Source organism: Nonomuraea sp. NPDC050643 (assembly GCF_040654715.1).
Classification (GTDB): domain Bacteria; phylum Actinomycetota; class Actinomycetes; order Streptosporangiales; family Streptosporangiaceae; genus Nonomuraea.
This window is the reverse complement of sequence record NZ_JBFAIM010000092.1, coordinates 1-51,519: the sequence shown is the minus strand read 5'-3', so window position 1 is coordinate 51,519 and position 51,519 is coordinate 1. Positions and strand designations below refer to the sequence as shown.

Genomic DNA, 51,519 nt, shown 5'->3' with positions numbered 1-51,519 from the left:
ACCCGGCGCGAACTACGCCAGGATCCCCTATAACCCCTCTCGTGACTGATAGGTGTTTTTAGCCCTATCTGGTGCATTTTCTCTGACACACCCCGGGCGTCTGCGTCGGATCAACGCAATACCCGTCTCGCTGCGCCCGGCTGGCGAATCCTTCGCGACGTTCCTGCTGCGGTCTCGTGAACGCGCCCGCCGCGCCGGGACGCAGCCGCGCAGCGACATCACCCTCGAACTGACGCTTTCCACCATCCGGGATCTGGCCAAGCACCTCCATGATGAGCGCGGGAAGCACGACTGGGCGCTGGTTGACGTCCATGACGTCGAAGCGTTCCTGGCCTGTCACCCGAAGAGCCGAGCTCGCCGCCTCACCGTCCTCCGCCAGTTCTTCCGCTTCGCGCGGGCCCACAAGATCGTGCTCGTTGATGCGACCCGAGATCTGACGGCCAAGCGCCCAAGGGGCTTCATCGGCCAGGCCATCACTCTCGACCAGCAGCGCCGGCTGTTCCGGCGCTGGACCACCGAATCAGACGTCCACCCGCACGAGGCGCTCCTAGGCATCCTCGCGCTGCTGCATGGCGCCACCAGCAGCGAGGTCCGCCACCTGCGCCTCGATCACATCGACCTGCCAAGCCGGACCATCCTGCTCGGCCACCGACCCCACCCGGTGCCCTTGGACCCGGCGAGCTGGACGATTCTTGAGCGTTGCCTGAGCCACCGCCAAGGACAACGCACCGACAACCCGCATGTCATGGTCACCAAAGGCACCAAGGCCGGCCGAGCCCCAGCCTCGACCGCCTATGTCAGCCACGTCCTGGACCTCTGCGGCGTCCCACCCCGGATGCTGCGCTCCACCCGCCTGCTCGATCTGGTCAACATCATGGACCCCAAACTCGTCGCAGCCGCGTTCGGCATGGATCCCGAAGGCGTCATGATCTATCTCGCTGACCGTGTTGATCCCGGGCTCATGCCCGAGGCCTGATCAACGCCGATTACAAGGAACCAGGCCGTCTGCCGACAATTAAGAATGCCATTCTTCGTCTGCCGTCGATGCGATCAGCACCTCACCACGGAGATCACTGAGGTCCCGCTGCCTCCGCCGGTGATCGAGGAGGCGCCAACTTCGGACGTCTTCCTGCCAGCGCGGATGCCCGCGGGGAGGTATGCCAACAGCGAGGAGACCGGCGGGCTCATCCTCAACCCCGAAGACATCACCGGCACCGAACTGCATCCCGATCCGGGACGACGGAACGGGTGCTGCAGGCTGGACGGTCTTGACGGCCCGAACCTGGTCTGCGCTCGGTGCGGTGCCGAGGTCGCCACCCAACAGTCCGACTGCTGGTCCCAGCAGCAAGTGATCGTCCTCCCGGACGCGATACGCGCCGTCGACCAACCGCTGCCGTCATAGGGCCCCTGCAACCCATGCAGCTTCGGCGCCACCTGACACAAGTTCGCGCGAACATGTGCGCTTTGGGGAAGGAGTCGTTGGAGGCGATGGCGACGGAGTTCTTCTCCTCGCGTTCGGTGAGGACCTGGAAGAGGAGTTCGGCGCCGCGGCGGTCGAGTTGCATGTAGCCGAGTTCGTCGATGCAGAGCAGGTCGACGCGGCCGTAGCGGGCGATGGTCTTGAACAGGATCTTCTCGTCGGCGGCCTCGACCAGCTCGTTGGCCAGCTTCGATGCCAGGGTGTATTTCACCCGGAAACCTGCCATCGCGGCTTCGGTGCCGAGCGCAATGAGCAGGTGAGAACAAATGGCACTTCACCAGCTCGCCCCGCAAACGGACCGCGACCTCGCCGAAGTCGACCTCGGCTTCGGGCGCCGGCCAGGTGCGACTGCTCGATGAACACCTGCGCCGGGCCACGGCCGGCCTCGACCCGAATCTCCGGCTTCCGCTTGGCGACGCAGGCGCGCACGACCTGGTAGAACACGTCGTCCATCGCGTGCTCGTCGATCAACCGGCGATAGATCCGGACCACCGTGTGACGCTGCTTCCTCGGCGCATCCAGATCAGCCAGCAGCATCTGGTCAATCACCGGCTTGAACGGATCCAGCTTGGAACGGCGAGGCGTGTACGATTCCCGAGATTGCGGCCACGCCGAACTCAGCGCCTTCTGAACAGTCCGCCAGCCCACCCGGTACTTGCGCTCCAGCGCCCGGTTCGACATGCCCTCGCGAGGGTCACGCCGCAGCGCGGCATACAACTCGACCTTCGACTGACCAGGCGGCATCGGCGGTGCTCCTTCACTGAGCACATTCACCTTGCCACCGCAACCCCGCGAGTGACACTACTTCTCACGAACAACTTCCCAGCTAACCAGCCGGTGACATCCACTCAGACGGACAACTGACAACCCACAAACACCGTCAGAGCCATCCTTGCGAAAACCATTGGTGCCCGGCTTGCTCCGCTGATGGACTGACGTCCTGCCGTGAGTCTGGCGCGTGACGGAGGTAGTGGTTGTGACAGGTTATGACGTGCTTGCCGAGGTGTACGAATGGCTCATCTCGGATGCAAAGTTGCCTCCAGCCGAGTTCGCTGCGTCGTTCGACGACGTCCTCGATCTCCTGCCGTCGAACGCTCACGTCCTCGACTGTTCGTGCGGAACCGGACAGTTGGCGGTTGGCCTCGCCGGTCGTGGCATGCAGGTTGTCGCAACTGACGCCAGCGAGGCGATGGTTCGTCGGACTGCAGAGTTGTCTGAGGAGTTCGGGGCATCCGTCCGGGCAGTACGGGCGAACTGGGAAGAGTTGCCCGACCATTTCCAGGACAACACGTTCGACATGGTGTTCTGCGTTGGCAACTCGCTTCACCATGCCGCGGGCGCGACAGGCAGGGGTGCTGCTCTGGAGTCGATGTCACGGCTTCTGCGCCCTGGCGGGCGCTTGGTACTCACATCCCGCACTTGGGAACTCGTGAGGGCCAGAGGTTCCCGGCTGGACATCAGTGACCGACTCGTCCGCCGGAACGGTCGCGATGCCGTCGTGGTCTACCGCTGGGAGATTGCGCGGCATTGGGAGGAGGAGCACCACATCGAGATTGCGATCGCGCAAGTTGATGCGACCGGGTTGGTTCTTGTCCGCTCAGAACTGCTGTCCTGCTGGCCCTACCGGTACGAGGAACTCGAAGTCGAGTTGCACCGGGTCGGACTCCAGACGGAACGGAGCACGTTCGATCTTGAGGCCGAGAACTACATGGTGGTCGCGAGCAAGGTATAAACACCGGACTCTCAGTCCCTGGCCGGACCGCGCGGTTGCTCGCAGGACGCTTGCGCCCTCTCATCGGTGCGGGTTCAGGTGGTCAACGCAACGCCTCGGACGAGGAGTGCTCGTCGATCAGACGGCGGTAGATCCGGGGTGACGGTGTGGCGCTGTTTCCTGGTCGCGTCCAGATCAATGAGCAGGATCTCGTCGATCAGCAGCTTCAAAGGATCCAGCTTCGACGGCCCCGCCGAAGCGGTTGTCGTGCGTGGCTGCGGCCAAGCCGAGGTCAGGGCCTTGTTGACCGTGCTCCAGGTGACGCCGTACTTGCACTGCAACACCCGGTTCGACATGCCATCGCGGGAGTCGCGCCGCAGCGCAGCGTACAACTCGACCTTCGACTGACCAGACGGCATCGGGGGTGCTCCTTTACTGAGCACATCCAGCTTGACGCCGCAACCCCGATGATGACGTCAGAATTCGCGAACATCTTTCTGGGCCATCACCGGGTGCCGTCAGCTTTCACGAACAACTGACGTCACCAACTACCGACAGAACCATCAGCCGATCCAATGAGGTGGAAAGCTCCCCAAATCGACCTCCTGGCTCGTGGCGATAGGTGTGTCTGCACCAGCTCTATGGCGGTCTTGTGGCGATTTTGTAGTGCAGGCACAGATCATCGCTTCATCGACAACTCGTTGGGCGATAGGAGACGGTCGTGAGGAAGAACGAAGACAAGTCGACCACCAACCAGCCAATGACCAGCAACCAGCCGACGAGGATCAAGATCCGTCGACTGGACAAGAAGGAGACGACTGGGGATGCGAGCGGCTCGACCGCCATGTGACCGTCGCCGAGTTGCGGGGGGGGGGGGGGCGCCCGGCGGGGGGGGGGGGGGGCGGGCCCCGCCCCCCCGCCTCGGGCGGCGGCGGGCGCGGCGCCCCCCCCCCGTGGGGGGGGGCCCCCCCCCCCCCAACTCTTCCGGGACGGGGCAGAGCCCTGGCCGTTTGAGATCATCCAAGAAATCCGGTACCCGATGCGGGAGGATGCAAGATGGGTGCGCATGTCCGGGCCAGGGAACTGCTGAGGCCGCGGATCAAGCCGGAGTATGTCCCGTTTCGCACATTCGATGGCAATGTCAGGATCGCTGCCACGATCCACGGCATTGGGGCGGAGATAGAGGACTCCGGCGGCTGGTTGTGGACTTTGGTCAGCGCGCTGGACGGGACCAGGTCACCCGACGATGTGCTCACCGTCGTGACGTGCGAACACCCGGAAGTGTCCGAGATCGAGGCTACGGAGGCGATGCAGCAGCTTCTCGAGGCCGGGTTCTTGGAGGATTTCGGCGCATGCCCACCAGCGCAGTTGTCCGACCGTGAGCGGGAGCGATATTCCCGTAGCATGCTCTTCTTCCGCTGGATCGATTCGATGCCGCGCGCAAATTCATGGGACATCCAAGTTGGGTTGCGCGAATCGCGGGTTCTCCTCATTGGAGTCGGTGGTGTAGGCGGCTCCGTCGCTCAGGGACTCGTGGCGACCGGTGTTGGCCATCTCCACTGTGTCGACGCTGATGACGTCGAGCTCTCCAACCTCAACCGTCAAGTCCTCTACCGCGAGGACGACATCGGCAAGTCCAAGGTCGACTGCGCGGTAGCACACCTGCGTGAACTCAATTCCGATGTGGAGATCACCGGTGAGCGGAGATGGGTAGACGGCCAAGCTGACATCGCTGAGTTGCTTCGGCCGGGCTACGACCTACTCGCGCTCTGCGCCGACCAGCCGCGCTTGATCAGACGATGGGCTAACCGAGCTTGCCTGGCCGCTGGTGTGTCGTGGGTGAGCGGCGGCTATCACGGTCCTCTGGCTTCGGCCGGGGTTTACGCACCGGGACAGGGAGCCTGCTGGGAATGCCTTCACGATCAGGAAGGCGAGCGGGCACAAGCGTCTCTGCCGGCCGGCATCCCCCTCGATGCGCTCGAACCGCAATTGCCGTGGCATCCCGTCAACGCCGTGTCTGCCGGCCTCACGGGCAACCTGCTCACACACGCTGCGCTTGCCCTGTTGACTGGGGCGCCGTCCATCGAGCCGGGCTTCCGGTTCGGAATGAATTTGGCTCTGCCTGGCGAGCCTGTGCTGGAGAGACTGCCGCGCCGACCGGGCTGCCCGGCGTGCGGCGGCAGCGCACAACCGGATGCGCCGTGAGCCTCGGCCTGTTGCCGACAAGCAGGATATGTCTGCACGATCTCGCGATGCGCCGAGACCGTGACGAGTGGATCGTTGGCCGATTCGAGACCCGAGAGTTCGTGGTACTTCCGCAAGTCGGTGAGATGGCACTCAGACTGCTTGGCCAAGGGCTCACCATCGAGGAGACCACCGCACGGCTCATCGGGAAGACTGGCTGCGACTTCGACGTGCTGTCTTTTGTGCGGGACTTGGTCGAGTTGGGCTTCGTGGCTGAGATCGACTGTCGCCCCGTGCAATCCGAACCTCCCTCGCCTCCTTCCTTCCCGCGCCTTCGCCCAGAGCACCTCCGCTTCGTTCTGAGTCCCGTTCTACCCGCGCTGTTTGGGTGCCTCATGCTCGCCGCCGGGACGACGCTCGTCATACGACCAGAGTTGCTGCCCGGATATCAGGACCTGTTGTGGAGCTCGCACGGCAGCCTGGTCCTGGCCCTGAGCGCCATCGGCGGATGGTCCCTCCTTTTCACCCACGAGATGGCGCACCTTGTCACCGCACGAGCCACTGGTGTGCAGGCCCGTATCCGGCTGGGTACGCGCCTTCAGTTCCTCGTGGCCGAGACCGACATCAGTGGCATCGAGCTCGCACCGCGCAGGCACCGGTTGACCGCCTATCTGGCCGGCATGGCTGTCAACCTCTCGACCGCGGCTCTGGCAATCTTGCTCCTGGCCGTGACGGAGGAGAATGCGGTCGCACACAGGATCCTGTCAGCTGTGGTGGTGCTGGCGGTCGTCCCCCTCTCGTTCCAACTTCTGGTCTTCATGCGGACAGATGCTTACTTCGTCATGCAAGATCTTCTGGGCTGCCGTGACCTGTTCGGTGATGGGAAGGCATACGCCAAGTACATCCGCGGCCGGGCGTGGAAGGTGGCGACTGGGCGCGGACCGGCTTTAGCCGACCCCAGCCTCAGCTTGCCCCCTCACGAACGCCACGCGGTGCGCATGTACAGCATCGTCCTCGTGATGGGAACAATCCTCTGCCTGGCCGCCCTTACTGCCTTTACCCTCCCTGCGGACATCGCACTGATCTCCCAAGCGGTAACCCGATTGGGTCCTCATCACCCAGCGATGGTGAACGTGGACAGCGTCGTCGTCCTTCTCGTCCTCGGCACCGCGCATATCCTTTGGGCGGTCACATGGTGGCGACAACGCAACGAGATGCCCTCTCCTTCAAAGCGGTCAATCCCCACAACTCAGAGGACGTTTTGAGACGGTATGAGCGGTCTGGACCTGCGGATTTATTGGGATTTTCCAGAAACAGGTTGACGTTCCGTGTGAATACGCTCAACTGAGAGTTATGAGCGATCGGAAGCCGTACCCCAGCGATCTGTCCGACGAGCGATGGGAGCTGATCCGGCCGGTCATCATCTCGTGGAAGGGCCGGCACCCCTCGGTCAGCGGGCATCAGGGCCACTACGACATGCGGGAAATCGTCAACGCGATCTTGTACCAGGCCCGGACCGGCTGCCAATGGCGCTACCTGCCACACGACCTGCCACCTCACAGCGCGGTCTGCGACCCCTTGGGCGACCGCATCGGCGGCGCGCGCGAGCACAGCCGGTAGGAGTACCGCGACCAGGCCATCGTCGTCGTCCTGGTCGAAGACCTCTGGCGCGGTGAGCGCGCACATGCCGGCGCTGATGCGGATGGTGGTGTCGGCGGTGATCCGCATGCTCCACCTACCAGGTGACGGGCAGCTCGTGGATGCCGTACGCGAGATTGCCGTGTTTGTAGGGCAGTTCGTTCACCGGCACGGCGACCCGCAGGGTGGGGATGCGCCCGAACAGGGTGGCGAACGCGATCTCCAGCTCGGCCCGGGCGAGGTTCTGCCCGAGGCACTGGTGCACGCCGTAGCCGAAGGCGACGTGGTGCCGGTTGCCGCGGTGAACGTCGAGCCGCTCGGGCTCGGGGAACACCGCGGGGTCCCAGTCGGCCGCCGCCAGCAGGGCGATGACCCCTTCGCCCGCGCGGATCGGAATGCCGCCGAGCTCGGTGTCCTCGGCCGCGATCCGGGTGGTGACGAAGTCGGCGATGCTGAGGTAGCGCAGCAGCTCTTCGATGGTGTCGGGCAGCAGTTCGGGGTTCTTCCGCAGGGCGGCGAGCTGGTCGGGGTGTTCCAGAAGCGCCACGGTGCCCAGCGAGATCATGTTCGCCGTGGTCTCGTGGCCCGCGTTGAGCAGCATCAGGCACATCATGAGCAGCTCGTCCCGGCGGAGCTCGCCGGCGGGCTCCAGGTGCTCGGTGACCAGCTTGCTCAGCAGGTCGTCGCCGGGCTCGTGCTGCTTGCGGGTGATCAGGCCGTCCATGTAGGCGCGCAGTTCACCCAACGCGGCCGCGAACTGCTCGGCGGTGCTGGTCCCTGACACGCCGACCTTGCTCTTGCTCTGGAAGAACTCGTGGTCGTCGTAGGGGACGCCGAGCAGTTGGCAGATCACCAGCGACGACACGGGGAGCGCGAACGCCTCGACCAGGTCCACCGGCGGGGTCATGGCGAGCAGGTCGTCGAGCAGCCGGTTCACCATGGCCTGAATGCCGGGCCGCATCGTCTTGATGCGCTTATGGGTGAACTCCTGGATGAGCATGCGCCGATAGAAGCTGTGCTGCGGCGGGTCCATGCGGATGAACGGCGGGCGCTGCAGGACCTGCGCCTGCCCCGGCAGAAGCGTGGGGAAGCCGGGGCGGGTGCCGTCGGCGCTGAACGCCGGGCTGCTCAGCACGGTGCGGACGTGGTCGTAGCGGGTCACCAGCCAGGCGGTGCCGCCGGTGGGCAGCCGCACCTGGGAGACGGGTTCCTCGGCGCGCAGCCGGTCGTACTCCGGCGGTGGGGCGAACGGGCACTGCCGCGGGAGCGGGAAGCTCCGGCTGTCAGGTGTCGTGGCCTGGGACATCAGCCTCTCCTCAAGAAGTGGAGGGAAACCCTTCGGTTTCTGTGGACGGTAAGCTAGCACAATCGAAGGGTTTCCCTCCACATCAAGGAGATGGGTACCGGTTGGCCGAGAACACGACCCGGCTGCGGGCGGACGCCCGCCGCAACCGCGAGCAGATCATCATCGCGGCCCGCGAGGTCTTCCTCGAGCAGGGCCTCCACGCGCCGCTGGAGGAGATCGCCCGCCGCGCCGGCATCGGCATCGCGACCCTTTACCGCCGCTTCCCCGACCGCCACACGCTCGTCCGGCAGGTCGCCCTGGACAACCTGACCCTGGTCGGTGAGGAACTGGACCGCGCCACCGCCGCGCACCCCGACGCCTGGGGCGCTCTCGTGCAGCTCGTACGCCGCCTGGTGGAGTTGCGGCTCAGCATCGTCATGCCGGTACTGCTCCCCGGCCTGGAGGAGGACGCGCACGGCGAGGGGGGAACGCTGAAGACGCGACGCAACCAGCTCTTCGAACAGATGGAGCAGCTCACCCGCACCGCCCAGCAGGAGGGGCGGCTCCGCCAAGGCATCAACCCCATCGACATCTGGCTCGGCGTCATCAAGCTGTCCCGCCCGCTGCCCGTCATCGGCGGCGAACTGAACGAGCTGATCACCAACCGACAGTTGGAGCTGTTCCTCGGCAGCCTCCACGCCACGGCGCTGGACACCTCCGAGCCGCTGCGCCGGCAGCCACTGACCCTCGACGACCTGGACCGCCACCTCAAAATGGCGGAGTAGCCGGCTCGATGTCCGCCGCGGCAAGCTGTTGAAGTTCTCCACCACGGCCGCCGGAAGCGATGGAGGCGACCGGCAGGCGGGCAAGGTGGCCTGCTGAAGAGGACATGTCCCATCCGGCACCACCATCGGGTTCTGCGACGCCTACCTGCGCGTCCGCTTCGACGATGCTCGGGACCACCCCTGCTCTGTCACCCCATCGCGGGCGTCACTTATATGCCTGGCAGCAGGCCCGGCTCGTAGTCGTCGAGCTGCGGTCTCACCGGTTCTTGCAGGTCCGCGAGGCGTCGAGATCGAGGCCGCGTTCGGGGTGCGGCTGGTCCGCCCGATGGATTGGGTTCAACGCCTCCCGACATGTCGGCGATGACTCCCCGGCCGAGCTGCCGCCACCGACCCCGGAGCGGGTGGAGGAGTTCTTCGACTCCTGAAGACCAGGATCGCCACCGCCCGCAGCTCGCGATCTCGGGTTGTTCCGGACGCTCTGTCACGCACCCGGTCGGGGCTCAGGAGGTCGGATCGTCGGGTGCCTCTTCGACCGAAGGCGCCTCGGCCGACGGCTCCAGGGTCTCAGTGCCGTCCGGCGCTATGGCGACCCGGGGTGAGCCGGTGAGGTTCCAGACGTAGTCGCCCTTGCCGTCGTTGTTGATGTTATAGATGATCCTCCCGTCGGCGGTCCACCCGCCGTTGAGAGACGAGTTGTAGTACGCGTAGCAGTCCCACATCACGCCCTCGGAGTCGGTGATGCTGTTGAGATCGCTCGTCCAGTCGCACAGCTCGTTCCCGTAGATGATGTCGTTGCGCTCGACGCGTACCTCCGCGACGAACTTGTCGAACCGCTTGCCGCCCAGGAACGACCCTGACCAGTTGATGCTGAGCATGCCCGTTTTCTGGTTGTTGCCCGTACCCCTGGTGTAGATGCACATTTCGGCCCCCACCCACACGTCCGGCTTTCCGGGCAGGGAGAAGGTCTTCTCTTGCGGCGAGGAGCAGGCGGACGCCGCCCACGCGGCGGTCGTGGGTGTGATGGCGAGGCTGGCGATGAAGAGTGAGGCGACAGCGGCAAGCCGCGGAATCGTCCGGACCATGAAGTCTTACCCTTCCTGAGGGTCACGCGTCGGGCGACCACGTTGATCGTTTGTCCGGAAGGTAGATCACAAAGAGATGCCACGCCAGACCCTATTTTTTGGTGGAACGAACCATTTCCCGATGGACTTCTGGGAACGGTGCAGAAGCCCGAGATGACCGGCAGCCGTTCAGCGTCGGTCTTGACGGCGCGATGTGCGGCAGCGGGCCTCGCTTACCGCACGACCCGCTGCTCAAGGTCCTGGAGGAACCCGCGGTACGTGTCGAGGAGCGGATCGCCGGTCTCGGCCATCCACGCGAGCAGGTGCCGCCGCGCGGCCTTGAGCCCCTCCCGATGGCTCGGATCCTCGGCCAGCTTGGCCAGCGAGTGCGGATCGGCGCGGAGATCGTAGAGCTCCTCCGGAACACGGTGCCGGCAGAACCGGGCACGCTGTGCGAGCCGTTCGTCGCTGGAGGCGGCGGCGAGCATCGCCGGCCAGGTCCGTCCCATCATGTTCTCCGCCCGGTACTCCCGGGCTCCGTCGGACCACTCATTCCAGATGTAGCCGAACCGGTCGTCCTGCCGGCAGGTCATCTCGAACCGGCCCTTCGCCGCCGTCTCGCGGAACACCGTGAACACCGTGTCCCGGCCGTCCTGCCGTTCCCGCGCAGCAGCGGGAGCATGCTTTTCCCATCCAGCCCCGTCGGCTCCGGCACGCCCGCCGCTGCGCAGAGCGTCGGGAACAGGTCGATCATCGACACGAACGCGGTGTCTACTCGTGTCCCGCGGAGGGGCGGATCATCTTCGCCCGAGGGTTGGGTGACGTCCGCGCCACCCTTGAACTGAGCGGCCGTAGAGGAGGCATCACGCCACCGAACATCCTGCTGATCACCGCAGACGACATGGGCGGTGACACCCCCGGTTGCTTCGGCGCCCCGGCGGAGGTGACCCCCGCCCTGGACCAGCTCGCCGCGGAGGGGATGACGTTCGGGCGCGCACGTGGCGATCGCGGTGTGCCAGCCCAGCCGTTCCGCGATCATGACCGGCCGGTGGCCGCACCGCAACGGCGCGCAGGGCTTCGAGCCGATCACCGCCGAGGTGCCGGTCCTCACCCGGCTCCTGTACGAGGCCGGGTACATGTCGGGCATCCTCGGCAAGGTCTAGCACCTGCAGCCAGTGGAGGCGTTCGGCTGGGAATTCACCCGCGGCATGCGCGAGCTCGGGATGGGACGCGATCCGCAGGCCTACGGCGAGGCGTCACGACAGTTCATGGACGAGGCGGCCGCGCAGGGGCGGCCCTGGTTCCTCATGGCCAACGCGCACGATCCGCATCGTCCGTACTCCGGCAACCAGGATGAGCTGGACCGCTTTCCGGCCGAAGCGCGGGCCATGTATCCGGCTCCGTCGAAGGTCTTCGGGCCGGCCGACGACGTCGGGGACGTACCCGGGTTCCTCCCCGGGCTGCCCGAGGTGGCGCGGGAGTACCTGAGCTCGTCCCGCCGCTGCGACGACGTGGTCGCCGAGGTGCTGCACGCGCTGGACGCGGCCGGCGCCGCCGACGACACGCTGGTAGTATTCCTGCCCGACAACGGGATCGCCGTGCCGTTCGCCAAAGCGAACTGCTACCTGCAGAGCAGCCGGACGTCGGTGGGACGGAAGTAGACCTGGACGACCTCGCGGCTGGTCCGGCCGCCCGTGTTGGTGACGGTCGCAGCGAGGCGGCGGCCTTGGCCGTCGAGTATCGCAGCGTCGGAGTATTCCCAGGTGGAGTAGCCGAGGCCGTGTCCGAAGCAGAACTCCGGCGCGGGCCCGCGATCGTGGCCTCGGTAGCCGGCAAAGGCGCCTTCGGTGTATTCGAGCCTGCCCTCGACCGGGGTGGCGGCCGGCTGGCTCGATGTCCCCGAGCAGCGCGGCCGCCACGGCGTGATCGCCCTCCTGCCCGGGCAGACCTGCCCAGAGCACGGCGTCGACCTGGTCGAGCCACGGTATGAGGATTGGGGTCGCCGCGTTGACCACGACCTCCGTAACCGCGGGCTGATCGACTTCTGATCATGCAGAAGTCCGGGTGCGGGATTCTCCGGCACCTGGACTCCTGGCCACAGTGTTAGGGCTACCACATCACCTGAGCTGCGGCAGGTCCTGCCACTGCTGCAGCAGTGGCGATGGCGACGGCGATGACGAGGAGGATCTTGCGCATCATGCTCCCTGGTTGGATGGTCAATCCTGAAAAGGTTATGAGCAGGCGGAATATATTAAATACATGGGCGCCATATTCGTGGGCGCGGCGGCTCTATGAGCATTCCTCAAATGGCCGGGATGGAAATTCGCAAGCGCTCAACCGGCATTCTCTTCTTGGACATCCTGTACCCGCCCGGGGATTCAGCCTTCCCTACGGTCGGCCTACCAGCGTTGGGCTGGCCCCTGACGGGGTTGCCACGTTCTACTCGCGCGAGACACGACCGGGTCGGGTGCCCTCTCTACCTCGGGGCCAGCGGTGCTCTCACGGTCGACACCCGATCTTCGACCACCGCTCGCGCCTTTTTTCGACCAGGCCCACCTGTCCGGCCTTCCCCTCGCCCGCGTTCCCGGATGGAACGGGAGCCGCTTGGAGCGCCTAACAGAGGCTCGGGCATGACCTGCTGGCGGCGACTGGCCGAGTGGAACAAGGCCGGCGTGTGGCAGTGGCTGCACGAGGTGCTGCTCGATCGGCTGAGAGCCGCGGGCGGCGGTGGGCTCCTCGCAGATCAGAGCGTTAAAAGGGGGGCGCAGATCGTCCGGTCCCGGTCGATCGAAGGCGGGCCGGCAGCAGGCATCACCTGATCACCGAGGCCACCGGCATTCCGCTCGCGGTGATCCTGACCGGTGCCAACCGCAACGACGTCACCCCGTTGCGCCCGCTGCTGGACGCCATCCCGAAGGTGCGCGGCGAGCGCGGCCGACCCCGCCAGCGCCCCGACGCAGTGCTCGCCGATCGCGGCTACGACCACGACGTGTGACACGAAGTCGCATGGAGATGGTGAGAATCGCTGAAGGAGGTCGACAGCGTAGTATCCGGTCCAGTGCGCAAGGACTGTCCCCACCTCGTCGTGCGCCATGGGTAACCGTGGGTGCGAAGCCCGAGGTCAAGCCCAAGGGGTCCCGTCCCATCCGGGAGCCACAGACTGGGGAAGGCCGGACGGGTGCCGGCTGGAGTGTCGTGACCGGCTGGGAGCGCACCGCTTTCCCCCGGGGTTTAGCGGGCACCCACCCCGGCCGCTGCCATCCCATGCGGAACGTGACAACCCCGTCAGGGTCCGGCATGCAGGCCGTACCGCCAATTCCTGCACTCAGCCAGTCGTCCGAAGGCCATCATGCAGGTGATGGGCGCGGCCAACCGGTGGTCACCCCGCCCACCTGTACGCGCCGATGAGAGTCCTCCGCTGAGCTCTCCGCATCCCGAGGACTCCCTGACATTTCACCATCCGGGTACGGGTACCTCCGACCAGCCCTGGTTGAGCTTCCCGTCACAGGGGAACTGTGCGGCCCGCGCGCCATCCTCGATGGAGGCGCTGGAAATGCCCAGGCACATCGAGCTCTTGCGGTTGACCAGTGCGAAGACGCCTGCCGGGTAGCGGCTGTCGGCACGCTGCAGCCAGTCCTGGTTGATGTCGCCGGCCGGGTTCGCCAGGATCGCCGACGCGTTGGCCGCGGTGCTGCCGCCACTGATTCCCATGTTCAGGTTGTACTGCATGTTCTCGTAGCTGCGATAAAGGCCGTCGGGGATGCGGCACCAGTACTGCCAGAGGACGAAGGGGTGGGGGCTCCATTCGGTGTCCTGGACGACCGTGGTGCCAAAGCCGCCCTGAGCCGACAGGACCTTCCCGGACTTGAAGTTCCTGTACATGAAGGGACCATCGCCCACGCATGCCGGAGCCTGAGCCCGTACGCCGCTCTCGGAGGAGCTCGCATGAGCGGTCACCGGGTGGGCGGCCGGTATCAGTGCCGCGGCCATGATCACCGCGGCGGCTTTCCTGGTGCGTGGTACGCGCATGGTGCGTCTCCCTTGCGTCGGGTTCTCGGCCGGCCGGACAAGTCGGCGCGGGTATGACGCCCCCGTACGTACTCCTCCGGCTCTGACGAACCCCAGCATCGGGGCATGGCGGTCAGATGATGAGGGTGATTCGGCCTCCGCCGAAAGACGCTGGTACGCGGGCGGGCCGCCCTGCGAGGAGTCCGGCACCCAGTTCGGTGGGATAGTGCAGCACCAGGTTGATCTGCCGGACGCTGGCGATCAGGTTGGCCTGGCGGAGCACGTGGGCGTGCTCGCTGGCCGTGGACGGCGAGACCCGCGCCCGATGGGCCAGTTCGCCGGTGCTGCAGCCGGGCGCCTGGACGACACAGCTCAGAATCTCCGCTCGCGTCCGCCCCAGGAGCGCCGCCAACACCTCTCCCCCGGCGGCGGTCGCGGCGGCGATCGGGGCGGCGCGGCGCGGGATCGGGTAGGCCAGGACCGGCGGCAGCGCTGGATCCACCAGCGCCACCGGGTTGCCCCGGCAGAAGTACGACGGGATCACCGTCAGCCCCCGCCCCCGCAGGTGGATCTCCCGGTCCAGGCCGGCCGGATAGTCGACCTCCAGCACGGGCGGGCGCCAGCGCATCGCCGGCGGCAGGTGGGCGAGCAGTTGCTCGGCGCCGCCGGTGACGAGGTGCCGTTGCAGAACGGCGCGCTCGTGGGCGAGGGCGGGCTCGGCCTGCGGCCGGTGCGGTGCGAGCACCGCCTCGCAGTAGCCGGCCACGGCCTGTCCGAGCCGTTTGATGGCCTGCGGACTCCCCCGGGCGAGGTCGGCTAGCCCGGCGAAGGGCAGGCCGGCGCCGCGGCGCAGCAGCTCCATCTCGGCCCGCATCCGTGTGCCGGGCGTGTCCGTGAGCGCGTGCAAGGCCTGCTCGTCGCCGAGTTGGGCTTCGATCGGGGTGAGGAAGTCGGGGAAGTACGGCCCTCTGGGCGCGAGGGGCAGCAGCAGGGAGCGGACGGAGGTCAGCAGGCCGGCTTCGGCCAGCCGGGCCCGGGCCTGCCGCCGCCAGCCGGTCATGGTCGGCCCGCCGTCGCGGGCCTGCAGCCGGTGCAGGCTGCCCAGCATCTCCCACAGCAGGTCGGTCCGGGTCGCCGGCCGGGTGAGCGCGAGATCTTCGGAGGTGAAGACGATCCTCAGCACGCCGCCAGAACGAGGTGGCATGTCCCTTCCTTCAAGTGGATGGGGAGGTGCACGTTCCTGACCATACCGATTGCCCGATCCTGGAGAACAGTGTCAGAGACGCCGGGCATCCGCACAACGCCATGGAAGCCTTTCCCGTCCCGACAAGCAATTTCCGTCATCCGGATCCCGGACGGATCGGCCCAGATCCCCGCTCACCGGCAGCGTAGCCTCACAGATCCGGACCCATCCGGCATACCTTCAACCCCGTCGGCGGGTTGGCTGTGATCCGGGCATGACCAACACCGACCCCCCGGCGCCCAGCAAGGTCACATCATCGCCGTCAGGCCGCTCTACCTGCAGGCGCCGCCTCCGCCGCACCGTCGCTCCCGCCCTTGTCCGCGGCGCCGACCACCGCGTTCTTCAAGCCCCCTTCCCCCTCGGACAGCATGTAGACCGCGCAGGTGAACCGGGAGCGCGTGCCGGATCCGGAACAGGGTGTGCGGGTCGACACAGTGGTCGGGGTGCTCGTGAGTGATGACGACGGCGTCGAGCCGACCGTCCGGCCAGTGGGCGAGCACGAGGCGGAAGCCGTCGAAGTCCATCGCGAAGCCGCTGCAGGCGCGGCCGGGCTCGGGATAAGCGCCGCGACTGCCGAGAACCGTCGCTCCACGCATCCCCGACACCTGGGTCCCTGGGTCTTCCGTACCGCCCCGGTGCCGCCGCCTTGGGATGCCGTGCCGCGCTGCCGCGGTGGACCTGCCTCGCGTCTATGTTGCGGCAGGAGTCAGCCGGCTTGTTTCGGGCGAGATCACGGGCGCGGGCGCGCCGCGCGGGTGTCCCCGGATCCGTGGCCGCTCCCGCCAGGGGCGCCGCCGTGGCGGGCGGGTCCGCGCGCAGCCGTTTCGCGGCCGCGGCCAGCCTCCGGTCACCCGGAGGGACGTCGATGTGGAAGTGCGAGACCTTCACCGGTGTGAGGTCCGCAACCCAGCGCACCGTACCCGCGCAGTCGAGGAGGATGTCCCGGACGATGAGCTCCTCGTACGGCCACAGCCCTTCCGCGCCCTTCAGCGGGAACGCGGCCGGGCGACGGCCGTACCGGACAGGTGGTTCGACTCGAAGCCGGCGCCCACGGTGCGGTGGCCCGTGACCCCTGCACGGCGTGAGCGCTGATCGCGCCGATGGGCCAGCCGTTGGCCACCGAGGTCCTGGCACCCCGCCGCCGTACCCACTGATCAACTGGAGGTCATTTCCGGCCGGGGTCAGCGCCAGTTCAGGCACCGGCCTCGAGTACGGCGAGGTCGCGCACCGCATAACGGTGATGCTCGGCCTCTTCCTCCAGCACCACCTTGAGGCAGCGGCGCACGACGTACTCCTGGTCGGGATACGGGTCCGCCGGCTTGCGACCGCATACCCGATCGAGCTTGGCCTCGGTGAGCCCGTCCACGACACGCCGCATCGTGGCCATGCGGGCGAGCCGCGGCGCGAGCACCTCGTCGAGCGTCGGGGTGGCTTCGAGAGCGAGACCAAGCTTCGCCCTGGCGTCGGGCGGCATCCCGCCGCCGGGGAGGCCCAACGGGTGGTACGGCGCTTCCTCCTCCAGCACGGCATTGCCGAGCCAGGCATCGCCGGCGAACAGCAGGTGCCGTTGGGTCTCGACCAACGACCACTCGCCGTTGACCTGCTCGTGCAGCTTGGCCTCGGGCAACAGCCTGGCGCAGTCGAGCGTCGTCGCCCACAGCGTCTCGATGGCATCCCAAGCAGCCCGATAGTCATCGGGGGACGCGGCGTCACGCGCCAGCACCCGCGTGGGGTGCCGCCGGTCGAGCTCGGCCTCGACGTAGGCGGTCACGTCGACGTCGTTGACGACGAGACGCTCGAAGTCGCCACCGAGGTAGATGTCGCTCCCATAGCAGTCGACGATCTTCAGACCGCTGACCTCGCAATCGCGGATCTCTAGACCGGCAAGGTCGCACAGGTGAATGCGGGCACCACGGAACTGGTCACTCTGGGCGTATTCAGCAGCCATTGAGGCAGTATCCCTGTCCGTCATGGTGCGGTTCGGCCGAGGAAGTCGAGCGCGCGGCGCATGAGCAGCGCGGTCGCGTGGGCGTCATAGGAGGGCAGGCCGGCGTCGGCGAACAGGTGCCCGTCGCCCGGGTAGACGAAGAGCTCGCCGTGCTTGGCCGAGGCGACCAGGGTGCGGGCCGCGTCAAGGTCGCCTTCGCCGGCGAAGAAGGGGTCGGCGTCCATGCCGTGGACCTGCACGGGCAGCTCCTCCGGCCACTCTGAGGCGGGTAGGCAGGCCTCGATGAGCAGCGCCCGGCGGGCCCCCGGCCGGGTCTGCGCCAGCGTCTGGGCCGCCATGACACCGAGCGACCAGCCGGCGTACACCATCTCGTTCGGCAGGGTGTCGGCAGTGCGGACACCCTGCTCGAGAAGGTTGTCGAAGCCGATCTTCTCGGCGTGGGCCTGGCCGTCGTCCAGGCGGGCGAAGGTGCGCCCGGCGAAGAGGTCCGGTGTGTGCACGGTGTGCCCGGCCTGGCGTAGCTCGTCGGCGAAGGCGAGGAACCCGGTTGTCTGCCCCTGAATGTGGTGAAACAGCAAGATCTCCGCCATGCGGTCGCCTCCTATGAACCAGATATCCCGAACAGTCGAAGATGGTAGATTAATCTGGATATGTCAATCACTGTTCCCGACTACGAGCTCGCCGACACGATCGTGCTCACCACTGCGGAGCAGGTCCGGGCCATCGGCGATCCGCTGCGGACCACGATCCTCGGCCTCCTGCACGAGCGGGCCGCGACCGTGACCGAGCTGGCCACCGCGGTCAAACGGCCCAAGAGCACGGTCGCGCACCACGTCAACGTCCTGGCCGAGGCCGGGCTGCTGTACGTGGTACGCACCCGGCGCGTGCGGGCGATCGACGAGCGCTACTACGGCCGCACGGCCCGGATGTTCTACGTCGGCGTCGGCCAAGCTCCGGGCGGCGGCCCGCTGCCGCTGGACTTCAACGACTTCGAGGTCGCGGCCAAGGAATCCGCCGCGGCCTATCAGGCTCACCAACTGCACGCGTTCATCCGGCATGCCCGCATCTCGCCGGATCGGGCGACCGAGTTCTGGCACCGGATCAAGGACCTCGTGCAGGAGTTCGACCTGATGCCTCGCTCCGGTGAGACGACCTACGGATTCGCCGTCGGCCTGTATCCCATGACGGACTATCCGACCCTGCCGGTCGAGGAGGAATGACGGCATGCTCACAGCGCGCGAACTCAACCGGTCCACCCTCGCCCGCCAGTTGCTTTTGGGGCGGGAGGCCCTCGATGTCGCCGAGGCGGTGCGCCGGATGGTCGCCCTGCAGGCGCAACATGCGGCTTCACCGTACCTGGCCCTATGGAATCGGATCACCGCGTTCGACCCGGCCGACCTGGACGCCGCCTTCACCGACCGCAAGATCGTCAAGGCCACGCTCCTGCGGATCACGCTGCACGCCGTTCACGCCGACGACCACCCCCACCTCCATGAGGCGATGCAGCCCTCGCTGCGCGGCGCCCGGCTCGGCGACCCGCGCTTCACGCGCAGTGGCATCACCCCCGCCGACGCTGACGCACTGGTCGGCGACCTGCTGGCCTTCGCGGACCAACCCCGGTTCGCGGACGAGATCCAGTCATGGATCCAAGAGCGGCTCGGCGTTCCGCCGAAGGGCGTGTGGTGGGCGCTGCGGACCTACGCGCCGCTCCTGCACGCGGCCACCGGGGCGCCGTGGTCGTTCGGCGCCCGCCCGGCCTACGTCGCCGCCGGAATCCCGCCGACGCTCGGAGCGGAAGCCGACCAGGCTCTGCAGAGGCTGGTCCTGCGCTATCTGGAGGGGTTCGGCCCGGCATCGGCTGTCGACGTGGCGCAATTCGCGCTGGTGACCCGCAAGCGCGCCCGCGGCGCGATAGACGCCCTCGCAGGCACACTCCAGCGGCTGACCGGGCCGGACGGCTCGGAGTTGTTCGACCTGCCAGGCACGCCTCGCCCGGCCGAGGACACGCCCGCCCCGGCACGGCTGCTGCCCATGTGGGACAACGTCCTGCTCGCCCATGCCGACCGCAGCCGGGTCATCCCGCCGCAGTATCGCAGGCTCGTCACCCGAACCAACGGCGATGTCCTGCCGACGCTCCTGGTCGACGGCTATGTCGCCGGCGTGTGGCGACCGGCCGGGGATGGGATCGAGGCCACCGCGTTCCATCCGTTGCCCGGCCAGGTGTGGGACGAACTGGCCGCCGAAGCGCAGGCGCTGGCGGCGCTGCTGACCGACCGCGAGCCGGGGGTTTACCGCCGCTATGACCGCTGGTGGTCCGATCTACCCGGTGCGGAGGTACGGATCCTCCGGTAGATGGCCCGCTGGTAAGAAGCTGGTAAGAAATCGCGGCACACGACCCAAACGAGTAGTGTCGCTCCAGCTCATGGTGCGCGCGAGCATGCCACCCGCCGAGAGCCGGTTTTGGTCCGTGACCGGCCGCTGGCGAGCGCACCGCACGCGACATCGTCGCCGGCACCGGCAACAGGCAGGTACATGTCGCCGTGCTGGACCTCGCCGACCAGGTGTCGGTGGCGGCGTTCGCCGCCGCCTGGCAGGCCCTCTGCACATCCTGGTCAACAACGCCGCAATCATGGGGGTCCCGCTGACCCGGAACCCGGACGACATTGCTACCGGGACCCCGTCATGGATGGTCTTGTCGATACCGTCCCTGCGCCAGGCGGTGTAGTAGTACACCACTGCGCTCCGAGGCCGCAGGTCATGAGGCAACATGCTCCACTGGCGGCCGGTGCGACCCTGGTACAGCAGGGCGTTGACGATTTCCCGCATCTCGTATCTGCCCTGGTGGCCGCCGACCGAGGGATGCGCCGCTATCCCAGCAGAGCCACGCCCACCAGGCAGGCATGAACTCTCGAACCGCTCTCTAAGATCTTCCAGCAGCACGAGAGATCTTGTTTGTCCGGCTGTCACGTTCGCGCGAGTCCCCCAGCAAGCCGAAGGGCTTCCCGCGTCGTTGGGAAGCCCTTCACGATTTCCGCAGATCATCTACCGAAGTGAATGAATTCAGACATGAGCATCTCTGACGAGGTCAGCATCCGAACCTTCAGGTGGGAAGGCAACTTCCTGCAAGCGCCGGCTGAGCGAAGACCACAGCAGTTACCGCAGCAGCGACGAGCGTGACCAGTATCTTCCGCATCGTATCTCCTTGATCGGGAACATGATCAACGCGGCGGACGCTACCACGAAGATCGCAATTCCACTAGAGAGTGCCAGCGCGTCCCCTCCCTTCAGGATCGCCAGCAGGGCGCAGGCGCCTTCTGAAGGGGGCCGACCAACTCGGGTGACCAAACTCCGGCACCACTCTGACCATCACGACCCCGCCAGCCGCCGCTGCCGGGGTCTTCGCTTGCTGGTCACCAAGCAAGATCAACGGAACCGCGCCGAACCCACCTGCCTGACGTGCCTGACAGACCTTCAAGCGGCTGACCAGCTAGTTCGCTTGACTGCCCAAGATGACCATCGCCGCTTTCCTCGCGCAGCCGTTTCTCGCTCGACAAGTTTGTTCCAGGTGAACGGTGGGGATCATCTGCCGAACGCTCCTGATTGCTGAGCGGCAAGGTAGCGACAGCCGGCCGGGACACGGCGATGGTCCAGTTCCGCCCCACGGCAGCCGGGGCAGCAGGCGCGCTGTGCCGGTGGCCCAGTGCACGTACTCGTTGGCGCCGCCCTTGGAGACGACGCGGGCGCGCCGGTACTCCAGGTCGAGGTCGGCAACGTCGAGAGAGAGGATCTCCTCGGCCCGGGCCGCCGTCTCGTCCAGCAGGCGCCACAGGGCTCGCTCACGCGGCGGGTGCCGGAGTGTCTCCAGCCGAGCGCGGGGGATGGCACGGTCGCCGCGGCGGGTGGTCTTGCGTCGCCCGAGGTGGGTCGCGGGGAGGTCTTGGCGCTGGGCCCAGGTGGTGAAGGAGACCAGCGCGGACAGGCGCCGGTTCCAGCTGGCTGACTCGGCTGTCGTCCAGTGGTCCATCAGGGTCGACATGCCGAGCACGGGATCGCTCGGCACGCCCTCGGTTGACGGCCGCTTTCTGGCGGTGTTCCCTGAACGCGTGGCCGATCGCGAAGACGCCGCGCCGCCGAGCGCCGCCGGCCGGAGCCTGCGGTGGCTGCCTCGCGTCATCCTCCCTCCTGTCGCCGTGCTGATCACGATCGGGATGTACGACAAGCGGGGCGTCGTCATGGCCGTCATCGCCGCGATCACGTACGGAACCCTCGCCGCCATCAGCTGGCTACCGCCAGAGCGGCTGACGCGCTGGTCCCGGGCACACCCGGTGATCGACGGGCTCTTCTTCGCGCCGTTGCTCTTCGCCGGGCTGGCCTACCTCACCTCGCTCTCACCGGCGATCTGCCTGGTGATCGCCGCGATCGGCACGGTGCTCCTGCTGGGCATCATTTGGTGGCGGCGCCAACCGGCCAAGCGTTCGGAGTGACCGCGTTCCGGCTCTAGCCTTGTCGTGACTCCCCCAGCAGGTCAGGCTCCACCAGAGGACTCGGCGTGCGCATCCCAGATTCCGGTCGCGGCGGTTGCGCGGACATATTCCGTGAAGTCATGGGGCGGCCGGCCGAGAACGCGCTGGACGGTGTCGGTCACATTGGCCCTGCGGCCGTCGAAGACCTCGACCATAAGGCTGGTCAGTTGCGTCGCGTACTCGGCCGCCACGCCTCGCCGGGTCAGCGACGAGACGAATCCCTCGGGCGTGACCGGCAGATAACGAACCTCCTTGTGGGTCACCTTCGCTATCTCATCGACGGCATCGGCGAAGGTGATCAGCCGTGGCCCGGTCACGTCGTGGATCCGGCCGGCATGGCCGTTCTCGGTCAGCGCCGCGACGGCGACATCCGCGATGTCCTCCGCGTCGGTGAAGGGCTCCGCGACGTCGCCGACCGGAAGCGCGACCACACCGGCCCGGACCTGTTCGAGGAGGAACGCCTCGCTGAAGTTCTGCGTGATGAACCCCGCCCGCACGATGGTCCACTCCGTACCCGAGTCCCGCACCGCCTGTTCGCACCGCTCGGCCTCGGCGGCACCACGGTCGGCGAGCAGGACGAGATGCCGAACGCCGCAGGCCGCCGCGAGTTCTGCGAAGGAGCCCACGGTTCTGGCCGCGCCGGGGAACGCCGCATCAAGATAAAGGCTACATAAGCGGAGTCCATGCCTCGCAGCGCGGGTTCCCACGTGGAGTCGTCCTGCCAGTCGAAAGGCGGGTCAGCGCTGCGTGAACCGACACGTACCGGTATGTCACGCGCACGGAGCCCGGACACGACCCGGCGTCCGGTCTTGCCTGTCCCCGCGAGGACCAACGTGGTCGGCGTCGTCGCTGTCATGCTCCACAGTCCACCAGAACGCCAAGGTAGGGGCCCATGGTCGAAACGCGCAGGCACATGATCGTGCGACTTATCCTGAGCCGGTGAACCCCTTCTCGATCCTGCTCGACGGAGCCAGGGCAAGAGACACGCTCGTACTGCGAACCATCCAGAACCCACCCTGGTCGGTGCAGGTGCGAGACAGGGCGCCACTCAACCGCGTCGCCGTCCTGCGAGGGACGCCCTGGGTCGTGCCCAGCGCCGGCGAAGCCGTACGCCTGGACGCGGGCGACATCGCGATGATGCGTGGCCCGGACGCGTTCACCTTCACCGATGATCCCCGTACGCCCGTCCAGGTGGTCGTTCAGCCCGGCCCCCGACGGACGACCGCGGCCGGCGCGGCACTGCCCGAGGCCCCGGACATGGGGGGCGCACCTGGATCAACGGCGAGCGAGCCCATCACGACGGCGCGGACGAGGCGTCGGCGCCGTACACCAGGAAACCGGCACGCCGCACGTCTGGAACGGCAAGGGCCGCAACCAGTTCGGCCCGGCCACCGCGTCGATCCCGGCTGGACGCTGCACTTCCCAGGTGCCGCGGCATGACGTGAGCCGTCAGGATCCGCCGGCCGCCCCGGGGCGGCCGGCGTTCCGCGTGCTCCGATAATGCGGAACACATGCCAGGATTTCCGGGAAGACCGCGTCATATGAGGATGGCGCGGCCTGCGGAGGAGGCATGTGGACGAGAACGTCTCGATGGCCCGGCTGGTCGGCCGCCTGGAAGAGGTGGTGAGCGAGCTGCGCGGCATCCCCGTCGACGTCGAGCGGCTGGACGACGACGAGCTCGTACGCCGGGAGATCGCGAAGGTCGTCCCCGCGGCCGGCGAACTGCGCGCCCTGCACCCCCTGTACGTGTCGGCGGAGAAGGGGCCCGAGGAGCGGGCGAGCAGGCGCAGGGTGCTCGACGCCCTGGAGCGCGGGATGAAGATGCGCACGATCGTCCACGTCAGCGTGATGGAGGACCCGAACAAGGCGACCCGGATCAGGCACCTGCACGCCGCCGGTGACCTGCACCGGGTCGTCGACGAGCCGATCCAGCAACTGCTCATCTTCGACCACGCCGTGGCGTTCCTCCGGCTGACCCCGTTCGCCTACGCGCCGGGCACCCTGGTCATCAGGCAGCAGGGGCTGCTCACCGCCCTCGTCGACCTGTTCGAGCGGACCTGGGCCAGGGCCAGGGAGGTCAACGAGCCGACGCACAGTCTGAGCGCCCGCGAGCGCGAAGTGCTCGCCCTGATCGCGGAGGGCCGCTCCAACAGCGCCGTGGCCCGCGCCCTGTCGATCACGGAGGCGGCCGTCGGCAAGCACGTGGCCAGTGTGTTCGCCAAGCTCGGCCTGCCCGACACCGCCGACGACAACCGGCGGGTGCTGGCGGTGCTGACCTATCTGCGCGGCGTGGTGAAGTAGCGCCGCCCCAGCGGACCCACCCGGATAGTTAATGCCACATACTATATGTGTCCTGTACCGTTGCGCCGCGGACGAGACGGCGCAGGCGATCGCGAGGGATGACCGGCACGGCACGCGGATCGACGTCGCCACCGGGCTGGTCCAGCTCACCGGCCCGGTGCAGAGCATCTGCACCCGCGTCTCAGAACGCCACGATCTGGCCCCCGAACACGCGCCGCCGCCACCGGCGAGATCACCTATCCGGAGATCGTCGCTCTTGCTGGGCTCCGACTCTCCCCTACTGGCGAGGGCTGGCCGGCGATGGACAATCTCACGACAGACTGATCACGGAGATCGGCCGTCGACGCGACTACTCCAGACACAGGCTGAGTCCCAGAGACCCTCTTCAGCACTGGCTCGAGAAGTTCTACGAACCGCCAGGTTGGTTCAGCCTCTATGCCGTGGTATCAACGGCGTCCGCGACGCTCGCAGCCAGGTCTTGACCTGTAGTGTGCCGAAATGACAAGAAGTGAGCGGCTCGCGGAGCAGTTGGACCGGCACTGGCGCAAGAACCTGCGGCCGCGGCTGGACGGCCTTGCCGATGAGGAGTACTTCTGGGAGCCGGTGCGCGACTGCTGGAGCATCCGCCCACGTGGCAGGTCGGCCGCACCGATGTCGGTAGGTTCGGCGGAGTGGACGATGGACTTCGCGTCCCCTGACCCGGTGCCGGCGCCGGTGACCACGATTGCCTGGCGGCTGGCGCACATCATCGTCTCGTGCCTGGGCTATCGGGTCGGATGGCACTTCGGCGGCCAGGACCTCGACTCCCAGACATTCGCCTACGCGGGGACCGCTGACGAGGCGCTAAAACAGCTCGATGAGATGTACGGGAGATGGAACGCGGGGGTCCGCGAACTCTCGGACGCCGACCTGGAGAATCCGCCCACGGTGGGTCCCGAGCGGGCCCCCATGGAGGGCATCGTCCTGCACGTCAACAGGGAACTGATCCACCACGGCGCCGAGATTTCCCTGCTGCGCGACCTCTACCGCTGGCAGGACGGAGCCGTACCGCGCTGAATATGACTTTTCGATAATCGGCGATCGAGCTTCGGACATGCCACCCGTAGAACCGCTGCCGGTTCGTTAACATCAGAGCCGAGCGAGGGCCCGATCGTGCCGTGCCGGTTGATGCGGCGAGGCAGTCTTCCGGGGGTGTGTCCGGCCTGGTCAAGCGCCTTAGAGGTCGCGCGGACAGGCGGCTGGCCGCCGCCCGGATCGATGTGCTGAGCAGACCGTTGGCGAGCCGATTGTCAGAGAAGGTTGGCAGGATGTTGCCATGACCGTTCGCTCTCCCTTGATCTCCAGCCTGCCTCCGTCCTGCCACGAGATCATGGACTTCGATCTCGTCACTCTCGACGGCAGGTTGATCCTCGTCGGCAGTCCCGGCATGGACCGGCTTGCGTGCACCTGGGATCCGGCCCGCGACCGCTGGACTCAGTTCGAACTCGACGTGCCGGACGAGGACTTCCCCCGCGCGGACCTCGCTGCGCTCGGTGCCGCGGTGGTGAAGGGCCGGATCGTGATCGGCGGCGGAGGTGACCACCAAGGCTTCGCCATGTGGGACCTGGAGACGGGCAAGGTACGGCTGAGCGCACAAGAGGGCGGCATGGCCTCGGTAGTCAGAGCCGACTTCGGTGACCGTTCGAGGCTGCTCGTGGGGTTCGTCGGCACGTGGGGCGTGGAGTTGTGGGACCCGTCCGTTGCCGAGCCGAAGGACAGGGATGACGGCGATGGTGACCTTGACGACGAGGACGATTCGGTGACAGAGCCGGAGCAGCCCTCGCCTTATGACTCTGTCGTGGACATCGAGGAGCTGGAATGCCAGTCGCGCGCCAGCAGCGCTGCCGCGGCGGGACTGTGGGCAGGCCGGCCGGTCGTGGTAGCCGGTGGCCGGGACGGTGGCGTGCTGGTGTGGGACATTGAGGAAGAGCGGCACCTCGTCGAATTTGACGACCTCGACGAGGAGCCCACCGAGTTCGCCCTGGCCTCGGTCGACGGTCGTATGCGGGTGGTCGCAGCGGGCGGGCAGAGCCTCGTGCTGGGAGACCCCGAATCCAGCCAGTGGGGCGAACCCTTCACCGTGCCCGGAGGCGAAGTCAGCTGCTTGACCGCGGGCACCGTGTACGGTCGTGCGTTCGCCGTCACTGGAGCGAGGGACGGCACCATCTGCGTGTGGGACCTGGCCGAGCGCCGGTTGCTGGGCCAGCCGCTCCAGGGGCACGGCAGCGAGGTGTTCGGACTGCGGGTGGCCGATCTTGGCAGCCGTCCGGTGATCATTAGTAGTGCTCACAACGACTCGGTCCACCTCTGGGAGTTTCCGTTGTAGAGGTTCATTTAGAGGGCGGATAGGCGTTTGGTCATGGGCAGCGGTTCGGGCGTTCGTCCCAGCGGTGGGTCGTCCATGCTCGTCGGATGAGGCTGCGGACGGTGATGATCGTGTCGGCGAGGTCGAAGAAGACGTCGATGAGGGTGGTGCGGCGTTCGTAGCAGCGGGCGAGGCGGTGGAAGGCGTTCTGCCAGGCGTGGGTGCGCTCGACGTGCCAGCGCCGGCGCCTGGATCGGCGGTCGGCCGGTGAGCGTCCTGCGGCTTCGCCGCCGCCGGGTGCCTTGGTGATGGCGCCGTCGACCGCGATCTGATCGAGGACGAGGCCAACGATCCGGTCGTAGGACTCCAACGCGATCTGCTTGAGCCGGACGAAGACGCCCAGCCGTATCCACTCGTCGCGACGGTTGCGGATCGTGGTGGCCGAACATGCCGTGTCGGCGATCGCCTCGTAAGAACAGCCGAAACGCAGCCAGTGCAGCAGCTTGTCGAAGACAAGCCGGTCGCTGATCCGCAAGGCGAAGGCAGCCGAGCGGATGATCCGGGTGATACGCCGACCGCACGGGCAGCAGAGTCGCGAATTGATCCCAGAGCGGTTCGGTCAGCCATGATGGCAGCGCGGGCACTGGTCTCCCCAGTGTTCATCAGAAACGCAGCTCCACGATCACCAGAACCTGTGCCCGTTCTGTTGCCGGATCCCTCACCACGCCTATCTGCGCGCCCTCCTGAGCCGGTCGCGCCAGACGACGACGGGATCGGTCAGCGGATGGCTGCCGCGCGGGATGGCGATGGTCTTGCCGGCCGAGTCCTTGTCGGTCTTGGAGGTGCGGATGGTGATCTCGAGGCCGTCGGCGACCGCGCCTTGTAAATGAGGAAAGGCAAGCCCGCGACACGCGGCCCGCTGACCCGCGACGAGGACTACTCGATCGTCGCGAAGTCCGGGTCCGCGTACCGCGGCATGGTCCAGTACTACCTGCTGGCGCAGGACGTTCTCCGCCTCAGGCGGCTGAAATGGGTGATGACCATCTCGATGCTCAAGACCCTGGCCGCCAAGCACCGCTCCTTGGTCGCGGTGATGGCCCGGAAATACCAGGCCGTCGCAACCACCTCTGAGGGGCCGCGACGGTGCTTTGAGGTCACCGTCCCGCGCCCCGGCCGGAAAGCACGGGTCGCCCGCTTCCGCGGAATCTCCCTCAGGCGCAGACGCGCCGCCGTCCTGTTCGACCGGAGGCCGATCCTGAGCACCGGCAAGAACGAGCTGATCCGACGGCTCCTTGCCGGGAAATGCGAGATGTGCGACGCACGAACCGGACTCCACATCCACCACGTGCGCAAACTCGCCGACCTCGACAAGCCGGGACGGTCGGAGAAACCGGAATGGGCAAGGCTGATGGCGGCTGGAGGTCGCTGATCGGCATTACCGTGGATTTCGTGTTCATTGGCATCGAGACTTTTCAGGAGAAGCTGGCGGCTTCCGGATTACCGCCTGTGCTCAGTGGGCGGCATGACACCGGACAGTTCCAGGCCAGTGTCGTGGCCCGCGAACTCGGCCCTGTCAAGCTGATCGCGTTGGTCACGCCTGAGGGCGAGTGCTTTCGCGATGCTCAGTGCGCCCGCGCTGAAGACGAGAAGCTGTGGCAGATCGACTTGATGGCACGGGGACGGGCGCGTGTCGAGCAGGGCCAGGGCACTGCCGATCTCGGGCCGACCGACCTGGTCCTCATCGACCCGGCACGACCGGTCCGGTTCGCCAGCACCGCCTCCGCCCACGTGACCATGCTGGTGCCCCGGCGGGAGCTGCGGCTGCGCCCTGGCGACGCCGCCCGCCTGGCCGGCGTGCGCATCAGAGGCGATCGCGGCCCGGCAGCCTTGGTGTCGTCGCTGGCTCGCGACATGGCGCGGTCGCTGTCCGGATTTCGTGCCCGTGAGGCGGACCGGTCGGCGGCCGCGGTGATCGAGCTGATCTCGGTGGCGCTCGAGGCGCAGTTAGGCGACGTGCGCCCGGGCCCCGACGAGGCGCTGCGCGACCGTATTCTCGGGTACATCGAAGCGCGGCTTTCCGACCGGAGTCTCGCCCCAGCCAAGATCGCCGCGGCACACCACATCTCCGTACGCCGGCTCCACAAGCTTTTCGAGGACCAGCCGCTTACCGTCGCGGCCCTCATCCGCCAGCGCCGTCTGGAGCGATGCCGCGCTGACCTGACGCGAAGCGACCGGACGGTCGCGGCCGTCGCCGCGCGCTGGGGATTCGTCGATCCCGCGTATTTCAGCAGGATCTTCAAGGCGACGTACGGCTACAACGCGGCGGCGCTGACCGCCGGTCACCGTGCACGGACAGTCAATGCGCCGGCTGCCCGACGCGATGAGGATGGTGGTCCACGAATCGCAGAAAGGTGATCACATGGAACCATCGGTTGAGGCGCTGCACGCCATTCCGGGCCGCATGTACGAGGCGTGGAACCGTGGGGACGTTTCCGGCTTCTTCGCCGACTTCGCCGAGGACGCCCTGTTCGCGGAGCTCGAGGGCACCATCTACCGAAGCCGCGCGGAGATGATCGCGGCGCACGAGGAGCTCATCGGCACGGTGATGAAGGGTGCCCGGCTGGTGCGGGGCGAGGTGCCGTTCGCCCGGATCATCAGTCCGACCGTGGGCGTGGTCCACGGCCGCGTCGGCATCCTGATGCCAGGCGAGGAAGAACCGCCGCCCACGCGCTTTTCCATGCAGCTTTTCGTCGCGGTGTGGCGAGAGGACCGCTGGGTGGTCGTGGCCTTGGAGAATGCGCGCTTGCTCTCCCTGGAGACCATGGCGGCCCTGGAATCCTTCACGCCGAATAGCTGACATTCCGGCTTGCGGGCTTGGGCGGCATCGCCGTGGACGGGCCGGGTGCGACGTCGAGGCCTTCTCCTGGCACGGGCACGACTTCCACTTTCCAACCTCGACGCCCTGGTCGCCACTCCCCCGAATCGGTGGCGTACTTCCTGTACGACGACCTGTTCTGGCGCGGTGAGGGGTCTCGGCCGCCGATGAACACCGTCGGTCGCGACCTGGACACGACCAGCGGAGCGGGCCCACCCTGGAGAGGTGGACGAAGCGGAGCAGATGGCCCGGCCGCCCCACCCGGCCGGCGGCCCTTTCGCGTTCTCACAAATGCGCAGGAATACCGTGCCGCACTGCGGAGACGTCAGGCGGGCTGCGCGGCGGGCGCCGGGGTGGCGGTCTCTTGGGCCTGGCGCGCCTTGCCGGTCTCGCGGAGGGTCAGCAACCCCGTGACCGCGATCAGCGCCGAGGTCAGCCCGTGGATGCCGAACGCGGCGGCCGTGGAGCCGTGGTGGGCCAGGACGTTGACCATGTCGCCGAACGGGGCGACGGCCACCATCAGCAGGACCCAGCCCAGGGCGCGGCGGTGGCCCGTCACCAGCAGGATGCCCATGGCCAGGCCCATCGCGATTTCGCGGCTGCCCTTCACGACAGGAAAGCCGCTGTCGCCAGAGGGCCAGTTCGGCAGGCCCGGGAAGGACGTCCCGAGGGGCAGGACGAAGGACGACCCGAGGTAGAGGGTGAACAGGACGACGGCGGTGGCCAGGACGGTGTTGAGCTTCTTCAGCGACATGGTTGTTCTCCTTTGGTGTTCAGACCAGGCAGGGTTTCAGCCGCGGACACGGCGGATGTGGCGGGCGTAGCGGGGGCGGCCGATGACGTTCCAGATGACGCGGACCGGGGCGGGCAGGCCGCCGAGGACGATGGCGCGCTCGGCCGGGTTCGCGTCTTCCAGAACGGCGCCCAAGAGCGTGAGCAGGGTGAGCTTGGGAGTGTTGTTCACCAGATGGTCGCCCAGGGAGGCCCACTCCTGTTGGGTGATGTGCTTGGCCGCGAGCGGGAGGAGGGTGGCCTCCTCGTCGTCGAGGTGTTCCAGCCTTGGTCGGTTGTGATGTGTTCAGGCTGCTCCCGGGTATTTGGAGGGGGCTTGGAGCCGATTTGGAACATCCGCATACGATGTGCAGATCATGGTCTTCATCCGGGTGCTGGGCGCGTTCGCAGCGGAGGTAGACGGTGCGGCCGTTCACCTCGGCGGGCCGCGGCAGCGGGGCGTGCTGGCGTTGCTGGTGGCGGCGCGTGGGCAGGTCGTGCCGGTCGACCGGATGATCGAGGATCTGTGGCGCGGGGAGCCGCCCGCGCGGGCGCTGCTGTCCCTGCAGGCGTATGTGTCCAACCTGCGTCGGTTGCTGGAGCCCGGACGTCCGCCGCGCACGCCGGCCCGGCTGCTGGTGAGCGCGGCGCCGGGTTATGCGCTGCGGCTGCCACCGGAGGCGGTGGACGCGTGGCGGTTCGAGGGCCTGCTGGGCCGAGCGCGTACGGACACCGACCCACGCGCCGCGCAGGCTCGGCTCGCCGAGGCGCTGGGGCTGTGGCAGGGACCGGCGTTCGCCGAGGTCGCCGACGAGCCGTGGGCCGCCGCCGAGACGGCCCGGCTGAACGAGCTACGCCTGGTCGCCACCGAGCTGCACGTCGCGGCGGGTCTGCGCATCGGCGACCCCGCCGCGGTGGTTCCCGAGGCCGAGCGGCTCACCCGCGACGAGCCGCTGCGCGAGGAAGGCTGGCGGCTGCACGCCCTGGCACTGTGGAGCAGCGGCCGCCAAGCCGACGCGCTGGCGACGCTCCGCCGCGCCCGCGGCATCCTCGCCGAGGAGCTCGGGCTCGACCCCGGCCCGGACCTGACGGCGTTGGAGGAGGCGATCCTCACCCAGCGCACGGACGTCCTACGCGCGACCGTGCCCGCGCCCCCGCTGACCGCGTCGCCGCCGCAGGCGGCCCCTCTCCCGGAGACGGCTCCGATCGTCGAGGCCCCGTTCGTCGGACGCGAGGCACAGATGTCGGCACTGGTCACGGCCGCCACCAGGGCCGCCACCGACGGCGCCCGCATCGCCCTGGTCACCGGCGAGGCCGGGCTCGGCAAGTCGACGCTGCTGGAACACCTCGGCAGGCGGCTCGAACGTGACGGGTGGCTGGTCGCCGTCGGCCGCTGCCCCGAGGTCGACGGCGCGCCGCCCGCGTGGGCCTGGACCGAGGCGCTGAGAGCCGTCGCCGCGACCACGTTCCCGGGCGAGTTCGCGGACGACCTCGCGCCGCTGCTCACCGACGCCGGGCCGGTGAACGCCGACGCCACCGCGGGACGGTTCCGCCTGCGCCAAGCCGTGTGGAAGTGGCTCGCGGCGGTCGCCGCGGAACGCCCGGTCGCCGTCGTGCTGGACGACCTGCACTGGGCGGACGCCGCCACCCTGGAGCTGCTCGGCGGCGGCCTCGGCATGCGGGCCCCGATCCTGGTCGTCGCCGCGTACCGCGCGGACGAGAGCGGGCACCTCACCGAAACGCTGGCCTCCCTCGCGCGCGCCACGCCCCTGCGCCTGGCGCTGCCGGGGCTGAACGCCGAGGCCGTCGCGGAGCTCGTACGGACCGAATGCGAGGCCGACGAGGAGACCATCGCAGGGATCGCCGAGCGCACCGGCGGCAACCCGTTCTACGTGCGCGAAAGCGCCCGGCTGCTGAACGGCGAAGGCGCGCTGGTCGCCCTCTCCGAGGTCCCCGAAGGCGTACGGGACGTCCTGCGCCGCCGGCTCGCGCGCCTGCCCGAGGCAGGCGTGTCCGTCCTCCGGCTGGCCGCGGTCGCAGGCCGGGAAAGCTCGGTGGACGTCCTCGTCAAGGCCGCCGACACCGACGAGGACGGGGTACTGGACGCCCTGGACGCGGGCGTCATCGCCGGGCTCCTCGACGAGCCCGGCCCAGGCCTCATCCGCTTCGTCCACGCCCTCGTCAGGGACACGCTCATCGCCGACGTCAGCAGATTGCGTGCTACCCGGATGCACGCCCGGATCGCCGCCGCTCTTGAAGGCACCGACGACATCGCGGCGCTGGCCCATCACTACGCGCGCGCCGGCTCACCGAAGGCCGTCGGCTACTGCGTCCAGGCCGCCGAACGTGCCGAGGCCCGCTACGCCCACGACGTGGCGGCCGACCTCCTCACCGACGCCGTCACCCGCTCGACCGGACCGGACGAACGCGTCGAATTGCTCGGCAGGCTGCTGCGCGCGCAGATCCGGGCGGGAGCCGTCGCAGCCGCCCGCGAGACACGCCGTGAAGCCGTGGAGTACGCAGAGTCCCTGGGCCGCGACGACCTGATGATCGCAGCATTCACCGCGTGGACGGAGCCGACCGCCTGGCAGGCCCGTACGTACGGCACGGTAGACCGGCCCATCGTCGACCGCCTGAGCCGCCTGCTGGAGCGTGACCTGACCCCTTCGGTGCGGTCCCGGCTCCTGACGGCGTACGCGCACGAACTGGTCGGCGAGGACGACCCGACGGTTGTCGAGGCAGCGCAGGAGGCACTCGACCTCGCCACCGAACCCCGGTTGCGGGCCGCGGCACTCGAGATCCTGGCCGAAGTCCACGGCGACGCCGAGCTCTGCCGGGAACTCGTGGAGATCGGCACCGAGCACGACCTGCCGGTCTACCGCGTCACCGGGCTGCTCAACCATGCCGGCGTCGCCGCCGCCGCCAATGACCCGGTGACCATGCACCGAGTGATCACCGAGGCCCTGGAACTCGCGCGTACCTACCGGATGCGCGAGGCGATCGCCGTCGCGGAGATCACGCTGGCGGGCCTGGCGCTCATCGAAGGCCGACTCGCCGACGCCGAGGTCCTCTACATCAAGGCCGACGAGGGCATGCGGCGCATCGGATCGGTGCACACGGGCTTTCACCAGCTCGCCCTGGCGACGATCTGGCTGAACGAGGGCACGCTCGGTGCGCACCTGGACGACGTTCGCGCCCTCCACGCCGTGCTCGGCCCCATGGTCTCCGACCTGCTCGCGCTCGCCCTCCACGCCAACGGCCTGGACGCCGAGGCTCGCGAGGTCCGCGCGTCACCCAGCCCGATCCGTCCCGACTTCTTCTTCACCTTCCTCACGACGTTGCGCGCGATGGCCATCGTCGTCTTGAACGACCGCGATGCCGCCGAGGAGATCTACGCGACGCTGCTTCCGCATCGCAACGGCCCCCCGGCGGGTGCCGCGAGCCTGTCGTTGGCGCTGCGCCCGGTCGCCCACACCCTCGGTGAACTGGCCGTCTTCCTGGGCCGTACCGACGAGGCCGCCGCCCACTTCACCCAGGCCGCCACCATCGCCGACCACTGGAACGCACCCCACTGGGCCGCCGAGGCCCGATTGCGAACGACCACCTAGCCTCTGCCCACGGCACAGTACGCCGCGGCTGTGGACCGCTGGACAGCCGCGGCCGCCGCCACCTGGGCCCGGCACCTGTCCGCCGACTGGCGCTTGTCGGTGATCAGCCGGTCGATCTGTTCGCGGGTGCGGACGCAATGAAGGGGTGTCGCCGCCGAGAACGTCGTCTCAGGAGCGATCCTCCAATTTGTCAGATAATGCGGATTATCTGACAGGCGCTCGCGCACCCTCACTCGGCCTGACGAACGGCCTGCTGTCACCGGCTTCACCGATCAGAAATCCTCCCCCACGTCGTCAGTTCTGGTAACCCCCCGCACCGATGGAAGGATGGAAGACCATGACCGACGCCAGACGGCTGGGCGCCGACGAGGCCACGTTCATCGCGGCGGTCCGCTCAGACGACACGGCGAGGTTCGCACTCCTCACCGAGCGCCACCGCCGTGAGCTGCAGGTGCACTGCTACCGGATGCTCGCGAACTACGAGGACGCCCAGGACCTGACGCAGGAGACGTTCCTGCGAGCGTGGAACAAGCGGGAGTCGTTCAAGGGCCATGCCGCGCTGCGGACCTGGCTGTACCGGATCGCGACGAACGCCTGCCTCGACTTCCTGGAGAAGCGCAACGACCGCACACCCCTACCATCCGAGCTGCCGGACCCTGGCTCCGAGGTGCTGTACCTGCAGCCGTACCCCGACCGGATGCTTCCCGAGGATCCGCAGGAATCGGTGGTGGCGCGGGAGACGATCGAGCTGGCGTTCATCGTCGCCGTCCAGCACCTGCCGCCGCGGCAGCGGGCGGTGTTCATCCTGCGCGACGTCCTGGGCTGGCCGGCGTCGAAGGCCGCCGACGTCCTCGAGCTGACCGTCGCATCGGTGACCAGTGCACTGCAGCGGGCGCGCGTGACGATGCGCGAGCAGGTACCCGACCGCCGCCTCGACTGGCGGAGCCCCGCCACCCACGAGCTGTCGCATGACGAGCGCGGCGTGGTGAAGGCGTATATCGACGCCCATGAGCGCAACGACCTCGACGGGCTGATGTCCCTACTGCGCGACGACCTGCGCTTCGCGATGCTGCCCGAGTCGGGCACCTTGATCATGACGGCCAAAGACGCGGTGGACGGCTGGGTCTCCGGTGGGCTCTTCCAGCGCGGCCACGACGACTGGCGCTGTGTCACCACGACGGTCAACCGCATGCCTGCCGCCGCGCTGTACCTCCGCACCCCCGACGACCCGGAATACCGTCTGTTCGCCATCGCGGTCCTGCACATCGTCGACGGGAAGATCGCCGAGCTCACCGGATTCGACGCCGCCGACAAGCCATGGCTGGGCCTGCCCCCGACCCTGTGATCAGACAAGTCCCCATCGTCGACGAATCCAGCGCACGGGCCGCCGTCACCGAAGTCACCGCGGAATGAGCACTCCGACCATCTGACCACCACCGCCCCGCCGGCGTTGCCGGCGGGGCATCTTTGTGCCCCGGAAGAACATCTTCATGATCATCGACGGCGTCGTCCTCCTCCGGCGAGTCGGTCAACAGCTCACTCGGAACGCAAGGACAAGGCCGGGGAAGGTTCCCTCATAGCCGAGGGCCACGGTGAGCACGCCAGGAAGGATTTCGACCCGGCCTCACGAGCCGAGCATGCGGCCCGTGCTCATCGCCTCGTTTCGTATCGCGTCAGCACCACGCCGCCGGGAAACGTCCGCGTCTCCACCAAGGTCAGGTTCACCCAGTTGTCCAGCGCCGTGAAGAACGGAGTGCCACCGCCCACCAGGACCGGGTGGGCGGCCAGGGCGTACTCGTCGATCAGCCCGGCCCGCATGGCCGCCCCGGCGAGCGTTGCGCCGCCAATGCCCATGGGGGCGCCGTCCTCGGCCTTGAGCCGAGTGATCTCGGCTACCGCGTCGCCGGTGACCAGGCGGGTGTTCCAGTCGACCTTCTCGACCGTCGAGGAGAACACGACCTTCGGCGTGTCCCGCCAGTTCCGCGCGAACTCGATCGCCGCCGGGGTAGCGTTGGGCTGCTGGTCGCCGGTCGGCCAGTAGGAGCTCATCGTCTCCCACAGCTTGCGCCCGTACAACGTCAGGCCGTTCGCCTGCTCCCCGTCGAGCCACCACTGGAACAGCTCGTCGCTCGGCGGCCCGCCCCAGCCGATGTCGTCGCCGGGCGCGGCGATGTAGCCGTCCAGGGTCACGTTCATGCCGAAGATCAGTTTTCGCATCGTGTCAGCCTCCTGTGAGTCGATCTCGCACGTACAGACGGGCGCGGCGCGGAAACCTAATCGGTGCGCGATCCGCGTCAGCGGATTGTCTCCCGGGTTCCGGGCTCAGCACGGCGTACCCGGCGGGCAACGCCATCCCGGATGCTGCCCGGCTTCAACTGATGGACGAGTGGCCCGGTGATCTGCGCTCGATCCGGGACTTGAAGCGCTCGGCTTTGCGGAATTACCAGGAGGTGGTTCGCCCGTTCCGCACGTACATCACCGACCCGGCCTACGGCTGGCCAGCGGAGTGCGAGCAGCGTTTCGGCACTCATCCGGTGCGGGTGCGTGAGGGCTGGCCGCCAGTGTTTCGGGATGCGTGCTGTTCAAACCGCCTACGCCTTCGGCCTGCGTCGCAACGAGACTCGGATGCGTGTTGCGGTCGATTTCGGCCGCAACACGCACGGACCGGAGTTCGGCGAGTACGGAGTGCTGTATGTCCGGCACGGCAAAGCGCAGAAGGGCTCCCCGCCAAAAGCGGCGCAGCGTTCTGAGCGTCTGGCCATGGGCGGCGGAGATCCTGCAACGGTGGGACGTGGAGGTGAGCCCGCTGTTCGCCACGATCCGGCTGCGGACCGTCTCCACAGCGGCCTGCTACGCCGGTTCACCAGCGAGACCACCCACCCCGCCTACGCCGCGATGCTGGAGGTGGTCGGCAAGCGCGGAGAGCTCGCCTCCTACCGGCGCGAAGAACAGGAACTGGGGATGTTGTGCCTGCACATTCTCCAGTCGGCCCTCGGTCTGATCAACACGCTGATCATCCAGGACACCCTCTTCTCCAGTCGGCCCTCGGTCTGATCAACACGCTGATCATCCAGGACACCCTCGCCCCACCCGAGTGGGAGAACGTCCTCACCGACCTGCCGACTGCGTAACGCCGGACGCTCGCCCGTTCCGGCGGCAGCGCGGCTGGACCGTCCCGGCGCGCGATGCCGGCGGGGGCGTCGGCGATACTGTGGGCGTGGAGTACGTGTCCAGAGTGCCGCGACCGCCGCTGGACGGGCTGATCGACGACCTTTACTACCTGGAGGGTGCGCCGCCGTACGCCCGGCTGATGCTGCCGCCGATGCCGTCGGCGTTGCTCATCGTCAACCTCGGGGCGCCGTTCCGCATCCGCGCCGGCACCGACATCGAGACGGCCGAGTACGCCGACGGCTGCGTGGTCACCATGCCCACCCGCGCCTTCGAGTTCGGCTATCCGCCGGGGACCCGGTCCGTCGGCGTGCACGTGAAGCCGTGGGGGCTGGCGCCGTTCCTGCCGATGCCCGCGGCCGAGCTGTGTGACCGGCCGGTGACGGTGGAGCAGGTTTGGGGCCGGCCCGCCATTGCCGAGCTGCGGGACCGGCTGGCCACGGCGGCCGGGCCGTACGAGATGCTGACGCTGCTGGAGGAGGAGCTGATGCGACGGCTGTGCGAGACCGCCGGCCTGGGGCTGGTCCGCCATACGAGCAGCGTCATCGCGGCGACCAGCGGGGCGGCGGCGATCGGCGACCTGAGCGTGGCAGCCGGTGTCAGCAGCACTCATCTGACGCAGCGGTTCAAGGAGCTCATCGGCGTCACGCCGAAGCGGCTGGCCCGCACCTACCGCTTCACCGCCACCGTGTTCGCGATCAACCCCGCCGGACCGATCGACTGGGGCGACCTCGCCGGTGGCGCAGGCTACTTCGACCAGGCCCACTTCGGCCACGAGTTCCGGGCGTTCACCGGGCTCACGCCGACCCGGTACGTCGAAGTCCGGCGGCGGTTCCTGCGCGAACATCCCGGCCACGTGCTGGACGGCTGGCCGCTGCCGGCCGATTGATTTCTTACAAGAGCGGCAGCTCACGACAGGCTAATTTGGGGGCACCCCAAAGCAGAGGAGAGCCCCGTGAGCAAGGTGGTCATGTACAGCTCGGTGTCGGTGGACGGCTTCGTCGCGGACGAGAACGACCAGCCCGGACCGCTGTTCGACTGGTTGTCCAGCGGTGACGTCCCGTTGGACGAGAGCGGCGAGGTGAAGGTGTCGCAGACGTCCTACGATTACACCCGGCCGTACTGGGACCAGATCGGAGTCACGATCGTCGGCCGCCACGTCTTCGACATGACGGACGGCTGGGACGGCAAGCCTCCGGGCGGGATCGACCACGTGGTCGTCGTGACACACCGGCCGGAGCCCGAGGGCTGGGACCCCGAGGCGCCGTTTCACTTCGTCGACGGCGTCGAGGCCGCCATGGCCAAGGCGCAGGAGCTTGCGGGTGACCGCATGGTCGAGGTCGCCGCTGGCGACGTCGGTGGCCAGGTGCTCGCCGCGGGTCTGGTCGACGAGGTGCGCATGGACGTCGTACCCGTCGTGTTCGGGTCCGGCAAGCGCTACTTCGGGTCGGTCGACGCGCAGCACCTGTTGGAGGATCCTGACGTGGTGATTCAGGGCAACCGGGTGCTTCACCTGCGCTATCGGGTGCGCCGTTGACCGATCTGAGCGGGTACGCGAAGAAATCCACCGCGTACAGTGACACAAGATCGGGCCTCCGGCTGCGTTTGCGCATCGCTGTCCCCGGTCGGGCAGCCGACGCCGATCCGCCCCAGCACCTCACCTGCTCCAGATCACTGGTTGCCGGTTTCCGTCGTATCGTGGCCGACCCCCGAACGAACTTGGCCTGAGCGTGGCTTCGGGACTTTGGGCCCGATCAACGCGCCGACTCAGCCCTCCCATCAGGGCTTCTGATATCGCGGTCCTGGACCACGCTTAGCCCGGCGAATCAACCAGATGTCGACGCTGCCGTCCGGCGGCGCGGTCGGCGAGCTCGCCCGGCAGCCAGGCGTGCTCCTTGAGCAGCAGCGCGTCTACGGACTCCCCCACCCAGGGCAACCGGACGGCGGGGTCGTCGCCGAGCCGCCAAAGCTGGTTGCTCCAGCCCCGCGCGCCGAGCCGCAAAGGACGATCGGCCAGGTCGGGGTGCCGGTCGCGCAGCAGTTCCCGCACCCAACGCCGCATGGTCATCTTTCGAGATTGATGAGACTTCAGAGATTCTGAAGGTCTCATCGTCCTCGTCGTTCGTCTTGCACGGATGGCGAAGACGAGGAGGCCGGAGTCGGCGCTGGCGGTGGTGTGGGATCTTCGCGTGGCGCGGGGCGTCGCTCAGCGGCCGCCACCGGTGGCGTGCTCCCGGCGGTCGAGGGCGGCCTGCAGTTGGGCGAGCCACTCGCGGCCCCTTCCGCGGCCGTCGGGGAGCTGGTCGTCGCGGTCCCAGCGCCAGGAGACCACGAGGGCGAGGCTGAGGATCCGGCAATCGGCGAGCAGCGCGGGATCGGTGCCCGGGTAGTGCGCGGCGACGTCCTCCGGAGCATGCGCGAGGTCGAACTCGACGGGTCCGCGGCAGACGGTCTCCAGGTCGATGAAGAGCGGTCCGTCCGCGGTGGCGAGGAGGTTGCCGGGGTGCGGTTCGCCGTGCAGGAGTTGTTGCCGCGTGTCGCGGTCCAGGATCGCGCGGCTGATTTCGTGGAGGGTGCCGGTCAGCAGGGCGCGTTCCGTGGCACCGAGGTCGGGGCTGACGGCGGGGTCCTCGACCACCCGGAGGGCGTCGGCGACGCGGTCGGTGAAGTGCGGTGCGGCGAGGTTGATGCGGCGCAGGCCCGCGTGCAGCCGGGCCAGGGCGTCGGCGTAGGCGGCGGGCGGGTGGTTCTCGGGTGCGGCGGTGGGCTCGTGGTAGGTCCAGAGGGTGACGGCGAAGCCGTCGCGGACATGGACGCGAGGCTCGGCCCTCGGATCGAGACCCGCCACCGGGCTGCCGGTCCCGGCGAGGCGCCGGGCGATCTCGACCTCGAAGTCGAGGCGGTGCGCGAGGGGCGCGACCCGGGCGAGCACGCCGCTGGGCCGCAGCCGGACGGCTATCCGGTTCGAGTTGTGCAGCACGGCGGCGTCGTCGGCGCCCAGACCGTACTCGGCGGCCGTGTCGACGGCCGCGGCCACCGCCCGCGGGATCTCGGTGTCCTTCATGTGTTCGGTGCCTCTTCCTGCCGGAGTCGATGTGTGCGGCGCGGCCCCTTGGGCCGGCCGAGCGTCTGACGTGTCATGACCAGGTCGGCGCGGCCGAACATGGCCGACGACCCCGAGGCCGTCGCCGTCCCGTGCCGTCAGGGGCCGGTCAAGGAGAGGGCTCACGTCCGGATCACCCCGAGGCAGCGCCGTGCCGAAGCCGTCGCCGCTGAGCCGGCGGCCGGCCGCGGCGAGGGCGGACGCGAGCGCGTCGGCCTGCTCGGGGGGCACGCGGCAGCGGAAAAGGGTTGAAGCGGCGGGCGTCGTCGGCGGCGACGCGGGTTCGTCCGGGGGGCGGCCGGCCTTGCGTCAGCGCCCGCGTGCGGTCGCCTGCTTCCTGGAGGAGTGCGAGGGGGTCCGCCGGTCACGTCTGTATGCAACACCACCCGGTCGGTTCCGCGCATTCGGTTAATTGCCGGTGCCGGCGGAGGGCGTGGGTGTCAATCTCCTGGGAATGAAGTGGGCCTCCCCCTCGGCGAACACGTTCACCCCCTTCCTGCCGGTACGGCGGTGCCGTGCACCGATCTGGTCAGCGCGTCGGCGATCACGTCGGCGGACGGGATGACGGCCTGCGCCAGCGACGGCGCGGCCGGGATCCGCACCGGCGGCGCACCCACGCGGATCGGCGCGGACCGCAACGGCACCCCTGCCTCGGCGACCGCGGCGACGACCTCGCCGCCGACCCCACCGATGGTGTGCGCCTCGTGCACCACGACCAGCCGGCCGGTACGCGCGAGGCTGCCGAGCACGGCCTCCAGGTCGAGCGGTCGGATCCATCGGGCGTCGAGGACCTCGGCCTCGATCCCCTGTACCGACAGGCGCTCCGCCGCGGCCAGCACCTCCTGCTGGACGGCTCCCCACGTCAGCACGGTGACGTCCGAGCCCGGCCTGCGCACCGCGGCGCCTCCGACGGGCGGCACGTCCCCGCCCAGCCGCACCTCCTGCCTGCCGGCGTGGTAGAGCGTGCGGTTCTCGATGACGATCACCGGGTCGTCGCTCCAGATCGCCGACAGCAGGAGGTCGTAGGCGTCCTGGTGGGTGGCGGGCATGCACACGCGCAGTCCGGGGACGTGGGCAAAGAAGGCCTCCAGGCTCTGCGAGTGCTGCGCGCACGCGCCCGGGGCGCTGCCCTGCTGGGTGCGTACGGTGATCGGCGCGCCCAGCAGGCCGCGCGAGACGTAGCGGACGTTGGCCGCCTGGTTGACCAACTGGTCCAAGGCCACCAGCGAGAAGTCGGCCCACATGATCTCGGCGATCGGCCGGCGTCCGAACATCGCGGCGCCGATGGCTCCACCGAGAATGGCCGACTCGGAGATCGGCGTATCGAACACCCTGTCGCCGAACTGCGTGCGCAGCCCCTTGGTCACGCCGAAGACGCCGCCGGGTGCGGCCACGTCCTCGCCGAACAGCAGGGTCTCCGGCCGTTCCTCCAGCGCGCGGCGGAGCGCGGCGTTGACGGCCTCGGCGTAGGAGAGTCGTCTGGTCTGCTCAGGCATACAGGTGCTCCAGAACGGTGGTCGGGGCGGCCGGCGGGTCGGCGAGCGCGCGCTTGGACGCCTCGGCGATCTCGGCGTGCACGCGGTCCGCGCCGGCGTCCAGTTCGTCCTGGAGGACGCCCGCGGCGCGCAGGACGGCCAAAAGCCGGACGATCGGCTCGTCGGCCAGCGCCCGCTCGATCTCCCCGGCGGGGCGGTAGCGCTGTGCGTCGCCGACGTAGTGCCCGACGAGTCGCTGCGTCATGGCCTCCAGCAGCACGGGTCCCTCGCCGGAACGGGCCCGGCCGACCGCCTCGGAGACGGCCTCGCGGACGGCCGAGGGGTCGTTGCCGTCGATCCGCGCCCCCGGCATGCCGTACGCGGACGCGCGCTCGAACAGGAGGTCCACCCGCACCATGGCGGCGATCGGCGTCAGCTCCGAGTAGCGGTTGTTCTCCACCAGGAAGATCACCGGCAGGCGGCGTACGGCGGCGAAGTTCATCGCCTCGTGCACCGCCCCCTGGTTCATCGCGCCGTCACCGAACGCGGCGAGCGCGACCCTGCCCGACCCGTCGTGGACGGCGGCCAGCGCCGCGCCGGCGGCGATCGGGGCACCCGCGCCGACGATGGAGTTCTCGCCGTACATGCCGTACTCGGGCGCCGTCAGGTACGCCGACCCGCCCCGGCCGCCGTTGATCCCGCTCTGGCGGCCGAGCAGCTCGGCGAACAGCGGGTACGGTGGCACGCCGCAGGCCAGCGTCCACCCGTGCCCACGATAGGTGGGGAAGACCGCGTCGCGGCTCAAATCCAGCGCTGCGCAGGCGCCGGTGTAGATCGCCTCCTGCCCGTTGCACAGATGGACGGATCCGACGACGTCACCCTGCGCCCGCAGGCGGGCGGCCTCCTCCTCGAAGAACCTGATCCGTCGCATCGACTCAAGATGGTCGAGCAGCGTGGCTGTTTCAGGCATGGGGGTGCCCACTCTCCTCTCTCTCGGTACGCAATCCCTGGTCGCCGACTTGCTACCGGGACGTCATGAGGCGTCCCGGTGGCCGGGCGATCTGCCCCGCTCGGCGGGAAGCACGGCCAGGTGCCCGGCGCGCAGGAAACCGGTCGCCATGGAGGCCGCCTCGCGGACCGCCATGGTCAGCGCGGCCTGCCGCTCGTGGAACCGGGCAGTCGGGACGGACACCGTGTACGCGCCCGTCGGCGAGCCCGTCTCGTCGAAGAAGGGCGCGGACACGCAGCACACGCCCTCGCTGAACTCCTCGCGGTCCACCGAGTAGCCCTGCCTGCGCACCCGGGCCAGCTCGACGGTGAGGTGGTCGTAGTCGACGATCGTGTGCGGGGTGACCGCCGCGAGCTCCACTCCCTTGAACATCGCCGCCACCTGCTCCTCGGGCAGGAAGGCGAGCACCGCCTTGCAGGAGGCGCGGGCGTGCATCTGGCCGGTGTAGCCCACGTCGAGATTGCCGACGATGACCGCGTGCAGCCCGGAGATGTACTGCTGCAGCGTCAGCGTCCCGTGGTACCAGCCGGAGATGTAGGACGTCTCATGCGTCCGGTTGTGCAGCCGGGTCAGGATCACCGCGAGCTCCGGTGACGGGCCCGACCTGCGCTGGAGGTGCCTGTTCAGCGACGCCGCGCGGTGGCCGACGTCGTACCGGCCGCCGGGCAGGCGCACCACGTAGCCGCCGGCCAGCAGGGTGCGCAGCAGGTGGTAGCAGGTGCCGAGCTTGATGTCGAGCTGACGGCTGAGCACCTTCGCGGTGGCAGTGCCGTCGGCGGCGGCCACGGCCTCCAGTACCTGCAGGCCGCGCTCCAGCGTGTGCAGCACGGTCTTCTCGCTCATGCCCGCCTCCCCGCAGGTCTCGCCCTGTCAGGTCTCACCCTGTCAGATCTCGCAGGGCGGGGGCGAGGGCGAGCACTCCCGCAGCCTGCACCACCACGTCCACCACGTCCACCGCGACGAACTCGTCCGGGCTGCGCGCCCTGACCACCTCGCCGGGCCCGGACACGGCCGCCGGCACCCCGGCCGCGCTAACGAAGGCGGCGTCGGAGCCGGCTGCGATGCCGCCCTTCATGCAGGGCTCCCGAGGCGGCAGCGGAACCAGGCGATGAGGTTCTCCCTGCCGCTCTCGCCGGCCTGACGGACGCTCGCGGACAACAGCTCCAGCATGTCCTCGGCCAGCGCCTTCACCTGGGTCAGCACCTCGGCGTTGCTCGGTTGCGGCGGCATCCGGTCACCTCCCTTTGGCCGTTTACTGTGCGCTGTCGCCTCGCTGCGCCGCATCAGAATGAACCCGTTTTTCGACTATCTGAAATTCAGTATGCGGACACGTGAAATGGCAGGTCACACTTGCCTAGCGTGCTCAGACCTCAACCGGCCTCCGAGGAGGAGCTCACCGATGATCCGCCGCTGGAATCCCGACACGCTGGCCCCGCCGATCGGCCAGTACAGCCACCTCGCCTCCGTGCCGGCCGGCCACGAGCTGGTGATGATTTCCGGCCAGGTCGGCGCGCTGCCGGACGGCACGCTCGCGGGCCCCGACGCCGAGACGCAGACGCGGCAGATCTTCGCCAATATCGAGCGGCTGCTCAACTCGCTCGGCGCGGGGCCACACCATTTGGTGAAACTGTTCACCCTGGTCGCGGGCGTCGAACACGTCGAAGGCTGCCGCGCGGCGCGAGCGGAGACGTTCGCGAAGTGGTACCCCGACGGCGACTGGCCCGCCCATTCGCTCGCCGTGGTCACGGCCCTGGCCGCCCCGGAGCTGACCGTCGAGATCGAGGGCGTGGCCGCCCTGCCGCGCCGATGAGCCCGGAGGACTTCCGTGGGCTCTTCCCCGCACTGCGGTCAACGGTCTGGCTGGACACGCCGGGCGTGCCGCCCGGCGCACGACCGGTGACCGATGCCCTGCACGAGGCCGTGTCCGCGTGGTCCAGCGGCGAGCTCGACTGGCCGGCATGGGACGCGGCGGCGGACGAGGCCCGCACCCTGTTCGCCCCGCTGGTCGGAGCCGACCCCGCCACGATCTCGACGCTCGGCTCACTCGCCGAGGCCGCTGCCACGGTCGCCGGATCCCTGCCGCGCGGCCGAGTCGTCGTGGCGGCCGAGGAGTTCCGCAGCAATCTGTTCCCGTGGCTGGCACAGCACGACGTGGTTGCGGTCCCGGCCCGCGACGGCGCGACCCGGGTGGAGGACCTGATCGCCGCACTGGACCACGACACCGTGCTCCTCGCCGTCAGCGAGGTGACCAGCAGAGAAGGGCAGCGGCTCGACCTGGCCGCCCTGCGGGAGGCGACCGACCGGGTGAACGCGCGACTGTTCGTCAACCTGACGCAGTCGCTGGGCGCGCTGCGCTTCGACCCGGCGGCCGTGCGTCCCGATTACCTGGCCGTGCACGGCTACAAGTGGATGCTGTGCCCGCGTGGCGCGGCCTGGCTCGTCACCAGGCCGGACCGGCTCGGCGAGCTGACAGCGCTCGCGCCGAGCTGGAAGTCCACCAACCCGCCGCACGGCTACTTCGGCGGGCCCCTGCGGCTGGCCGACGACGCCGGCCGGTGCAACACGTCCCCGCCTGGTTCTCCTGGCTCGGCGCCTGCGCCGCACTGCGCCTGCTCGGCTCGCTGGACGCCGGCCGCGTCGAGCGGCACTGCCTCGACCTCGCCGGGCAGCTCACCGAGCAGGCGGCAGGCATCGGCTACCGGCGCGTGGTGAGCGGCCCGCTCTCGCAGATCGTCGTGCTACGCACCGACCACGCCGACCGCCTGTCCGCGCGGCTGCGCGAACAAGGCGTGCGAGCGACCGCGCTCGGCGACCGCGTGCGTTTCGGCTTCCACTACTTCAACAACGAGGACGACGTACGAACGACGCTGAGTATCCTCGCAGAGAGACAGCCCTTCCGGGGCCGAGGACGGGCTGCACGGCTCATGACATAAGCCGTGCCCGTCGTAACCTGAGTTGATACGGAGTCCACCTACCCGATCGACCGGACGCTGCCGGTGCTGCGCGGCCGGCGGAAGCTGAACGCGGAGGGGCGATCGCCGACATGCCGGACGAGGAGAGCGCCTTCGGCCAACGCGACGCGGCCGTCGAGTACGTCACCCCGGCCGGGAAGCCGACGCGGCTTACGGCGCTCAAGGACGTCTACGTCTTCCACCTCAACCACAACATCCGCCCGTCTACCGGCCGGGAGGGCCCAGGTCGCGGTCTCGGCTGATGTCCCAGGAGTCGGGAGGCGGCGGTGACCAACCTGTTCCCCTCGTCCCGGGGCCGTCCCGATCGGAAAAGGACGGCAGCTCCACGCTCCCTGGCTGGTCCTCCGGTGCGGGATGGAATGTATCCTCCAGCCCGCGGACCAGGGCTTCCGAGCAAGAGAAGGAGGATCCCGTCGGGCTTGCGAGATCGTCGCGCGGCTCGCGGGAGGGGTTGCCCAGCGGCTGTGGCAGGGATGGGCGGGAGCCTGCTGTGAGTCCGCTCCGGGAATCGTGCGCCGGCGGATCCCCAGGTGCTGGGCCGGTCTGCTCGGTCGCCTTGTGGAGCTCGCGCCGGCGAGCGATGGCTGATCGCTCGGGAGCCACTTCCCGCGACGGCTCGGAGCGCTCAGCCGACTCACCCGGCTCGGGGGCATGCGATGCGGCGGCGTGCGGAGCGGGTTCCGGCGTGGGTGGAGCCGTCGGGCGGCCATGGGACCCGGGCGGATCGGGACGTCGCTCATCCGCAGCCCGTGCTTCGTCAGTGGCCTGCCGAGTCGCGGCGTGGCGCTGCGCGTACCGCAGGATCTGCTCCGTGAGCACCCGGCACAGAAGGGCGATCCTGATCGCGCTCGCATCGAACCGCCGACGGAGGCGGACCTTGTTGCGGAATCCCATCGACACGCCGATCCGCCCGTACAGCGAGCGCAGTCCCGTGATCAGGCTCGGCTCGGTGAGGCGTTCGAACTCCCTCTCCAGGCGGGTCAGAAGAGTGGCGAGGGCGCGCTCCACGACGTCACGGGCGATCATGGCCGCGGCGTCCCTGTCGTGAGGGTCCGCCAGCAGCCGGCGCATGGCCGACCGCCGGCCGCTCCGCAGGTGCAGGCTGTCGATGCGGATCAGGAAACCGTCGGCGCGGAGGGTGAACGTATTGCGCTGGTAGCATCGCTTGCCGATCTGGACGCCGCAGGAGCGCCTGACGACGATCAGCCGCGTGTCGTCCGGATGCCTGCGGGTGAAGGACTCGGCCGACGACCCGCGGAAGGCCGGAAGTCCCAGAAGGCGGATGTCGGTCCTGAACCTGTCCTCCGCGCCCTGCGAGATCAGGGCGAGCAGCGCCGTCAGCGCCTCCTCGTCCAGTGCGATCTCGAGCTTGGAGAGGACGATGTCGTAGGTGTCGGTCTGGGAGTTGTATGCGCCGATCTGTATGCCGACGCAGTCCCTGATCCAGATGATCTCAGGTTCCGCGACCGGCTGACGAATCGGCGGCCCCTCGGCGACGTCCGCCTCCGGCACGGGACCGGCCGGATCCCACCCGTACGACGTCCGCGTGATCTGCCGGGCCCGCCATTCGACGGCGGCAGGGGGCGGTTGCGCCCGGTCGTCGAGCCGCTCCTCTCCCGTGCGGCGCCCCTCAGGAGGCGGCCCCGACGGTTCCGGCGTCTGTGGAGGCCGTAGCGGCCATTGGTAGACGATGTGGTCGGGCGTGACGGTCACCTGGCACTCGCGCCGCCCGCGCTTCCACCGTGCGTGGCCGGCTTCGCGCAGCGGCGCTTGCCCCTGCTTGTGCCGGGAGTACTGTTCGTCCGACAGCTCGTCCGAACCGGCCCATTCAGCGAGGGCGATCAACGTCCGCTCCCAGATCCGGAAGGGGGACGGACGGGCCGAAGGTGCAGTGCACGAATTGCACGCCCTTGGCGCCGTCTTCCGTGACGACCTGGACACCACTGCTGTGCTCAACGTGGATCGCGACCTTGCCCAGCGGATCCTGCTCGAACGCGGACGCGTCCGGCTCCTCGGCCGGTGACGTCTTCCTCCGCCTGCCCTCTACCATCTTCTGAGTCCTCTCGGTGAGTAGAGTGCCCAGGCCGGCCAGGGAGCCGGCCGCCAGGGCGGCGATGACCACCGTTAAGATACCGTCCACTGTGCTGCCTCCCGCGAGCGTTGGTGACTCGATGCTGCAGCACCGCCGGACTCACCTGTCGGCCAGATTCCGGTTTGACAGGCGGGGGCTCGGGAGGCGGAGTGATCGGCGTTCAGGTGCCGCGGCGGCACCGGGAACGGGGTACGGCGGCGGCGCTGTGGCGGGCCGCCGATCGGTGACCCGCCCGCGTCGCACCGCCGGTCACGGTGTGACCGTACCCCCGTCCACGCCGATCGCCGGGAGCGGCCGCGCCGCCCTGGTCGCCGCCCCCGCGTCAGGCCCGCACGCCGCCTCCAGCAGGTGGTCCCCGAGCGCGAAGTCGATGGCGTGCGTGACAGGACTACCGTTCTCGTCGAGCTGCTGGTAGTTCCTCAGGTTGGTGCCGAAGGCGAACTGGTGGCCGCCGTCGGTGTCGGAGAACGCGAAGGTCTGCATGCCCGGGATGCTCCCGTCGTGCCCCCAGAACCGGCCGCACGGCAGGTCGAGGGGGTAGATCCCGAGACCGTAGTCGAGCACGGCGCCCGAGAACGACCGGATGGGCACGGTCTTCTGCATCTCGGCGAGCAGAGTCGCGTCGAGCAGCTTGCCCTGCAGCAGCAACCGGAAGAAGCGGTTGAGGTCCTCCATCGTTGAGGCGACCGCACCCGCCGTCCAGGCCCAGGACATGTTGTAGACGCTGTAGTCCTTGGGCGGGTCGAGATAGCCGAACAGCGCCTCGTACGCCTTGGAGCTCGGCCCAGGAAGGTGCGGCGTACGCGGGAACGACGTGTGCCGCAGCCCGGCCTTCCGGAAGACGTGGTCGGTGATGTACCGCTCGGCGCTCGTGCCCGTCACCTTCTCCAGCAGCAGGCCGGCGATGACGAAGTTCGTGTTCGAGTACGCCCCGGGCATCACTCCCGGTTGCCCGGTCGCGGGAGCGCCGAGCCCCGCCCGCGCCAGCTCCTCCGGCGGGAAGGCGCGGAAGCGGTTGGCGTCCAGGCTCTCGATCGTCGGGAAGATCACCTCGGTGTGGTTGGCGATGTGGCTGGTGTGGTTGAGCAGCATCCGTACAGTGATCTGCTGCCCGCGCTCACCCGGGATCAGGTCCGGCAGGTAGCGGCCGATGGGGGCGTCGAGCTCGATTGTGCCCTTGCCGACCTGCTGTAACACGGCCACGGCAACGAACGACTTGGTAACACTCCCGGCCCGGTGCACCATCTCGGGCCGCATCGGGCGGCGGGTCTCGACATCGGCCACGCCTGCGGCGCCCTTCCAGCTCCGCCGGCCGTCCACGACGTTCGAATAGGTGCCGTACATGCCGGCCTCGTGCATCGCGTCCAGCGTCTGGCGCAGCCGCTGCCGGTCGAGGCCGCCGTCCTCAGCGGCGGCCGCGGGTCCCGCCGCGAGCAGCGCGGCGGCCAGGGTCGCGGCTCCCAGCCGCGAGGTGAGCGTGCTGAATCGACGAATGGTCATGGCGCTCAGCATGAGCCTTCCGCTCGGCGGAGGTCAGTGCGCTGTGTCACGGGTCTCGCATGACAGACGTCAACTCTCGCACCAAGCCGGCGTGGCCGTCGTCGGACCAGACCTTGAGGGCGAAGCAGTCGGTGACGCCGGCGGACGGTTCGGCGGAGCCGGCGACCTTCAGGTCCTCCAGCATGGCGGCGGCTTCGGCCAGGACCTCGCGCAGCCAGGCCAGCAGCGCGCAAAGCTGACATGGCTGCGCAGCCCAACCAAGATTGGAGCCGAGGGCGGAATCCGACGACTCATTGTCGCCGCGGCGGCGACCCGGGCTGTGGCGCGGCTGGAGGCGGCGGCGGTCGGCTGGTGCGGGCCCGGTCGACCTATGCGGCCCCGCCGACGCGGCGCCAAAATATCAGAATTGACTTATATAAGTCCAGGCCGGTACGATCTCCGTCGTGCACGCGTTCGACATCCTCGGCGACCCCGTACGCCGACGCATTCCGGAGCCGCTCGCCGACGGTGAGCAGACCTCCGGGGCGACCACGGACGTCATCCGGGCCGAGTTGACCATCTCCCAGCATCTGGGTGTGCTACGTGACAGCGGGTTCGCGTCGATGCGGACTGAAGGCGCTCGGCGGTTCTACACCGTCGAGCCCACGCCGCTGAGCGAGGCCGACGCGTGGCCGGACCGGTTGCGCCGGTCCTGGGAACAACGCCTCGACGCCCTGGGGACCGAGCTGGCCCGGGGCAGGCGTGCACGCCCCCCGAGCCGGTCGGCAACCCACCCGGCAGGCCAGGCCCGGCACCGATACGGGCAAAACCGATCCACCACCGACAGAGGCATGACATGAAAGACGTACTGGACGAGCTGGCCGCCGTGCGCCGGGCGATGGGCAACAGCAGAGTGCCCGCCGGCGAGGCGTACACCGTGGAGCTGCGGCGTCGATACGACGCGGAGATCGACGACGTCTGGGACGCCATCACCCACCCCGAGCGGCTGCGCCGCTGGTTGAAGCCGGTCACCGGCGCCCTTCGGCTTGGCGGAAAGTTCGAGTTGGACAGTGGTGAGCACGGCGACATCCTCCGATGCGAGCCGCCGCGTCTGCTCAAGGTGTCCTGGCTCTACGGACCGGACGCCGACGCCTGGCCCGGCACGAGCGAGGTGGAAGTGCGCCTGGCCCCGGGCCCTGCCGGCGACACGGAGCTCGAGCTGATCCACGCAGCCTTCATTGGGGAGCCCTCCTTCCCCACCTACGGCCCAGGCGCCGGCGGCGTCAGCTGGGACCTGGCTCTCCTCACCCTGGCCCGGCTCTTGGCCGATGACGAGATCGCCGGCCACGAGGAGTTCGAGAAGTCGCCCGAAGGACGCGAGTTCAGCCGGCGCAGCGCCGCAGCCTGGGGCCAGGCTCATCTGGCCGCCGGTGGCGAACCGGAGCACGTCGCGGCCGCAGTCGAGGCCACCACCAAGTTCTACGCACCCGACCCAGTCTGACATTCCTACTGCGGTGGGCTGGCCGGCGCCCTCGGAGCTCACGCCCACGATGAGAATTACGAATCACCAGGCGGAGGGCAGTACAAAAGCACGTTGTCCCACACCTGAATGGAAAAGAATGATGCGCCCATGAAATACACCGTCTCCATCGAGATCGCCCTGCCGCAGGAGAAGGCGGTCCAATTGCTCGCCGACCCGGCGCACCTGCCGAAATGGCTGCGGGGCCTGGTGCTGCACGAGCCGCTGACTGGGGAGCACGGGCAGCTCGGCACCAAGTCGCGGGTCGTGATGCAGATGGGCCAGCGGAAGATCGAGTGCACCGAGACCATCACCCGCCGGGAACCGGCAGACCTGCACGGGATCCCGACAGGGAGCGTCGTTCACTTCGACCGCGAGATCGTCGGCGAGGGCATGTGGAGCGCCGCGCGCGACCGGCTGACCGAAGCCGGCCCGCAAACGACGCTCTGGGAGAGCGAGAACGAATACCGGTTCAGCGGCCTTCTGATGAAGCTGGTGGGACTGCTGATGCCCGGCGCCTTCCGCAAGCAGTCGCAACAGCACATGCAGGACTTCAAGGCGTTCGCCGAGCAGGGAAAGGACGTCCGCGAAGCGACGAACTGATCTGCCGTAACTGGTCAGGCGTCAGACCGCGTGGCGTGTTGATCTTCCCTTGGGACAAGCTCCACCGGCGTTTTCTGGAGATGACCGTTACCGAAGGCGGCGAGGCCGGCGCTGCGGCGGCACAACGGGAAGTTCCAGGTCGCCATCGGTCACTCAGAGCAACTTGCCGACCCACCGCGTCCGTGGAGATCCTTCTCCTCCGCCAGACGAGATCACGCACCGACTCCCAGGTTCGCTCTGACTAGATGATTGAGTCCAAGGGGTCAGGGATGGTCAGTGGTCGTAAAGGATCAGTGACCTCTTGATCGGCTGGCCGGTGTGGTCGTTGTGCCAG

At 68.5% G+C, this 51,519-nt stretch carries 56 protein-coding genes and 5 pseudogenes; 33 read left to right on the top strand and 28 right to left on the bottom strand.

Annotation, left to right across the window (positions count from 1 at the left end; all coding sequences use genetic code 11):
- The first annotated feature begins 52 nt into the window (after window positions 1-52).
- Entirely contained in the window at window positions 53-976 is a 924-nt protein-coding gene (locus tag AB0I15_RS60300) for an integrase (protein WP_358118330.1), read from the top strand.
- 502 nt (window positions 977-1,478) lie between these two features.
- Here the strand turns inward: AB0I15_RS60300 and AB0I15_RS60295 are convergent.
- Window positions 1,479-1,742, bottom strand: a pseudogene (locus AB0I15_RS60295) (ATP-binding protein); the annotation flags it as partial.
- Window positions 1,688-2,224 carry a hypothetical protein gene (locus AB0I15_RS60290; RefSeq protein WP_358118332.1) on the bottom strand — a complete coding sequence of 179 codons (537 nt, stop codon included), beginning with the start codon at window positions 2,222-2,224 and terminating at the stop codon, window positions 1,688-1,690. The gene AB0I15_RS60290 and the pseudogene AB0I15_RS60295, both read right to left, overlap by 55 nt.
- 214 nt (window positions 2,225-2,438) lie before the next feature.
- Between AB0I15_RS60290 and AB0I15_RS60285 the strand changes: the two genes are divergently transcribed.
- Window positions 2,439-3,212, top strand: coding sequence for a class I SAM-dependent methyltransferase (locus AB0I15_RS60285; protein ID WP_358118328.1), 774 nt, complete (start codon window positions 2,439-2,441; stop codon window positions 3,210-3,212).
- 74 nt (window positions 3,213-3,286) lie between these two features.
- On the opposite strand, the gene AB0I15_RS60280 is transcribed toward AB0I15_RS60285, so the two are convergent.
- On the bottom strand, window positions 3,287-3,610 hold the full coding sequence (locus AB0I15_RS60280; protein WP_358118327.1) for a hypothetical protein: 324 nt from the start codon (window positions 3,608-3,610) through the stop codon (window positions 3,287-3,289).
- A gap of 302 nt (window positions 3,611-3,912) precedes the next feature.
- On the opposite strand from AB0I15_RS60280, the gene AB0I15_RS60275 reads away from it, so the two are divergent.
- From AB0I15_RS60275 to AB0I15_RS60260, 4 genes are all read left to right on the top strand, one after another.
- A complete protein-coding gene (locus tag AB0I15_RS60275; protein ID WP_358118325.1) occupies window positions 3,913-4,041 on the top strand; it encodes a hypothetical protein in 129 nt (42 codons plus the stop codon).
- 206 nt (window positions 4,042-4,247) lie between these two features.
- Window positions 4,248-5,396 carry a ThiF family adenylyltransferase gene (locus AB0I15_RS60270; RefSeq protein WP_358118323.1) on the top strand — a complete coding sequence of 383 codons (1,149 nt, stop codon included), beginning with the start codon at window positions 4,248-4,250 and terminating at the stop codon, window positions 5,394-5,396.
- The gene (locus AB0I15_RS60265) at window positions 5,393-6,640 is read left to right on the top strand and encodes a hypothetical protein (protein ID WP_358118321.1); all 1,248 of its coding nucleotides are present in this window, start codon (window positions 5,393-5,395) and stop codon (window positions 6,638-6,640) included. Before AB0I15_RS60270 ends, AB0I15_RS60265 begins: the two co-directional genes overlap by 4 nt.
- An 88-nt stretch (window positions 6,641-6,728) precedes the next feature.
- Window positions 6,729-6,995, top strand: coding sequence for a transposase (locus tag AB0I15_RS60260; RefSeq protein WP_358118319.1), 267 nt, complete (start codon window positions 6,729-6,731; stop codon window positions 6,993-6,995).
- 115 nt (window positions 6,996-7,110) lie between these two features.
- Here the strand turns inward: AB0I15_RS60260 and AB0I15_RS60255 are convergent, their stop codons facing one another.
- A complete protein-coding gene (locus AB0I15_RS60255) occupies window positions 7,111-8,319 on the bottom strand; it encodes a cytochrome P450 (RefSeq protein ID WP_358118318.1) in 1,209 nt (402 codons plus the stop codon).
- Window positions 8,320-8,420: 101 nt separating this feature from the next.
- Here AB0I15_RS60255 and AB0I15_RS60250 point away from each other — a divergent pair, with 101 nt between their 5' ends.
- On the top strand, window positions 8,421-9,083 hold the full coding sequence (locus AB0I15_RS60250; RefSeq protein ID WP_358118317.1) for a helix-turn-helix domain-containing protein: 663 nt from the start codon (window positions 8,421-8,423) through the stop codon (window positions 9,081-9,083).
- A gap of 500 nt (window positions 9,084-9,583) precedes the next feature.
- Here AB0I15_RS60250 and AB0I15_RS60245 read toward each other — a convergent pair whose 3' ends face one another.
- Together AB0I15_RS60245 and AB0I15_RS60240 are read right to left on the bottom strand one after the other, a co-directional pair.
- On the bottom strand, window positions 9,584-10,165 hold the full coding sequence (locus AB0I15_RS60245; protein ID WP_358118315.1) for a hypothetical protein: 582 nt from the start codon (window positions 10,163-10,165) through the stop codon (window positions 9,584-9,586).
- A gap of 212 nt (window positions 10,166-10,377) precedes the next feature.
- On the bottom strand, window positions 10,378-10,773 hold the full coding sequence (locus AB0I15_RS60240) for a hypothetical protein (RefSeq protein WP_358118314.1): 396 nt from the start codon (window positions 10,771-10,773) through the stop codon (window positions 10,378-10,380).
- Between the two features lie 272 nt (window positions 10,774-11,045).
- On the opposite strand from AB0I15_RS60240, the pseudogene AB0I15_RS60235 reads away from it, so the two are divergent.
- The 3 genes and pseudogenes from AB0I15_RS60235 to AB0I15_RS60225 all read left to right on the top strand — a co-directional run.
- Window positions 11,046-11,307, top strand: a pseudogene (locus tag AB0I15_RS60235) (sulfatase-like hydrolase/transferase).
- A 45-nt stretch (window positions 11,308-11,352) separates the two neighbouring features.
- Window positions 11,353-11,805, top strand: coding sequence for a sulfatase-like hydrolase/transferase (locus AB0I15_RS60230; RefSeq protein WP_358118312.1), 453 nt, complete (start codon window positions 11,353-11,355; stop codon window positions 11,803-11,805).
- A gap of 960 nt (window positions 11,806-12,765) precedes the next feature.
- Window positions 12,766-13,133, top strand: a pseudogene (locus tag AB0I15_RS60225) (transposase); the annotation flags it as partial.
- A gap of 464 nt (window positions 13,134-13,597) precedes the next feature.
- Here the strand turns inward: AB0I15_RS60225 and AB0I15_RS60220 are convergent.
- The 4 genes from AB0I15_RS60220 to AB0I15_RS60205 form a co-directional block, all read right to left on the bottom strand.
- On the bottom strand, window positions 13,598-14,173 hold the full coding sequence (locus AB0I15_RS60220; protein WP_358118310.1) for an RICIN domain-containing protein: 576 nt from the start codon (window positions 14,171-14,173) through the stop codon (window positions 13,598-13,600).
- Between the two features lie 112 nt (window positions 14,174-14,285).
- Window positions 14,286-15,356 carry a helix-turn-helix domain-containing protein gene (locus AB0I15_RS60215; protein WP_358118309.1) on the bottom strand — a complete coding sequence of 357 codons (1,071 nt, stop codon included), beginning with the start codon at window positions 15,354-15,356 and terminating at the stop codon, window positions 14,286-14,288.
- Between the two features lie 1,231 nt (window positions 15,357-16,587).
- Window positions 16,588-17,343: a DinB family protein gene (locus tag AB0I15_RS60210; protein WP_358118307.1), complete on the bottom strand. Its 756-nt coding sequence runs from the start codon at window positions 17,341-17,343 to the stop codon at window positions 16,588-16,590.
- 20 nt (window positions 17,344-17,363) lie between these two features.
- Window positions 17,364-17,933, bottom strand: coding sequence for a dienelactone hydrolase family protein (locus tag AB0I15_RS60205; RefSeq protein ID WP_358118305.1), 570 nt, complete (start codon window positions 17,931-17,933; stop codon window positions 17,364-17,366).
- A gap of 60 nt (window positions 17,934-17,993) precedes the next feature.
- Between AB0I15_RS60205 and AB0I15_RS60200 the strand changes: the two genes are divergently transcribed.
- Window positions 17,994-18,563 carry a winged helix-turn-helix domain-containing protein gene (locus AB0I15_RS60200; RefSeq protein WP_358118303.1) on the top strand — a complete coding sequence of 190 codons (570 nt, stop codon included), beginning with the start codon at window positions 17,994-17,996 and terminating at the stop codon, window positions 18,561-18,563.
- 4 nt (window positions 18,564-18,567) lie between these two features.
- A complete protein-coding gene (locus AB0I15_RS60195; protein ID WP_358118301.1) occupies window positions 18,568-19,695 on the top strand; it encodes a winged helix DNA-binding domain-containing protein in 1,128 nt (375 codons plus the stop codon).
- Here AB0I15_RS60195 and AB0I15_RS60190 read toward each other — a convergent pair.
- Together AB0I15_RS60190 and AB0I15_RS60185 are read right to left on the bottom strand one after the other, a co-directional pair.
- The gene (locus AB0I15_RS60190) at window positions 19,663-20,385 is read right to left on the bottom strand and encodes a transposase (RefSeq protein WP_358118300.1); all 723 of its coding nucleotides are present in this window, start codon (window positions 20,383-20,385) and stop codon (window positions 19,663-19,665) included. The two genes, AB0I15_RS60195 and AB0I15_RS60190, sit on opposite strands and share 33 nt — an antisense overlap.
- A gap of 445 nt (window positions 20,386-20,830) precedes the next feature.
- Window positions 20,831-21,379, bottom strand: coding sequence for a hypothetical protein (locus tag AB0I15_RS60185; RefSeq protein ID WP_358118298.1), 549 nt, complete (start codon window positions 21,377-21,379; stop codon window positions 20,831-20,833).
- Between the two features lie 67 nt (window positions 21,380-21,446).
- On the opposite strand from AB0I15_RS60185, the gene AB0I15_RS60180 reads away from it, so the two are divergent.
- Window positions 21,447-21,827 carry a hypothetical protein gene (locus AB0I15_RS60180; protein ID WP_358118296.1) on the top strand — a complete coding sequence of 127 codons (381 nt, stop codon included), beginning with the start codon at window positions 21,447-21,449 and terminating at the stop codon, window positions 21,825-21,827.
- A 41-nt stretch (window positions 21,828-21,868) separates the two neighbouring features.
- Here AB0I15_RS60180 and AB0I15_RS60175 read toward each other — a convergent pair whose 3' ends face one another.
- On the bottom strand, window positions 21,869-22,492 hold the full coding sequence (locus AB0I15_RS60175) for an NmrA family transcriptional regulator (RefSeq protein ID WP_358118294.1): 624 nt from the start codon (window positions 22,490-22,492) through the stop codon (window positions 21,869-21,871).
- Window positions 22,493-22,805: 313 nt separating this feature from the next.
- Between AB0I15_RS60175 and AB0I15_RS60170 the strand changes: the two genes are divergently transcribed.
- The 4 genes from AB0I15_RS60170 to AB0I15_RS60155 all read left to right on the top strand — a co-directional run bounded on the left by AB0I15_RS60170 (window position 22,806) and on the right by AB0I15_RS60155 (window position 26,532).
- Window positions 22,806-23,306 (top strand): cupin domain-containing protein, encoded by a 501-nt coding sequence (locus AB0I15_RS60170; protein ID WP_358118293.1) that lies wholly within the window; start codon window positions 22,806-22,808, stop codon window positions 23,304-23,306.
- 132 nt (window positions 23,307-23,438) lie between these two features.
- Entirely contained in the window at window positions 23,439-24,167 is a 729-nt protein-coding gene (locus AB0I15_RS60165) for a LuxR C-terminal-related transcriptional regulator (protein ID WP_358118291.1), read from the top strand.
- Between the two features lie 498 nt (window positions 24,168-24,665).
- Window positions 24,666-25,223, top strand: coding sequence for a DinB family protein (locus AB0I15_RS60160; protein WP_358118289.1), 558 nt, complete (start codon window positions 24,666-24,668; stop codon window positions 25,221-25,223).
- Window positions 25,224-25,482: 259 nt separating this feature from the next.
- A complete protein-coding gene (locus AB0I15_RS60155) occupies window positions 25,483-26,532 on the top strand; it encodes a WD40 repeat domain-containing protein (RefSeq protein ID WP_358118288.1) in 1,050 nt (349 codons plus the stop codon).
- Window positions 26,533-26,563: 31 nt separating this feature from the next.
- Here AB0I15_RS60155 and AB0I15_RS60150 read toward each other — a convergent pair.
- Window positions 26,564-27,155: pseudogene (locus AB0I15_RS60150) on the bottom strand (transposase).
- 242 nt (window positions 27,156-27,397) lie between these two features.
- Between AB0I15_RS60150 and AB0I15_RS60145 the strand changes: the two are divergent.
- The 3 genes from AB0I15_RS60145 to AB0I15_RS60135 are packed head-to-tail and all read left to right on the top strand — an operon-like array spanning window position 27,398 to window position 29,368.
- Complete coding sequence (locus AB0I15_RS60145) at window positions 27,398-27,940, top strand: group II intron reverse transcriptase/maturase (RefSeq protein WP_358118286.1); 543 nt, start codon at window positions 27,398-27,400, stop codon at window positions 27,938-27,940.
- Window positions 27,907-28,926, top strand: coding sequence for a helix-turn-helix domain-containing protein (locus AB0I15_RS60140; RefSeq protein WP_358118284.1), 1,020 nt, complete (start codon window positions 27,907-27,909; stop codon window positions 28,924-28,926). Before AB0I15_RS60145 ends, AB0I15_RS60140 begins: the two co-directional genes overlap by 34 nt.
- A 4-nt stretch (window positions 28,927-28,930) precedes the next feature.
- Window positions 28,931-29,368: an SgcJ/EcaC family oxidoreductase gene (locus tag AB0I15_RS60135; RefSeq protein WP_358118282.1), complete on the top strand. Its 438-nt coding sequence runs from the start codon at window positions 28,931-28,933 to the stop codon at window positions 29,366-29,368.
- Window positions 29,369-29,711: 343 nt separating this feature from the next.
- On the opposite strand, the gene AB0I15_RS60130 is transcribed toward AB0I15_RS60135, so the two are convergent.
- Window positions 29,712-30,140, bottom strand: coding sequence for a DUF4267 domain-containing protein (locus tag AB0I15_RS60130; protein ID WP_358118280.1), 429 nt, complete (start codon window positions 30,138-30,140; stop codon window positions 29,712-29,714).
- Between the two features lie 36 nt (window positions 30,141-30,176).
- The gene (locus AB0I15_RS60125) at window positions 30,177-30,350 is read right to left on the bottom strand and encodes a hypothetical protein (RefSeq protein WP_358118278.1); all 174 of its coding nucleotides are present in this window, start codon (window positions 30,348-30,350) and stop codon (window positions 30,177-30,179) included.
- Window positions 30,351-30,534: 184 nt separating this feature from the next.
- Between AB0I15_RS60125 and AB0I15_RS60120 the strand changes: the two genes are divergently transcribed.
- Together AB0I15_RS60120 and AB0I15_RS60115 are read left to right on the top strand one after the other, a co-directional pair.
- Complete coding sequence (locus AB0I15_RS60120) at window positions 30,535-33,765, top strand: BTAD domain-containing putative transcriptional regulator (RefSeq protein ID WP_358118277.1); 3,231 nt, start codon at window positions 30,535-30,537, stop codon at window positions 33,763-33,765.
- Between the two features lie 337 nt (window positions 33,766-34,102).
- Complete coding sequence (locus tag AB0I15_RS60115) at window positions 34,103-35,110, top strand: RNA polymerase subunit sigma-70 (RefSeq protein WP_358118275.1); 1,008 nt, start codon at window positions 34,103-34,105, stop codon at window positions 35,108-35,110.
- Window positions 35,111-35,415: 305 nt separating this feature from the next.
- Here the strand turns inward: AB0I15_RS60115 and AB0I15_RS60110 are convergent, their stop codons facing one another.
- Window positions 35,416-35,982: a dihydrofolate reductase family protein gene (locus AB0I15_RS60110; RefSeq protein ID WP_358118273.1), complete on the bottom strand. Its 567-nt coding sequence runs from the start codon at window positions 35,980-35,982 to the stop codon at window positions 35,416-35,418.
- A 354-nt stretch (window positions 35,983-36,336) separates the two neighbouring features.
- Here AB0I15_RS60110 and AB0I15_RS60105 point away from each other — a divergent pair, with 354 nt between their 5' ends.
- The 3 genes from AB0I15_RS60105 to AB0I15_RS60095 all read left to right on the top strand — a co-directional run bounded on the left by AB0I15_RS60105 (window position 36,337) and on the right by AB0I15_RS60095 (window position 38,470).
- Window positions 36,337-36,819 carry a hypothetical protein gene (locus AB0I15_RS60105; RefSeq protein ID WP_358118271.1) on the top strand — a complete coding sequence of 161 codons (483 nt, stop codon included), beginning with the start codon at window positions 36,337-36,339 and terminating at the stop codon, window positions 36,817-36,819.
- A 163-nt stretch (window positions 36,820-36,982) separates the two neighbouring features.
- Window positions 36,983-37,822, top strand: coding sequence for a helix-turn-helix domain-containing protein (locus AB0I15_RS60100; RefSeq protein WP_358118269.1), 840 nt, complete (start codon window positions 36,983-36,985; stop codon window positions 37,820-37,822).
- Window positions 37,823-37,888: 66 nt separating this feature from the next.
- Window positions 37,889-38,470, top strand: a complete 582-nt coding sequence (locus AB0I15_RS60095; RefSeq protein WP_358118267.1) for a dihydrofolate reductase family protein — start codon at window positions 37,889-37,891, stop codon at window positions 38,468-38,470.
- 339 nt (window positions 38,471-38,809) lie between these two features.
- Here AB0I15_RS60095 and AB0I15_RS60090 read toward each other — a convergent pair.
- Both AB0I15_RS60090 and AB0I15_RS60085 read right to left on the bottom strand, forming a co-directional pair.
- Window positions 38,810-39,001: pseudogene (locus AB0I15_RS60090) on the bottom strand (aminoglycoside phosphotransferase); the annotation flags it as partial.
- Window positions 39,002-39,139: 138 nt separating this feature from the next.
- Window positions 39,140-39,997, bottom strand: coding sequence for an aminoglycoside phosphotransferase family protein (locus AB0I15_RS60085; RefSeq protein ID WP_358118266.1), 858 nt, complete (start codon window positions 39,995-39,997; stop codon window positions 39,140-39,142).
- Between the two features lie 75 nt (window positions 39,998-40,072).
- Here AB0I15_RS60085 and AB0I15_RS60080 point away from each other — a divergent pair, with 75 nt between their 5' ends.
- On the top strand, window positions 40,073-40,288 hold the full coding sequence (locus AB0I15_RS60080) for a hypothetical protein (RefSeq protein ID WP_358118265.1): 216 nt from the start codon (window positions 40,073-40,075) through the stop codon (window positions 40,286-40,288).
- Window positions 40,289-40,521: 233 nt separating this feature from the next.
- On the opposite strand, the gene AB0I15_RS60075 is transcribed toward AB0I15_RS60080, so the two are convergent.
- The 5 genes from AB0I15_RS60075 to AB0I15_RS60055 form a co-directional block, all read right to left on the bottom strand.
- Window positions 40,522-41,532, bottom strand: a complete 1,011-nt coding sequence (locus tag AB0I15_RS60075) for a transketolase C-terminal domain-containing protein (protein ID WP_358118263.1) — start codon at window positions 41,530-41,532, stop codon at window positions 40,522-40,524.
- Entirely contained in the window at window positions 41,525-42,481 is a 957-nt protein-coding gene (locus AB0I15_RS60070) for a thiamine pyrophosphate-dependent dehydrogenase E1 component subunit alpha (RefSeq protein ID WP_358118261.1), read from the bottom strand. Before AB0I15_RS60070 ends, AB0I15_RS60075 begins: the two co-directional genes overlap by 8 nt.
- Before the next feature lie 63 nt (window positions 42,482-42,544).
- A complete protein-coding gene (locus tag AB0I15_RS60065; RefSeq protein ID WP_358118259.1) occupies window positions 42,545-43,363 on the bottom strand; it encodes an IclR family transcriptional regulator in 819 nt (272 codons plus the stop codon).
- Window positions 43,364-43,397: 34 nt separating this feature from the next.
- Complete coding sequence (locus AB0I15_RS60060) at window positions 43,398-43,595, bottom strand: hypothetical protein (RefSeq protein ID WP_358118257.1); 198 nt, start codon at window positions 43,593-43,595, stop codon at window positions 43,398-43,400.
- Window positions 43,592-43,750, bottom strand: coding sequence for a hypothetical protein (locus AB0I15_RS60055; protein ID WP_358118255.1), 159 nt, complete (start codon window positions 43,748-43,750; stop codon window positions 43,592-43,594). The genes AB0I15_RS60060 and AB0I15_RS60055 overlap by 4 nt, the downstream gene beginning before the upstream one ends.
- 169 nt (window positions 43,751-43,919) lie before the next feature.
- Between AB0I15_RS60055 and AB0I15_RS60050 the strand changes: the two genes are divergently transcribed.
- From AB0I15_RS60050 to AB0I15_RS60035, 4 genes are all read left to right on the top strand, one after another.
- Window positions 43,920-44,330, top strand: coding sequence for a RidA family protein (locus AB0I15_RS60050; protein ID WP_358118254.1), 411 nt, complete (start codon window positions 43,920-43,922; stop codon window positions 44,328-44,330).
- Window positions 44,327-45,232 (top strand): aminotransferase class V-fold PLP-dependent enzyme, encoded by a 906-nt coding sequence (locus AB0I15_RS60045; protein WP_358118252.1) that lies wholly within the window; start codon window positions 44,327-44,329, stop codon window positions 45,230-45,232. Before AB0I15_RS60050 ends, AB0I15_RS60045 begins: the two co-directional genes overlap by 4 nt.
- Window positions 45,229-45,453: a hypothetical protein gene (locus AB0I15_RS60040; protein WP_358118250.1), complete on the top strand. Its 225-nt coding sequence runs from the start codon at window positions 45,229-45,231 to the stop codon at window positions 45,451-45,453. Before AB0I15_RS60045 ends, AB0I15_RS60040 begins: the two co-directional genes overlap by 4 nt.
- Window positions 45,454-45,563: 110 nt before the next feature.
- Window positions 45,564-45,734 (top strand): hypothetical protein, encoded by a 171-nt coding sequence (locus tag AB0I15_RS60035; RefSeq protein ID WP_358118249.1) that lies wholly within the window; start codon window positions 45,564-45,566, stop codon window positions 45,732-45,734.
- Here AB0I15_RS60035 and AB0I15_RS60030 read toward each other — a convergent pair.
- The 4 genes from AB0I15_RS60030 to AB0I15_RS60015 all read right to left on the bottom strand — a co-directional run bounded on the left by AB0I15_RS60030 (window position 45,697) and on the right by AB0I15_RS60015 (window position 49,268).
- The gene (locus tag AB0I15_RS60030; RefSeq protein ID WP_358118247.1) at window positions 45,697-47,337 is read right to left on the bottom strand and encodes a hypothetical protein; all 1,641 of its coding nucleotides are present in this window, start codon (window positions 47,335-47,337) and stop codon (window positions 45,697-45,699) included. The two genes, AB0I15_RS60035 and AB0I15_RS60030, sit on opposite strands and share 38 nt — an antisense overlap.
- A complete protein-coding gene (locus AB0I15_RS60025; protein ID WP_358118246.1) occupies window positions 47,321-47,614 on the bottom strand; it encodes a hypothetical protein in 294 nt (97 codons plus the stop codon). The genes AB0I15_RS60030 and AB0I15_RS60025 overlap by 17 nt, the downstream gene beginning before the upstream one ends.
- A 219-nt stretch (window positions 47,615-47,833) precedes the next feature.
- Entirely contained in the window at window positions 47,834-49,084 is a 1,251-nt protein-coding gene (locus AB0I15_RS60020) for a serine hydrolase domain-containing protein (protein WP_358118244.1), read from the bottom strand.
- Window positions 49,085-49,130: 46 nt separating this feature from the next.
- Window positions 49,131-49,268 (bottom strand): hypothetical protein, encoded by a 138-nt coding sequence (locus AB0I15_RS60015; protein ID WP_358118242.1) that lies wholly within the window; start codon window positions 49,266-49,268, stop codon window positions 49,131-49,133.
- 259 nt (window positions 49,269-49,527) lie between these two features.
- Here AB0I15_RS60015 and AB0I15_RS60010 point away from each other — a divergent pair, with 259 nt between their 5' ends.
- The 3 genes from AB0I15_RS60010 (at window position 49,528) to AB0I15_RS60000 (ending at window position 51,185) form a co-directional block, all read left to right on the top strand.
- A complete protein-coding gene (locus AB0I15_RS60010; protein WP_358118240.1) occupies window positions 49,528-49,923 on the top strand; it encodes a transcriptional regulator in 396 nt (131 codons plus the stop codon).
- The gene (locus AB0I15_RS60005) at window positions 49,920-50,564 is read left to right on the top strand and encodes an SRPBCC domain-containing protein (protein ID WP_358118238.1); all 645 of its coding nucleotides are present in this window, start codon (window positions 49,920-49,922) and stop codon (window positions 50,562-50,564) included. The genes AB0I15_RS60010 and AB0I15_RS60005 overlap by 4 nt, the downstream gene beginning before the upstream one ends.
- Before the next feature lie 129 nt (window positions 50,565-50,693).
- Entirely contained in the window at window positions 50,694-51,185 is a 492-nt protein-coding gene (locus AB0I15_RS60000; RefSeq protein WP_358118236.1) for an SRPBCC family protein, read from the top strand.
- Window positions 51,186-51,519: the final 334 nt, after the last annotated feature.

Coding starts and splice junctions, on each gene's coding strand:
- AB0I15_RS60055 (WP_358118255.1), bottom strand. CDS start 43,750: ATGCCGCCGCAACCGAGCAACGCCGAGGTGCTGACCCAGGTGAAGGCG.
- AB0I15_RS60220 (WP_358118310.1), bottom strand. CDS start 14,173: ATGCGCGTACCACGCACCAGGAAAGCCGCCGCGGTGATCATGGCCGCG.
- AB0I15_RS60065 (WP_358118259.1), bottom strand. CDS start 43,363: ATGAGCGAGAAGACCGTGCTGCACACGCTGGAGCGCGGCCTGCAGGTA.
- AB0I15_RS60045 (WP_358118252.1), top strand. CDS start 44,327: ATGAGCCCGGAGGACTTCCGTGGGCTCTTCCCCGCACTGCGGTCAACG.
- AB0I15_RS60020 (WP_358118244.1), bottom strand. CDS start 49,084: ATGACCATTCGTCGATTCAGCACGCTCACCTCGCGGCTGGGAGCCGCG.
- AB0I15_RS60105 (WP_358118271.1), top strand. CDS start 36,337: ATGCGTGCTGTTCAAACCGCCTACGCCTTCGGCCTGCGTCGCAACGAG.
- AB0I15_RS60215 (WP_358118309.1), bottom strand. CDS start 15,356: ATGCCACCTCGTTCTGGCGGCGTGCTGAGGATCGTCTTCACCTCCGAA.
- AB0I15_RS60000 (WP_358118236.1), top strand. CDS start 50,694: ATGAAATACACCGTCTCCATCGAGATCGCCCTGCCGCAGGAGAAGGCG.
- AB0I15_RS60190 (WP_358118300.1), bottom strand. CDS start 20,385: ATGATCTGCGGAAATCGTGAAGGGCTTCCCAACGACGCGGGAAGCCCT.
- AB0I15_RS60260 (WP_358118319.1), top strand. CDS start 6,729: ATGAGCGATCGGAAGCCGTACCCCAGCGATCTGTCCGACGAGCGATGG.
- AB0I15_RS60060 (WP_358118257.1), bottom strand. CDS start 43,595: ATGAAGGGCGGCATCGCAGCCGGCTCCGACGCCGCCTTCGTTAGCGCG.
- AB0I15_RS60255 (WP_358118318.1), bottom strand. CDS start 8,319: ATGTCCCAGGCCACGACACCTGACAGCCGGAGCTTCCCGCTCCCGCGG.
- AB0I15_RS60005 (WP_358118238.1), top strand. CDS start 49,920: ATGAAAGACGTACTGGACGAGCTGGCCGCCGTGCGCCGGGCGATGGGC.
- AB0I15_RS60110 (WP_358118273.1), bottom strand. CDS start 35,982: ATGCGAAAACTGATCTTCGGCATGAACGTGACCCTGGACGGCTACATC.
- AB0I15_RS60145 (WP_358118286.1), top strand. CDS start 27,398: ATGAGGAAAGGCAAGCCCGCGACACGCGGCCCGCTGACCCGCGACGAG.
- AB0I15_RS60205 (WP_358118305.1), bottom strand. CDS start 17,933: ATGGCGGAGATCTTGCTGTTTCACCACATTCAGGGGCAGACAACCGGG.
- AB0I15_RS60115 (WP_358118275.1), top strand. CDS start 34,103: ATGACCGACGCCAGACGGCTGGGCGCCGACGAGGCCACGTTCATCGCG.
- AB0I15_RS60070 (WP_358118261.1), bottom strand. CDS start 42,481: ATGCCTGAAACAGCCACGCTGCTCGACCATCTTGAGTCGATGCGACGG.
- AB0I15_RS60245 (WP_358118315.1), bottom strand. CDS start 10,165: ATGGTCCGGACGATTCCGCGGCTTGCCGCTGTCGCCTCACTCTTCATC.
- AB0I15_RS60160 (WP_358118289.1), top strand. CDS start 24,666: ATGACAAGAAGTGAGCGGCTCGCGGAGCAGTTGGACCGGCACTGGCGC.
- AB0I15_RS60230 (WP_358118312.1), top strand. CDS start 11,353: ATGCGCGAGCTCGGGATGGGACGCGATCCGCAGGCCTACGGCGAGGCG.
- AB0I15_RS60195 (WP_358118301.1), top strand. CDS start 18,568: ATGCTCACAGCGCGCGAACTCAACCGGTCCACCCTCGCCCGCCAGTTG.
- AB0I15_RS60120 (WP_358118277.1), top strand. CDS start 30,535: ATGGTCTTCATCCGGGTGCTGGGCGCGTTCGCAGCGGAGGTAGACGGT.
- AB0I15_RS60210 (WP_358118307.1), bottom strand. CDS start 17,343: ATGGCTGCTGAATACGCCCAGAGTGACCAGTTCCGTGGTGCCCGCATT.
- AB0I15_RS60270 (WP_358118323.1), top strand. CDS start 4,248: ATGGGTGCGCATGTCCGGGCCAGGGAACTGCTGAGGCCGCGGATCAAG.
- AB0I15_RS60050 (WP_358118254.1), top strand. CDS start 43,920: ATGATCCGCCGCTGGAATCCCGACACGCTGGCCCCGCCGATCGGCCAG.
- AB0I15_RS60185 (WP_358118298.1), bottom strand. CDS start 21,379: ATGTCGACCCTGATGGACCACTGGACGACAGCCGAGTCAGCCAGCTGG.
- AB0I15_RS60080 (WP_358118265.1), top strand. CDS start 40,073: ATGACCAGGTCGGCGCGGCCGAACATGGCCGACGACCCCGAGGCCGTC.
- AB0I15_RS60140 (WP_358118284.1), top strand. CDS start 27,907: ATGGGCAAGGCTGATGGCGGCTGGAGGTCGCTGATCGGCATTACCGTG.
- AB0I15_RS60130 (WP_358118280.1), bottom strand. CDS start 30,140: ATGTCGCTGAAGAAGCTCAACACCGTCCTGGCCACCGCCGTCGTCCTG.
- AB0I15_RS60135 (WP_358118282.1), top strand. CDS start 28,931: ATGGAACCATCGGTTGAGGCGCTGCACGCCATTCCGGGCCGCATGTAC.
- AB0I15_RS60290 (WP_358118332.1), bottom strand. CDS start 2,224: ATGCCGCCTGGTCAGTCGAAGGTCGAGTTGTATGCCGCGCTGCGGCGT.
- AB0I15_RS60015 (WP_358118242.1), bottom strand. CDS start 49,268: ATGCTGGAGGACCTGAAGGTCGCCGGCTCCGCCGAACCGTCCGCCGGC.
- AB0I15_RS60035 (WP_358118249.1), top strand. CDS start 45,564: ATGCCGGACGAGGAGAGCGCCTTCGGCCAACGCGACGCGGCCGTCGAG.
- AB0I15_RS60075 (WP_358118263.1), bottom strand. CDS start 41,532: ATGCCTGAGCAGACCAGACGACTCTCCTACGCCGAGGCCGTCAACGCC.
- AB0I15_RS60085 (WP_358118266.1), bottom strand. CDS start 39,997: ATGAAGGACACCGAGATCCCGCGGGCGGTGGCCGCGGCCGTCGACACG.
- AB0I15_RS60280 (WP_358118327.1), bottom strand. CDS start 3,610: ATGCCGTCTGGTCAGTCGAAGGTCGAGTTGTACGCTGCGCTGCGGCGC.
- AB0I15_RS60155 (WP_358118288.1), top strand. CDS start 25,483: ATGACCGTTCGCTCTCCCTTGATCTCCAGCCTGCCTCCGTCCTGCCAC.
- AB0I15_RS60200 (WP_358118303.1), top strand. CDS start 17,994: ATGTCAATCACTGTTCCCGACTACGAGCTCGCCGACACGATCGTGCTC.